This is a genomic window from Methylobacterium mesophilicum, assembly GCF_022179445.1.
GTDB classification, from domain to species: domain Bacteria; phylum Pseudomonadota; class Alphaproteobacteria; order Rhizobiales; family Beijerinckiaceae; genus Methylobacterium; species Methylobacterium mesophilicum.
On sequence record NZ_BPQU01000023.1, the window covers coordinates 1 to 56,259 of the forward strand.

At 67.2% G+C, this 56,259-nt stretch carries 55 protein-coding genes and 1 pseudogene (1 of these 56 only partly in view); 35 read left to right on the forward strand and 21 right to left on the reverse strand.

The window, feature by feature from the left end:
* Positions 1-92: 92 nt before the first annotated feature.
* The gene (gene phaR, locus MFF40_RS20060; protein ID WP_147854947.1) at positions 93-698 is read right to left on the reverse strand and encodes a polyhydroxyalkanoate synthesis repressor PhaR; all 606 of its coding nucleotides are present in this window, start codon (positions 696-698) and stop codon (positions 93-95) included.
* 329 nt (positions 699-1,027) lie between these two features.
* Here phaR and MFF40_RS20065 point away from each other — a divergent pair, with 329 nt between their 5' ends.
* From MFF40_RS20065 to MFF40_RS20080, 4 genes are all read left to right on the forward strand, one after another.
* The gene (locus MFF40_RS20065; RefSeq protein WP_147854948.1) at positions 1,028-2,212 is read left to right on the forward strand and encodes an acetyl-CoA C-acetyltransferase; all 1,185 of its coding nucleotides are present in this window, start codon (positions 1,028-1,030) and stop codon (positions 2,210-2,212) included.
* A 116-nt stretch (positions 2,213-2,328) separates the two neighbouring features.
* Positions 2,329-3,057: an acetoacetyl-CoA reductase gene (gene phbB / locus MFF40_RS20070; protein ID WP_147854949.1), complete on the forward strand. Its 729-nt coding sequence runs from the start codon at positions 2,329-2,331 to the stop codon at positions 3,055-3,057.
* Positions 3,058-3,648: 591 nt separating this feature from the next.
* Positions 3,649-4,098, forward strand: coding sequence for a hypothetical protein (locus tag MFF40_RS20075; protein ID WP_147898180.1), 450 nt, complete (start codon positions 3,649-3,651; stop codon positions 4,096-4,098).
* 21 nt (positions 4,099-4,119) lie between these two features.
* On the forward strand, positions 4,120-4,359 hold the full coding sequence (locus MFF40_RS20080) for a hypothetical protein (protein ID WP_147898181.1): 240 nt from the start codon (positions 4,120-4,122) through the stop codon (positions 4,357-4,359).
* A 206-nt stretch (positions 4,360-4,565) separates the two neighbouring features.
* On the opposite strand, the gene MFF40_RS20085 is transcribed toward MFF40_RS20080, so the two are convergent.
* Positions 4,566-5,792, reverse strand: a complete 1,227-nt coding sequence (locus MFF40_RS20085; RefSeq protein ID WP_147854952.1) for a glycerophosphodiester phosphodiesterase family protein — start codon at positions 5,790-5,792, stop codon at positions 4,566-4,568.
* A gap of 98 nt (positions 5,793-5,890) precedes the next feature.
* Between MFF40_RS20085 and yddG the strand changes: the two genes are divergently transcribed.
* From yddG to MFF40_RS20110, 5 genes are all read left to right on the forward strand, one after another.
* The gene (gene yddG, locus MFF40_RS20090) at positions 5,891-6,805 is read left to right on the forward strand and encodes an aromatic amino acid exporter YddG (RefSeq protein ID WP_187277721.1); all 915 of its coding nucleotides are present in this window, start codon (positions 5,891-5,893) and stop codon (positions 6,803-6,805) included.
* A gap of 126 nt (positions 6,806-6,931) precedes the next feature.
* Entirely contained in the window at positions 6,932-7,255 is a 324-nt protein-coding gene (locus MFF40_RS20095; RefSeq protein ID WP_147854953.1) for an XdhC family protein, read from the forward strand.
* Complete coding sequence (locus MFF40_RS20100) at positions 7,255-7,956, forward strand: XdhC family protein (RefSeq protein ID WP_147854954.1); 702 nt, start codon at positions 7,255-7,257, stop codon at positions 7,954-7,956. Before MFF40_RS20095 ends, MFF40_RS20100 begins: the two co-directional genes overlap by 1 nt.
* Positions 7,953-8,978, forward strand: coding sequence for a molybdopterin-binding protein (locus tag MFF40_RS20105; protein ID WP_147898182.1), 1,026 nt, complete (start codon positions 7,953-7,955; stop codon positions 8,976-8,978). Before MFF40_RS20100 ends, MFF40_RS20105 begins: the two co-directional genes overlap by 4 nt.
* Entirely contained in the window at positions 8,965-9,564 is a 600-nt protein-coding gene (locus MFF40_RS20110; RefSeq protein WP_147898183.1) for a nucleotidyltransferase family protein, read from the forward strand. The genes MFF40_RS20105 and MFF40_RS20110 overlap by 14 nt, the downstream gene beginning before the upstream one ends.
* Positions 9,565-9,567: 3 nt before the next feature.
* Here MFF40_RS20110 and MFF40_RS20115 read toward each other — a convergent pair whose 3' ends face one another.
* The gene (locus MFF40_RS20115) at positions 9,568-9,741 is read right to left on the reverse strand and encodes a DUF2256 domain-containing protein (RefSeq protein WP_187277802.1); all 174 of its coding nucleotides are present in this window, start codon (positions 9,739-9,741) and stop codon (positions 9,568-9,570) included.
* A 101-nt stretch (positions 9,742-9,842) separates the two neighbouring features.
* Here MFF40_RS20115 and MFF40_RS20120 point away from each other — a divergent pair, with 101 nt between their 5' ends.
* Entirely contained in the window at positions 9,843-10,001 is a 159-nt protein-coding gene (locus MFF40_RS20120; protein ID WP_187277801.1) for a hypothetical protein, read from the forward strand.
* On the opposite strand, the gene MFF40_RS20125 is transcribed toward MFF40_RS20120, so the two are convergent.
* Entirely contained in the window at positions 9,982-11,163 is a 1,182-nt protein-coding gene (locus tag MFF40_RS20125) for an OpgC family protein (protein ID WP_238261944.1), read from the reverse strand. The genes MFF40_RS20120 and MFF40_RS20125 overlap by 20 nt on opposite strands.
* A gap of 339 nt (positions 11,164-11,502) precedes the next feature.
* Between MFF40_RS20125 and MFF40_RS20130 the strand changes: the two genes are divergently transcribed.
* Positions 11,503-12,450 (forward strand): NAD-dependent epimerase/dehydratase family protein, encoded by a 948-nt coding sequence (locus MFF40_RS20130; RefSeq protein WP_147855860.1) that lies wholly within the window; start codon positions 11,503-11,505, stop codon positions 12,448-12,450.
* A gap of 607 nt (positions 12,451-13,057) precedes the next feature.
* Here the strand turns inward: MFF40_RS20130 and ettA are convergent.
* From ettA to MFF40_RS20150, 4 genes are all read right to left on the reverse strand, one after another.
* On the reverse strand, positions 13,058-14,710 hold the full coding sequence (gene ettA / locus MFF40_RS20135) for an energy-dependent translational throttle protein EttA (protein ID WP_147855859.1): 1,653 nt from the start codon (positions 14,708-14,710) through the stop codon (positions 13,058-13,060).
* 174 nt (positions 14,711-14,884) lie between these two features.
* Complete coding sequence (locus tag MFF40_RS20140; RefSeq protein WP_147855858.1) at positions 14,885-15,178, reverse strand: hypothetical protein; 294 nt, start codon at positions 15,176-15,178, stop codon at positions 14,885-14,887.
* Between the two features lie 8 nt (positions 15,179-15,186).
* The gene (locus MFF40_RS20145) at positions 15,187-16,077 is read right to left on the reverse strand and encodes a DNA/RNA non-specific endonuclease (RefSeq protein ID WP_238261946.1); all 891 of its coding nucleotides are present in this window, start codon (positions 16,075-16,077) and stop codon (positions 15,187-15,189) included.
* Positions 16,068-16,304, reverse strand: a complete 237-nt coding sequence (locus MFF40_RS20150; RefSeq protein ID WP_147853937.1) for a hypothetical protein — start codon at positions 16,302-16,304, stop codon at positions 16,068-16,070. The genes MFF40_RS20145 and MFF40_RS20150 overlap by 10 nt, the downstream gene beginning before the upstream one ends.
* Before the next feature lie 265 nt (positions 16,305-16,569).
* Here MFF40_RS20150 and dxs point away from each other — a divergent pair, with 265 nt between their 5' ends.
* The 7 genes from dxs to MFF40_RS20185 all read left to right on the forward strand — a co-directional run bounded on the left by dxs (position 16,570) and on the right by MFF40_RS20185 (position 25,904).
* Positions 16,570-18,534 (forward strand): 1-deoxy-D-xylulose-5-phosphate synthase, encoded by a 1,965-nt coding sequence (gene dxs, locus MFF40_RS20155; RefSeq protein WP_415623841.1) that lies wholly within the window; start codon positions 16,570-16,572, stop codon positions 18,532-18,534.
* 351 nt (positions 18,535-18,885) lie between these two features.
* Positions 18,886-19,914 (forward strand): hopanoid-associated sugar epimerase, encoded by a 1,029-nt coding sequence (gene hpnA, locus MFF40_RS20160; RefSeq protein ID WP_147898188.1) that lies wholly within the window; start codon positions 18,886-18,888, stop codon positions 19,912-19,914.
* Positions 19,911-20,807 (forward strand): squalene synthase HpnC, encoded by an 897-nt coding sequence (gene hpnC, locus MFF40_RS20165; RefSeq protein ID WP_147898189.1) that lies wholly within the window; start codon positions 19,911-19,913, stop codon positions 20,805-20,807. Before hpnA ends, hpnC begins: the two co-directional genes overlap by 4 nt.
* Positions 20,804-21,655, forward strand: a complete 852-nt coding sequence (gene hpnD, locus MFF40_RS20170; protein ID WP_147853933.1) for a presqualene diphosphate synthase HpnD — start codon at positions 20,804-20,806, stop codon at positions 21,653-21,655. The genes hpnC and hpnD overlap by 4 nt, the downstream gene beginning before the upstream one ends.
* A complete protein-coding gene (hpnE, locus tag MFF40_RS20175) occupies positions 21,655-22,971 on the forward strand; it encodes a hydroxysqualene dehydroxylase HpnE (RefSeq protein WP_147898190.1) in 1,317 nt (438 codons plus the stop codon). Before hpnD ends, hpnE begins: the two co-directional genes overlap by 1 nt.
* Positions 22,972-23,013: 42 nt before the next feature.
* On the forward strand, positions 23,014-25,011 hold the full coding sequence (gene shc, locus MFF40_RS20180; RefSeq protein WP_147898191.1) for a squalene--hopene cyclase: 1,998 nt from the start codon (positions 23,014-23,016) through the stop codon (positions 25,009-25,011).
* 98 nt (positions 25,012-25,109) lie between these two features.
* A complete protein-coding gene (locus tag MFF40_RS20185; protein WP_147898192.1) occupies positions 25,110-25,904 on the forward strand; it encodes a phosphorylase in 795 nt (264 codons plus the stop codon).
* Here MFF40_RS20185 and MFF40_RS20190 read toward each other — a convergent pair.
* Both MFF40_RS20190 and MFF40_RS20195 read right to left on the reverse strand, forming a co-directional pair.
* Positions 25,891-26,715: a hypothetical protein gene (locus MFF40_RS20190; RefSeq protein WP_147898193.1), complete on the reverse strand. Its 825-nt coding sequence runs from the start codon at positions 26,713-26,715 to the stop codon at positions 25,891-25,893. The two genes, MFF40_RS20185 and MFF40_RS20190, sit on opposite strands and share 14 nt — an antisense overlap.
* 889 nt (positions 26,716-27,604) lie before the next feature.
* Positions 27,605-29,161, reverse strand: a complete 1,557-nt coding sequence (locus MFF40_RS20195) for a Do family serine endopeptidase (RefSeq protein WP_147853929.1) — start codon at positions 29,159-29,161, stop codon at positions 27,605-27,607.
* Between the two features lie 331 nt (positions 29,162-29,492).
* Here MFF40_RS20195 and MFF40_RS20200 point away from each other — a divergent pair, with 331 nt between their 5' ends.
* Positions 29,493-29,870 carry a hypothetical protein gene (locus MFF40_RS20200; RefSeq protein WP_147853928.1) on the forward strand — a complete coding sequence of 126 codons (378 nt, stop codon included), beginning with the start codon at positions 29,493-29,495 and terminating at the stop codon, positions 29,868-29,870.
* Between the two features lie 23 nt (positions 29,871-29,893).
* Here the strand turns inward: MFF40_RS20200 and MFF40_RS20205 are convergent, their stop codons facing one another.
* The 6 genes from MFF40_RS20205 to MFF40_RS20230 all read right to left on the reverse strand — a co-directional run bounded on the left by MFF40_RS20205 (position 29,894) and on the right by MFF40_RS20230 (position 37,037).
* Complete coding sequence (locus MFF40_RS20205; protein ID WP_147853927.1) at positions 29,894-30,265, reverse strand: type II toxin-antitoxin system VapC family toxin; 372 nt, start codon at positions 30,263-30,265, stop codon at positions 29,894-29,896.
* On the reverse strand, positions 30,262-30,456 hold the full coding sequence (locus MFF40_RS20210; protein ID WP_147853926.1) for a type II toxin-antitoxin system VapB family antitoxin: 195 nt from the start codon (positions 30,454-30,456) through the stop codon (positions 30,262-30,264). Before MFF40_RS20210 ends, MFF40_RS20205 begins: the two co-directional genes overlap by 4 nt.
* Positions 30,457-30,610: 154 nt before the next feature.
* The gene (locus tag MFF40_RS20215) at positions 30,611-33,328 is read right to left on the reverse strand and encodes a valine--tRNA ligase (RefSeq protein WP_238261951.1); all 2,718 of its coding nucleotides are present in this window, start codon (positions 33,326-33,328) and stop codon (positions 30,611-30,613) included.
* A gap of 114 nt (positions 33,329-33,442) precedes the next feature.
* Complete coding sequence (locus tag MFF40_RS20220) at positions 33,443-34,042, reverse strand: PopZ family protein (RefSeq protein ID WP_238261953.1); 600 nt, start codon at positions 34,040-34,042, stop codon at positions 33,443-33,445.
* A 123-nt stretch (positions 34,043-34,165) separates the two neighbouring features.
* Entirely contained in the window at positions 34,166-35,800 is a 1,635-nt protein-coding gene (locus MFF40_RS20225; protein WP_147857128.1) for a TolC family outer membrane protein, read from the reverse strand.
* 622 nt (positions 35,801-36,422) lie between these two features.
* A complete protein-coding gene (locus tag MFF40_RS20230; protein ID WP_238261955.1) occupies positions 36,423-37,037 on the reverse strand; it encodes a collagen-like protein in 615 nt (204 codons plus the stop codon).
* 111 nt (positions 37,038-37,148) lie between these two features.
* Between MFF40_RS20230 and MFF40_RS20235 the strand changes: the two genes are divergently transcribed.
* From MFF40_RS20235 to MFF40_RS20255, 5 genes are all read left to right on the forward strand, one after another.
* Positions 37,149-37,313 (forward strand): hypothetical protein, encoded by a 165-nt coding sequence (locus tag MFF40_RS20235; protein ID WP_238261956.1) that lies wholly within the window; start codon positions 37,149-37,151, stop codon positions 37,311-37,313.
* A gap of 716 nt (positions 37,314-38,029) precedes the next feature.
* The gene (locus MFF40_RS20240) at positions 38,030-38,746 is read left to right on the forward strand and encodes a sugar transferase (RefSeq protein WP_238261989.1); all 717 of its coding nucleotides are present in this window, start codon (positions 38,030-38,032) and stop codon (positions 38,744-38,746) included.
* 87 nt (positions 38,747-38,833) lie between these two features.
* Positions 38,834-39,064 (forward strand): hypothetical protein, encoded by a 231-nt coding sequence (locus MFF40_RS20245; RefSeq protein WP_238261959.1) that lies wholly within the window; start codon positions 38,834-38,836, stop codon positions 39,062-39,064.
* 78 nt (positions 39,065-39,142) lie between these two features.
* Positions 39,143-39,364: a hypothetical protein gene (locus MFF40_RS20250; protein WP_147898316.1), complete on the forward strand. Its 222-nt coding sequence runs from the start codon at positions 39,143-39,145 to the stop codon at positions 39,362-39,364.
* Between the two features lie 159 nt (positions 39,365-39,523).
* Positions 39,524-39,679: a hypothetical protein gene (locus MFF40_RS20255; RefSeq protein ID WP_210249491.1), complete on the forward strand. Its 156-nt coding sequence runs from the start codon at positions 39,524-39,526 to the stop codon at positions 39,677-39,679.
* 394 nt (positions 39,680-40,073) lie between these two features.
* Here MFF40_RS20255 and MFF40_RS20260 read toward each other — a convergent pair whose 3' ends face one another.
* Positions 40,074-41,027: a metallophosphoesterase gene (locus MFF40_RS20260; RefSeq protein WP_238261961.1), complete on the reverse strand. Its 954-nt coding sequence runs from the start codon at positions 41,025-41,027 to the stop codon at positions 40,074-40,076.
* A gap of 560 nt (positions 41,028-41,587) precedes the next feature.
* Between MFF40_RS20260 and MFF40_RS20265 the strand changes: the two genes are divergently transcribed.
* The 6 genes from MFF40_RS20265 (at position 41,588) to MFF40_RS20290 (ending at position 47,033) form a co-directional block, all read left to right on the forward strand.
* Positions 41,588-41,830, forward strand: coding sequence for a hypothetical protein (locus tag MFF40_RS20265; RefSeq protein WP_238261963.1), 243 nt, complete (start codon positions 41,588-41,590; stop codon positions 41,828-41,830).
* Positions 41,831-42,453: 623 nt separating this feature from the next.
* Entirely contained in the window at positions 42,454-42,738 is a 285-nt protein-coding gene (locus MFF40_RS28930; RefSeq protein WP_308447714.1) for a MucR family transcriptional regulator, read from the forward strand.
* A 294-nt stretch (positions 42,739-43,032) separates the two neighbouring features.
* The gene (locus MFF40_RS20275; protein WP_238261965.1) at positions 43,033-43,350 is read left to right on the forward strand and encodes a hypothetical protein; all 318 of its coding nucleotides are present in this window, start codon (positions 43,033-43,035) and stop codon (positions 43,348-43,350) included.
* Between the two features lie 324 nt (positions 43,351-43,674).
* Positions 43,675-44,424: a collagen-like protein gene (locus MFF40_RS20280; protein ID WP_238261967.1), complete on the forward strand. Its 750-nt coding sequence runs from the start codon at positions 43,675-43,677 to the stop codon at positions 44,422-44,424.
* 1,761 nt (positions 44,425-46,185) lie between these two features.
* Positions 46,186-46,629 (forward strand): hypothetical protein, encoded by a 444-nt coding sequence (locus tag MFF40_RS20285; RefSeq protein ID WP_238261969.1) that lies wholly within the window; start codon positions 46,186-46,188, stop codon positions 46,627-46,629.
* Positions 46,629-47,033, forward strand: a complete 405-nt coding sequence (locus MFF40_RS20290; protein ID WP_147898311.1) for an HNH endonuclease signature motif containing protein — start codon at positions 46,629-46,631, stop codon at positions 47,031-47,033. Before MFF40_RS20285 ends, MFF40_RS20290 begins: the two co-directional genes overlap by 1 nt.
* A gap of 33 nt (positions 47,034-47,066) precedes the next feature.
* Here the strand turns inward: MFF40_RS20290 and MFF40_RS20295 are convergent.
* Positions 47,067-48,192 (reverse strand): annotated as a pseudogene (locus tag MFF40_RS20295) (IS630 family transposase).
* A 914-nt stretch (positions 48,193-49,106) separates the two neighbouring features.
* Between MFF40_RS20295 and MFF40_RS20300 the strand changes: the two are divergent.
* The 3 genes from MFF40_RS20300 to terL are packed head-to-tail and all read left to right on the forward strand — an operon-like array spanning position 49,107 to position 52,556.
* Entirely contained in the window at positions 49,107-50,462 is a 1,356-nt protein-coding gene (locus MFF40_RS20300) for a DNA modification methylase (RefSeq protein ID WP_238261971.1), read from the forward strand.
* A 10-nt stretch (positions 50,463-50,472) separates the two neighbouring features.
* The gene (locus tag MFF40_RS20305; RefSeq protein ID WP_147898309.1) at positions 50,473-51,009 is read left to right on the forward strand and encodes a DUF5681 domain-containing protein; all 537 of its coding nucleotides are present in this window, start codon (positions 50,473-50,475) and stop codon (positions 51,007-51,009) included.
* Between the two features lie 2 nt (positions 51,010-51,011).
* Positions 51,012-52,556, forward strand: coding sequence for a phage terminase large subunit (gene terL / locus MFF40_RS20310; RefSeq protein WP_238261991.1), 1,545 nt, complete (start codon positions 51,012-51,014; stop codon positions 52,554-52,556).
* A 35-nt stretch (positions 52,557-52,591) separates the two neighbouring features.
* Here terL and MFF40_RS20315 read toward each other — a convergent pair whose 3' ends face one another.
* The 3 genes from MFF40_RS20315 to MFF40_RS20325 form a co-directional block, all read right to left on the reverse strand.
* On the reverse strand, positions 52,592-52,813 hold the full coding sequence (locus tag MFF40_RS20315) for a hypothetical protein (RefSeq protein WP_147898307.1): 222 nt from the start codon (positions 52,811-52,813) through the stop codon (positions 52,592-52,594).
* A 79-nt stretch (positions 52,814-52,892) separates the two neighbouring features.
* On the reverse strand, positions 52,893-53,036 hold the full coding sequence (locus MFF40_RS20320) for a hypothetical protein (protein WP_238261973.1): 144 nt from the start codon (positions 53,034-53,036) through the stop codon (positions 52,893-52,895).
* A gap of 185 nt (positions 53,037-53,221) precedes the next feature.
* Positions 53,222-53,989, reverse strand: coding sequence for a sugar transferase (locus MFF40_RS20325; RefSeq protein WP_147898306.1), 768 nt, complete (start codon positions 53,987-53,989; stop codon positions 53,222-53,224).
* 709 nt (positions 53,990-54,698) lie between these two features.
* On the opposite strand from MFF40_RS20325, the gene galE reads away from it, so the two are divergent.
* Positions 54,699-55,691, forward strand: a complete 993-nt coding sequence (gene galE, locus MFF40_RS20330) for a UDP-glucose 4-epimerase GalE (protein ID WP_147898305.1) — start codon at positions 54,699-54,701, stop codon at positions 55,689-55,691.
* Positions 55,692-55,751: 60 nt separating this feature from the next.
* Positions 55,752-56,259, forward strand: partial view of a glycosyltransferase gene (locus MFF40_RS20335; protein ID WP_147898304.1) — the 5' portion only. Its footprint extends 635 nt past the window's final position; only the first 508 of its 1,143 coding nucleotides appear in the window; it begins with the start codon at positions 55,752-55,754; its stop codon lies off the right edge, out of view.

A 56,259-nucleotide genomic window follows, 5' to 3' on the forward strand; every position in this document is an offset into this window, starting at 1 on the left:
ACCACTCAACGCTGCAAACGGCTAACCCGTCGCAACGCGGCCGGGCACGGCTCTAGGATCGGCCGGAGTGATTGGTTTTGGCACGGCCAAGATTACTTCTTGGCCAGGTCCTCGAGGCGCTGCTGCATCTCCAGCATCTGCCGTTTGAGGTCGTCCAGCTCACCGCCGGCATAGCCCCCCTGGGCCCCCTGCGCGGCCGCCTGCGGAGCCTGGGGCTGCGCCCCGCCGGCGGGCGGCGTGAAGCCGGTGAACATCTTCATGGCGTCGCCGAAGAAGTTCATGTTGGTGCGCACCGACTGCTCGATCGCGTTCTGGAACGCGGCCGGGCCGAAGCTGTGGGCGAATTTCTCGCGCAGGCCGTCCTGGTCCTTGGCGAAGTTCGCCATCGAGAATTCCAGGAAGCTCGGCACCATCGTGCGCATGCTGTCGCCGTAGAAGCGGATCAGCTGGCGCAGGAACGCCACCGGCAGCAGGTTCTCGGCGCCGGCCTTGTTCTCCTGCTCGAAGATGATCTGCGTCAGCACCGACCGGGTGATGTCGTCGCCCGCCCGCGCATCGTAGACGACGAAGTCCTCGCCGTTCTGGACCATCGTGGCGAGGTCCTCCAGCGTCACGTAGGTCGAGGTGCCGGTGTGATACAGGCGCCGGTTCGCGTATTTCTTGATGACGGTCTGGGTGGCCTTGACGGTATCCGCCATCGGGAACGGCCTTTCTGAACTCGGGACTCGGGGGCGCTGCAGGCACGCGCGACGCGTCCCGGCGGGATCGTCTTCGCGCCCGCAGCACGGACCTTAAAGCCTTCCACAGGCGCAGAAAACAGCAAACTGCACCTCTTCAACGCAGAATAATGCCGGGTGCCGGCCTTCGCACAGGCCATTTCAGTCTCGCAGGCGCGTCATCGGGGCGTTTTCACCCCCAAAGGTCGATCCTTGACTTCGCCGACTCCAAGCCCTTCATCGCGGGACCGGCTTTTAGAGCGCGCCCGAACTGAGGAAGGCGCGCCGGCTTGTAAGAGGAGAACGTTCACATGGCAGGCAGCGAAGAGATCGTCATCGTCGGGGCCGCGCGCACCGCGGTCGGCTCGTTCGGCGGCGCCTTCGGGGCTGTCCCGGCCCACGAGCTCGGCGCCACCGCGATCAAGGCCGCCCTGGAGCGCGCCAAGGTCTCCCCCGACGACGTGGACGAGGTGATCTTCGGCCAGGTGCTCACGGCCGGCGCCGGCCAGAACCCCGCCCGGCAGGCCGCGATCAAGGCCGGCATCCCCGAGAAGGCCACCGCGTGGGGCCTCAACCAGGTCTGCGGCTCCGGCCTGCGCACCGTCGCCATCGGCATGCAGCAGATCGCCAACGGCGACGCCACCGTGATCGTGGCCGGCGGCCAGGAATCGATGTCGCTCTCGCCCCACGCCCAGTACCTGCGCGGCGGCCAGAAGATGGGCGACCTCAAGCTCATCGACACGATGATCAAGGACGGGCTCTGGGACGCCTTCAACGGCTACCACATGGGCCAGACCGCCGAGAACGTCGCCCAGGCGTTCCAGCTCACCCGCGAGCAGCAGGACCAGTTCGCGACCCGCTCGCAGAACAAGGCCGAGGCCGCCCGCAAGGAGGGCCGGTTCAAGGACGAGATCGTGCCCGTCACGATCCCCGGCAAGAAGGGCGACACGATCGTCGACACCGACGAGTACATCCGCGACGGCGCCACCGTGGAAGCGATGGCCAAGCTCAAGCCGGCCTTCGCGAAGGAGGGCACGGTGACGGCCGCCAACGCGTCCGGCCTGAACGACGGCGCCGCCGCGCTGGTGCTGATGTCGGCCTCCGAGGCGGAGCGGCGCGGGCTGACGCCGCTCGCCAAGATCAAGTCCTGGGCGACCGCGGGCGTCGATCCCAAGGTGATGGGCACCGGCCCGATCCCGGCCTCGCGCAAGGCCCTGGAGAAGGCCGGCTGGAAGCCCTCCGACCTCGACCTGATCGAGGCCAACGAGGCCTTCGCGGCTCAGGCGCTCGCGGTGAACAAGGACATGGGCTGGGACGATTCGAAGGTGAACGTCAACGGCGGCGCCATCGCCATCGGCCACCCGATCGGCGCCTCCGGTGCCCGCGTCCTCGTCACCCTGCTGCACGAGATGAAGCGGCGCGACGCCAAGAAGGGCCTCGCCACCCTGTGCATCGGCGGCGGCATGGGCGTCGCCATGTGCCTCGAGCGGCCGTGATCGGTTTGTAACGATCGGCTGTCCACCAATATAGACTTGAGTCCTAACTCAGAAAAAATCGCGTGCGGACGCCATCCGCACGCGGCATCACGTGATGCGAACAGGAGGAAACAACAATGTCTCAAGGACGCGTCGCGCTCGTTACGGGCGGCACCCGCGGAATCGGCGCCGCGATCTCGAAGGGCTTGCAGGCCAAGGGCTACAAGGTCGCGGCCAATTACGCCGGCAACGACGAGGCGGCCCAGGCCTTCAAGGCCGAGACCGGCATCCCGGTCTTCAAGTTCGACGTCGGCGACTACGAGAGCTGCCAGGCCGGCATCGCGTCGGTCGAGGCCGAGCTGGGTCCGGTCGAGGTGCTGGTCAACAACGCCGGCATCACCCGCGACGGCGCCTTCCACAAGATGGATTTCGCCAAGTGGCAGGCGGTCATCAAGACCAACCTGGACTCGGTGTTCACCTGCACCCGGCCGGTGATCGAGGGCATGCGCAGCCGCGGCTTCGGCCGGATCATCATCATCTCGTCGATCAACGGCCAGAAGGGCCAGGCCGGCCAGACCAACTACTCGGCCGCCAAGGCCGGCGTGATCGGCTTCGCCAAGGCACTCGCCCAGGAGAGCGCCTCCAAGGGCATCACCGTCAACGTGATCGCGCCGGGCTACATCGCCACCGACATGGTGATGGCGGTGCCGGAGGAGATCCGCAACAAGATCATCGCGACGATCCCCACCGGCCGCCTCGGCAAGTCGGAAGAGATCGCCCACGCGGTGGAATACCTGGCGAGCGACGAGGCCGGCTTCATCAACGGCTCGACGCTCACCGTGAACGGCGGCCAGCACTTCGTCTGATTTTTTTCGGTACGACGGGCGTGTCCGGCTCTGCCGGGCCGCCACATCGATCTCGGACGCCGCGCCGCCCTGCCGGGCCGCGCGGCGTTTCTTTGTGTTCGTGCTTCCGGTCAGATCTCATCTTCGATCGGCGACACACGGCCGGCAGGATAAGCCGCCTTGTCATTCCGGGGCACCGCAGGCGAGCCCGGAACCCAGAGCCGCCGCCGGTGCAAGGTCATCGTGGACCTGAGTTTCTGGATTCCGGGCTCCGCGTCGCGGTCCCGGAATGACCGGGTGGCTGCGCGTAAGACGCTCGGACTTCAGAGCGAGCACAGCACGTCTTATCCGCACAAACACCGGTTTGAACTGATCCTCGCAGGATCTTTGTCAAACGCGCGCCGGTGGGCGGAACGAAATCCACGCGATCCTCACGAATTTCTTTTCCCACCGTAGATCCCATCAGACTGCGCGTGGATCTGTGCATTGCGGGGTCGGACGCGCGGAATCGCACAGGTGCTCCGGAACACGAACAATTCGAGCTGTCCCGGATAGGTCTCGTTTCGGCCCCGCGTGGTTGTTCGCGCCAGCAGGAACGAAGGCCCCGATACGATGAACACCCCATTCACCAAGCGCGATGCCGGTGAAACTCTTGCCGCCGACCGGACGGTCGATGCACGCGGCGTCGCGATGCTGGCCAAGCTCGGTCTCGCCGCGGCTTGCGCCCTCGGCCTCGCCGCCTGCGTCACCCCGCAGGAACGGCACGCGATGGATCAGGGCCAGTGCTACGAATTCGGCTTCGAGCCCGGCACCGATGCGTTTGCCCAGTGCACGATGGACCTGCACCAGCAGCGCGCGCTGACCCAGGCGAACCGGGACCTGTACTGGCAGTCCCAGTTCGCCGCGCAGACCCGCCGCCGGGAGGCGCAGCAGGATCTCTACAAGCAGATCAGCCTGCAGCGCAGCGGCGACCCCCGCTTTCCCGTCTGCGGCGCCGCCTCGGACGGCGGCATGGACCGCCGGACCATGACCTGGTTCGGCCCGAACTGCCGCGCCCGCTGATCCCGATCCGGAGAGACCCCCATGTCCGATGTCATCACCCGCGGCCCGCAGAAGCCTGGCCGGCTCATCTTCATCGCCACCGCCGTGGTCGGCATCGCGACCGCATTCATCACCGGCGACATCGTGCGGTTCGCCCTGGCCGTTCTCGGCTGCGCGTCGCTGCTCAGCGTGAGCTACGCGCTGGTCGCGCGGCGCCTCGGTTGGCAGCCGCTGAAGGTCGGCGAGTTGTTCGACACGGTGTTTCAGCTGGTGCTGCACTGACCCGCTTCCCTTCGCGGGCTACGCGAAGGGAAACCGAGACGACCGGCTCGATTCCGCGAAGTCTGGCCGATCACGCCCCCCGTAACTTCGCCGAATCGACAGTCCCGAGACCGCCATGACGCTCGCCCTGATCCTCGCCAGCCTCCTCCTGGTCAACGTTCTGATGGCCGGTCTGTTCTCCCTGGTCGCCCTCTGGGCCGACTGAGCTACGGTGCGCCGACGCAATTGGCGTAGAACGTCGTGGTCGCCGGCCAGTCCGAGAACACGCCGAGCACGCCGACCTGGCCGTGCAGCACGTCCAACAACCGCAGGATGTCGCCATCCCCGGTCACCACCGGTTTTATCGACTGGTAGTAGTAGCCGCCGCCCTCCTTGAGCGGACCCGACCGCTCCAGCGACCAGGCGATCAGGCCGAGGCCGGCCTTCTTGGCCTCCCGTGCATAGGTCGAGGGCTCGATGGCGCCCTCAGGCCCGGGACGGACCAGCATCCACAGGGGAGGCGCCAGGATCTTCACGCCCTTGCCGGAAAGCTCGGCCATGCCCGGCTTCCAGGTGTCCGGCTTCTCCGGGTCGAAGCCCTTGGTGGTCTCGTCCCGGTCGTCGAGGAAGATCGCCTGGCGGCCGAAATCCGGGTCCTTCTCGAGCCAGTACAGGATATCCCGGAGCTGGAAGCTCTGCGGATAGACGTCGGAGGCCGGGATGCCGGCCTGCTTGTACTCGTCGATCAGCTGCTGGGCGTATTGATCCTGGGTATAGGTGCCCTCGAACGGCATCGGGACCTGGGGCGCCTTCAGCTCCGGCGTGAACTTGCGCCCCATCCCCTTCACCAGGGCGATGTACTCCTTGTGGGACATCAGCGTGCCGGTGGTGGCGTAGAGGTCGGTGCGCCAGTGCGGCGTCGCGTTCATGTAGGCGGCCAGCGTAGTCGCGTCCGGGTCGGCCGCGTCCATCTTGCCGTTCAGCGACTTGAACTCGTCGAGGGTCAGGTCGCTGGTGCAGCACTTGGCCGATGCCTTGCGGCCGGTGGCCGGGTCGGCCGGCTCGAAACCCTTCGTGCACTTCGCCGCGAGGTTCGGCCGGGCCAGGATGTCCGTGGTCGTGTGCAGGTCGCACTGGCTGTGTCGGCAGACCAGCTGGCGGTCCTTGGTGAAGGCGACGTCGCACTCGATGATTCCGGCCCCCATCCGGTAGGCGGCGAGCAGCCCCTCGCGGGTATGCTCGGGGAACATCAGCGGCGCCCCCCGGTGCGAGATCGAGAAGCTTCGCGGGGTGTAGGGCCGGTCGACACCGCAGGCGGCCAGGTGCTCCTTGAGCGGCCCGGGCTTCAGCTGGTCGACGAGGTAGAACGGACGCGGCCCAAGCTGCACCCCCTCGCCGGCGAGCGCCGACCCACCCGCCAGCAGCAGCCCGAGGACGGCTAGGATCGCGCGCATCGACAGATCTCCCGGTTCTCGCTGCCCGTAAGGCGGGACGGTGACAGGGCCGTGACCCTCTCTCGCCGACTCACGAGCCCGCATGGTAGCTGCGATCCATGAGCCGAACAGCGTCATCCGCGGGCCGCGACATATCGCGCTCCGCCGCCACCCTCGCGGGTTTCGGGGCGATCCTGTTGTGGTCGCTGCTCGCTTTGTTCACCGCCGCCTCCGGGACGGTGCCGCCGTTCCAGCTCGCCGCCATGACCTTTTCGATCGGCGGCCTGTGCGGCTGCGCCGCCTGGATCGGTCGTCCGGCCGGGGCCCGCGCGCTGCTCCAGCCCTGGCCGGTCTGGCTGCTCGGGGTCGGCGGATTGTTCGGCTACCACGCCCTCTATTTCAGCGCCCTGCGCTTGGCGCCGCCGGCCGAGGCCGGGCTGATCAACTACCTCTGGCCGCTGCTGATCGTCCTGTTCTCGGCCCGGCTGCCGGGCTCGGGCGGCCTGCGCGCCGGACATCTCGCCGGGGCGGTGCTCGGTCTGGCCGGCGTCGCCGCCCTGTTCGTCGGCCGGGGCAACCTCGATTTCGCCGCGGGCGCGCTGCCCGGTTACGCCGCCTCCCTGGCGGCGGCCTTCGTGTGGGCCGGCTACTCGGTGCTGTCGGCCCGGGTCGGCCAGGTGCCGACCGACGCGGTCGCGGGCTTCTGCCTCGTCACGGCGGCGCTGAGTCTGGCCTGTCATCTCGCCTTCGAGACCACGGTCTGGCCGGCGGACGCCACGCAATGGGGGGCGGTGCTGCTTCTCGGGATCGGGCCGGTGGGGGCCGCCTTCTATCTCTGGGACATCGGCTGCAAGCGGGGCGACGTCCGCCTGCTCGGCGTCACCGCCTATGCGGCGCCGGTGCTGTCGACACTGATCCTCGTGGCGACCGGCTATGCCAGCCCCGGCCCGGCCCTGGCGCTGGCCTGCCTGCTGATCGTAGCCGGCGCGCTGACGGCGGTGCGGGCATCCCAGGCTGCCCCGAGGGCGGTCTGATCTCCACGCTTTGTGGCCGCTGATGGAGCCATCACGATCGTGGGCGGTGCGGCGCCTTGCACGGCGCCGCCCGGGCCATACCTGTTGGTGGCGGGGGGCACCCGCCGGCCGAAGGTCTCGAGGGCCATGCTCAGCACCGATACAGACATCCTCGCCGCCGCCGCATCCTGGCGGCGGGACGGGCGCGCCGTGGCACTCGCCACCGTGATCGAGACCTGGGGCTCGGCGCCGCGACCCGTCGGGAGCCACCTCGTGGTCGATGGGGACGGCAATTTCCTCGGCTCCGTCTCGGGCGGCTGCGTCGAGGGATCCGTGATTACCGAGGCGATCGAGGTGATCGAGGCCGGGGCGCCGCGCATCCTTGAATTCGGCGTCGCGGACGAGACCGCATGGCGGGCCGGGCTGTCCTGCGGCGGCCGGATCCGGGTCTTCGTCGAGCGGGTCGACTGATGCGCACCGAGATTCTGGACAGCCTCAACGCCGAGCGCGCCGCGCGCCGGGCCGCGATCCTGGTCACCGATCTGGTCGACGGGACGCAGCGCCTCGTTCGCGAGGCCGAGATGGCCGCCGATCCGGCGGCGGAGGTGCTGGGCCGGCATATGGCCTCGGGCAAGAGCGGTCTCGTCGAGATCGACGGCCGGCAGGTTTTCTTGACCGTGCAGGTTCCGCCGGTTCGTCTTGTGGTGATCGGCGCCGTCCACATCTCGCAGGCGATGGCGCCCATGGCCGCCGGCCTCGATCTCGCCGTCACCGTGATCGACCCGCGTACCGCCTTCGCGAGCCCGGAGCGCTTCCCGGGTATCGACCTCGTAGCCGAGTGGCCCGATGCCGCCCTCGGGAGCCGCGTGCCGCCCCTCGATCGCTATTGCGCGCTCGCCGCGCTGACCCACGATCCCAAGATCGACGATCCGGCGCTGAAGGCGGCCCTGTCCGCCGGGTGCTTCTATGTCGGGGCGCTGGGCTCGCGGAAGACCCATGCGGCCCGCGCCGCCCGGCTCGCTGAGGCCGGCTTCTCGTCCGAGCTGATCGGCCGGATCCGGGCGCCGATCGGGCTCGCCATCGGGGCGGTGAGCCCGGCCGAGATCGCGTTGGCGGTGCTAGCCGAGGTCGTGGCGACGCTCCGCCGGGTCCCTCGACCGGAGGCCGCGTGAGGTTCGGCCCCGTGCCGGTCGCCGAGGCGGCCGGCCTGATCAGCGCCCACACCGTGCGACGCGACGGCATCACCCTGCGCAAGGGCGCGGTGATCCCCGAGGACGCCGCTGCAGGCTTGGCCCGGGTGGGCCTCTCGGAGATTGTCGCTGCCGCCCTCGAACCCGGCGACGTCGGCGAGGACGCTGCCGCCGCCCGGCTTGCCGCGCATCTGCGCGGGCCGAACCTGCGCGCGGAGGCCCCCTTCACCGGGCGCTGCAACCTGTTCGCCGAGACCGCCGGGGTCCTGACCCTGGCGCCGGCCCGGATCGATGCGGTCAACGCCATCGACGAGGCGGTGACGGTGGCGACCCTGCCGCCGTTCAAGCCGGTGGTCGAGGGCGAGATGGTCGCCACCGTGAAGATCATTCCGTACGCCGTGGCGGGCGCGGTCCTCGCGCAAGCCTGCGCGGCCGAAAACGGCTGCGCGCTGGCTGTGGCACCCTACCGCCGCCTGCGCGTGGGCGTGGTCTCGACCCGCCTGCCGAGCCTCAAGGAGACCACCATCGATCGGACGCTCCGGGTCCTGGCCGAGCGCCTCGCGCCGGCCGGCGCCGCGATCGTCTTCGAGGATCGCGTGGCGCACGCGGCCGAGGCCGTGGCGGCGGCGCTGATCGAGGCGATCGACGGCGCCGGGGCGGATCTGGTGGTCGTGTTCGGGGCCTCGGCCATCGCCGACCGGCGCGACGTGATCCCGGCGGGCATCGCGGCGGCGGGGGGGCGGGTCGAGCATCTGGGCATGCCGGTCGATCCCGGGAACCTGCTCTTGGTCGGCAGCCGGGCCGGCGTGCCGGTGGTCGGGGCGCCGGGTTGCGCCCGCTCGCCCAAGGAGAACGGCTTCGACTGGATCCTGCACCGGCTGCTGGCGGACCTGCCCGTCACGCGGGCCGACATCGTCGCCCTGGGGGTGGGCGGCCTGCTGATGGAGATCGTCTCGCGGCCGCAGCCTCGGGCCGGCGGGGAGGCGGCCGATGCCGACGCCTGAGATCGGCACCGTCCTGCTGGCGGCGGGCCTTGGAACCCGGTTCGGCCCGGAGCCCAAGATGCTGGCGCTGCTCGACGGCCGCCCGCTGGTCCGCCACGCCGCCGAGGCCGCCCTGGCGGCCGGTCCGCGCCCGGTGGTGGTGGTGCTCGGCGCCCATGCCGACGCCGTGCGGAGGGCGCTCTCAGGGCTCGATGTGGTGCTGGTCGAGAACCCGGATTTCCGCGCCGGACTGGCGACGTCGCTGCTTGCAGGCGTGGCGGCGCTCCCGCAGGATTGCGAAGCGGCCGTCATCGTGCTCGGCGATATGCCGCGGATCTTCGCGGTTCACATCGACCGATTGGCCGCAGCCTTCGAAGAGACTTCGCGTTCTGTGGCGGCCGTCGTCCCGGTTCTGGCCAGCCTTCGCGGAAACCCGGTGCTGCTCAATCTGCGCCGCCTCGCCCCCGACATCGCCCGGCTCACCGGCGATCGCGGCGCCGGGCCGCTGCTCCGGGACCGGTCCGATGTCCTGGAGATCCCGGGCGATGCGGCGATCGCCCTCGATATCGACACGCCGGCCGCGTTGCGGGCCGCCGAGGGGGCCTGACGCTCAGCGCCCGGTCGCGCTCGGGGTGCGTCCGGCCTTGGCGTCGCTCCGGCAGCGGTCGGAGCAGTAGCGCACCTCGTCCCAGACCCGCTCCCACTTCTTGCGCCAGGCGAATGGGCGGCCGCATTGGGCGCACACCTTCTCCGGGAGGTCGCCCTTTCGGCGCATCCGCGGCATCGTTTCCACCCCTGTCACCGTGCATGACCCGGGGCGGAACCGGGTTGGGCCCGGCCCGTTCCGTCTTCACGAGAAGGCGTTGAACGATTCGGGAGCGCGCCATGCTGAAAGTCACCTATATCGACGTCCACGATCGCTCGACGGACCGGCCCTTGAGCGGCTGGTACATCACCGATGCCAACGGTGCGATGATCGGCGACGCGCACCGCTACGACGACCAGGCCAGCGGGCTGCGTGCGCTCAGCGCCCTGAGCGTGTGACGCGCCTCGGGTCGGCCCGGGCGTCCAGCACCTTGGCCAGCCCGAGCATCACCGCGAGCCCGGTGAGGTTGACCGCCATCTGGAGCGGCCAAGCGGTGTCGAAGGTGCGGTAGAGGATCCGCCCGATCAGGGCCGCCAGGCAGCCGGCGGCGAAGATCTCCAGGGAATGCCGGCCGCAGGCATCGATCAGCCGCAGCCGGCGCCAACCGGAGAGACGCCGGACGGCCGGGGCGCTGAAGATCAGGTAGGTCAGCGCCAGGATGTGCAGCAGGCGCAGCGGCGCGACATGGCCCTTGTCGGGCGAGCCGATCGGCAGCACTCGGAGGTCCGGCAGGCCCCATTCCGCCCAGGAGCCGCCCTGCAGCAGGCCGAAGGCCAGGTAGGCGAAGGCGAGGGCGGCGGCCCAGTTGCGCCAGGGGAGCAGGCCGTCTCCGGCCCGGACCGCCATCGCCAGGACCGCCCCGATCACGAACAGGAACTGCCAGGCGAACGGGTTGAAGTACCAGCCGTCGTCTACCGCGGCGGCGTTGGGCAGGTTCAGGTGGGAATCGACGTTGGCGGCCAGCCACAGCGTTCCCGACAGCGCCAGCACGCCCCAGACCCCGCGTTGCAGCCCGAAATAGATGACCGGGAACACGGCCAACAGCAGGATGTAGAGGGGCAGGATGTCGAGGTAGTTCGGCAGCGCGTTGAGGGCGAGCCCGCGCAGCAGCCCCGGCAGCAGCCCCATCTGCAGCAGCGGCGCGACGCCGAAGCGCGGGGTCAGCCCGGTGAGGTCCATCCAGATGCGGACGATGATCAGCGTGGCGAGCAGCAGCCCGGCCTGGAACAGGTAGATCCGCAGGCAGCGCCGGGCGATGCGCGCCAGGGTCGGCCACGTCCCGGCCCGGCCGAACAGGCCGCCATAGGCGACCATCGACGAATAGCCCGCCAGCAGCACGAAGATCTCGGCCGCGTCCGAGAAGCCGAAATTGTGCAGGGTCAAGAGCGCCGGCGCGTTGCGCGGGATGTGGTCGATGAAGATCGTCAGGAGCGCGAAGCCGCGCAGCACGTCGACCCGGGCATCCCGGACGGGCTTTTTCCGAGGCGGATCGGGCGCGGGCCCCGGCGCCGGGGCCATGCCGCCGATGGGTGCCCGCTCAAGGTCGTCGAGGCTCTTCACGCAACCATCACCGGGACGCTCTTTCGCCAAGCTCGGCGCGGGGCGTGCACCGCAATGCAATATAACCGACTCGAACACCAATGCCGCGACGGATCGCGTCGATCACGCGCCTGTGTTCCGGACCGCCCGTCGTTCGGCCTCCGGTCGATCGGAACCGTGCGTCACGCCCCGTTTTCGGGGTGATGCGGTGCATGGCCGCCCGACATCGGCAACGCTGACGCCGGGCCGATCCGGATCGGCGTCGCATCGCGGTCGCATCGCACCCCCGCACATCGCCGACGATCGCTGTTATAGAGGCGCCGGATCGATCCCGGTGGGTGCCGGGGAAGGGCAGGGTTCATGCGCGTCCTCGTCACCGGAGCCGGCGATTTCCTCGGCCGCCGCCTGCTCGAGGCGCTGCGGGAGGGGCTGCCCACTGGCAGCCAAATCCTGGGCATCGACCGCCGCCCGCTTCCACCCCTCGACGGCGTCGCCGCCCTGGATGTCGACCCGTTCGATGCCGACAGGCTCGACGCGGCGGTGGCGGCGTTCGAGCCGACCGTCGTGTTCCACCTGGCCGCCCTGGCGTCGGTCGCCCGGTCGAGCGAGACGCCGGCCTATGCCTGGCGGGCGGACCTGCTGGGCAGCCTCAACCTCGCCGAGGCCGTGGCGCGGACCCGGGCGACCCTGATCTTCCTGAGCTCGACGGTGGTGTACGGGGAGGCGTTCCGCGACAGGCCCCGGCCGGACGAATCCGTGACGCCCCGGCCCGACACGATCTCGGGCCGCACCAAGAGCGCCTGCGAGTACATCCTGCGCGACGTGCTCGCCAATGCCGGGGTGCGGCACCTCGTGCTGCGGCCCTCGAACTATATCGGCCCCGGCCAGAGCGAGACCTTCGTGGCCGCCTCCTTCGCGGGACAGATCGCGCGGATCGAGCGCGGCCTCGCCCCCCCGATTCTGGAGGCCGGGGACCTCGCCGCGGCGCGCGACTTCCTCGACGTGTCGGACGTGACCGCGGCCTGCCTGCGGGCCCTGGACCGGGCCGACGACCTGCCCGACGGCGGCACCTTCAACGTCGGCACCGGGATCGTCACGCCGGTCTCGGCGATCCTCGACCTGTTCCGCGACCTGACCGAGGCGGCGTTCACCGTGCAGGTCGCGCCCGACCGCACCCGGCCGACGGGCGCCCGCAGCCAGGGCTGCGATCCCTCGGCCTTCACGGCGGCCACGGGCTGGCAGCCCGCGATCCCCCTGGCACAGAGCCTTCAGGCTATGCTGGACGCGGCGCGGGCGCGTCTGGGATGAGGGGGCCTCTCAGCGTGAGAGGGCGAGCCGCCTGATCCGGCGCACGCGGAAGACGACGCGACGCTTCTCGAGAGGGCCGCCAGATCACACGTCTCCCGCACGGGCTACAGGGTTCACGCATCGGCCATTGAAGGCGCGACGCGCGCTCATCCCATTCGGCGACGGGTTGCGCAGGTGGGACTCATCATCTTTTCAACCGGCGGACAGCTCGGTCCTGGACGTCAAGCGGCGGCTGGATCGATGCGGCCGAGCGCCGTCATCCCGGGGCCGCGCAGCGGAGCCCCGGGAACCAGAGACGCCGACGTGTCAAGCTCTTGCGCCGAAAGCGGTTCTGGGTTCCGGGCTCGCCTGCGGCGCCCCGGAACGACGGCCACGGTCGTCGCGTCGGGGGGATCAACCCTCGGACGATGGGTCGTCCGGCCCGTGTAACCCGTAACCCCGGGGGGAGGAGAAACACAGCATTCCCCTCATCCGCGAACCGGCACCGACCTTCCAAGACGCGCCGCAGCGCCGGTCGCGAGCGAAGAATCGGATCGTGGCCCAGCCTATCGGGACGAGGGCCTGGGATCGGCCGAAATGGTCCCGGCTCGAAGGCCGGGACCGAATCCTATCGCGAAAACTTCTTGTACTTGATCTTCTTCGGCATCAGCGAATCAGCCCCGAGCCGGCGCATCTTGTCCGCTTCGTAGTCGGAGAAGTTGCCCTCGAACCATTCCACGTGGCTGTCGCCCTCGAAGGCCAGGATGTGCGTCGCGATGCGGTTCAGGAACCAGCGATCGTGGCTGATGATCACCGCGCAGCCTGCGTAATCCTCCAGCGCGTCCTCGAGGGCGCGCAGGGTCTCCATGTCGAGGTCGTTGGTCGGCTCGTCGAGCAGCAGCACGTTGGCGCCGCCCTTCAGGGTCCGGGCGAGGTGGACGCGGTTGCGCTCGCCGCCCGACAGGGTGCCGACCTTCTTCTGCTGGTCGCCGCCCTTGAACGCGAAGGCCGCGCAATAGGCGCGGGAATTGATCTCGCGCTTGTTGAAATAGATGATGTCGTTGCCGCCCGAGACCTCCTGCCAGACTGTGGCGCTGGGATCGAGGGCGTCGCGCGACTGATCGACGTAGCCGAGCTTCACCGTCTCGCCGACCGCGATCTTGCCGCCGTCCGGCGTCTCCTGGCCCGTGATCATCTTGAACAGGGTGGTCTTGCCGGCCCCGTTCGGACCGATCACCCCGACGATGCCGCCGGGCGGCAGCTTGAACGACAGGTCTTCGATCAGCAGGCGGTCGCCGAACGCCTTGTTGAGGTGCTCGAACTCGATGACGTTGTTGCCCAGCCGCTCGTCGATCGGGATCACGATCTGCGCGGCGGCGTCGACCTTGTTGTTCTGCTTGGCGACCAGCTCCTCGTAGCGGGTGATGCGGGCCTTCGACTTCGACTGCCGGGCCTTGGGCGAGGCGGCGATCCACTCCTGCTCGCGCGTGATCGAGCGCTGGCGGGCCATGTCCTCGCGGCCCTCCTGCTGGAGGCGCTTCTGCTTCTGCACCAGCCAGGCCGAGTAGTTGCCCTCGTACGGGTAGCCCCGGCCGCGATCGAGCTCGAGGATCCAGCTGGTGACGTTGTCGAGGAAGTAGCGATCGTGGGTCACGATCAGGATCGCGCCCGGATAGGACTTCAGGTGGCCTTCGAGCCAGTTCACCGTCTCGGCGTCGAGGTGGTTGGTCGGCTCGTCGAGCAGGAGAAGCTCCGGCTCCCACAGCAGCAGCTTGCACAGGGCCACGCGGCGGCGCTCGCCGCCCGACAGGGTCGCGACCGGCTGCTCGTCGCTCGGGCAGCCCAGGGCCTCCATGGCCTGATCGACCTTGGAATCGAGCTCCCAGAGATTGGCCGCCTCGATCTTGTCCTGGAGCGCCGTCATCTCGTCGGCGGTCTCCTCGGAATAGTTCATGGCGAGTTCGTTGTAGCGGTCGAGCAGCGCCTGCTTCTCGGCCACGCCCTCCATGATGTTCTGGCGGACCGACTTGTTCGGATCGAGCTGCGGCTCCTGCGGCAGGTAGCCGACCCGGGCGCCCTGGGCGACGAAGCCCTCGCCGGTCCACTCCGTGTCGATGCCGGCCATGATCTTGAGCAGGGTCGACTTGCCCGAGCCGTTGATGCCGAGCACGCCGATCTTGGCGTCCGGGTAGAACGACAGGTTGACGTCCTCCAGGACCTTCTTGCCGCCCAGGTAGGACTTCGTGAGTCCCCGCATGTGGTAGATGAATTCGCGAGCCATCGCGGATCGTCCTCGGCGCGTTGTTCGGGGCTGCGCGGTGCGTGCCAGCGGCACGGGTCAGGCCCGGGGCCTTGGACCCGTCCTGTACGCGCGTTCCCCACGATATAAGAATGTCGCCGACCGAGTATCAGGCCCGCCCGGCACCGGCAAGGACGCCCGCCGGCGGTCCGCGGCTCAGGCGAAGGGATTGGCCACGGATTTGGGCGCCTCGTCGGCCGCCTCCGCCACCGCGTCGGGCAGGTCGCCGGCCTCCAGGGCCTTCACGATGGCCTCAGCGGTGGCCTGGAGCAGGCGCGCCTGCGCCAGGCCGGCCTTGTCCTTGGTGAGGTCGAGGGTGCCGTGCAGGGCGATTCGGTCGGTGCCGTTCTCGAAGCTCAGGGCGCCGATGGTGCGGACCGACGCGTCGTCGGCGAAGGGTTCGAAGGCGTCCGCCTTGGGCTTCCGGCGGCTCGGCTTGTCCTCTGGCATGGTCCCTCTCAGAAGATCGATCGCAGCAGGTCGCGCAGAAGCTTGCGCGCGGCGCGGTGAAGCTCGTGGCCGAGCCAGTCCTGCCAGCTCTGCTCGGGCCGGGGGCGGTGCCCCTCCGAGCGCGCCCCGGCACGGGGGTCCGGCAGGGTCATCGCGCCGGCCCGGGCGGCGGGCGGCAGGGCCGGGAACACGTCGATCCCGGCCTCGCGGGTGAGGTCGTCGATCGAGACCGCGCGCCAGTCCCGGGCGTCGTCGTTGCGGGCCAGGTAGGCGCCGGCCTCGCCGCTGGCCGGGTCGTAGAGCGCCTTGAACAATTGGGTGGGCACCAGAACCCCGCCCTTGATCTGCTGGACCGCGTCCCCGGAGAAGATCACCCCGGTGACGACGAAGAGTGCGCCGCGCCGGCTCGCCAGCCGCCGGGTGCCCTCCTCGATGTCGGCCCAGAGCCCGCGGTTGAGCGCCCGGTTCTGCGGCACGATGTTGGCCAGGCTGAACGATTCGGCCTGGGCGGTCAGGGTCGGCATGTCGCCCGCCGGGGCGAGGTGTCCGCGGTCGAAGCCGCTGCGGACGTAATCCTCCAGGGATGCGCGCTCGGCATCCGGCAGCCGCGCCTCCTCGTGGAACGCGTCGTCGCGGGCGACCGTGCGGGCGTCGGCGACGCTGGCCCGGGTGAGGTGCTCGGCGGAATAGAGCGGCGTGCGCGTCACCCCCGAATGCAGGACCGCGAAGGCTTCGAAGCAGAGTGGCACCGTGCGGGCGGCGAGCTTTGCGTTCGTCAGGACCGGCGCGAGCCCGCCGGCGAACAGCGCCGGGCAGGTCTCCTGGGATCGGGCCGGCGCCGACAGGGCGAGGACGGCGAGCGCCGCGGCACACGCCCCCCGGGGCAGCGCTACCAGCATACCCGCACCCGCCGGGGACCCTCCGGGGTCGGACGGTCGCGCCACGCGCAGGGGCGGCCGAGGCTCCCCGTGAAGGGCCGGGCGTCGCGGTCCGGACCGCCGGGCTGGACCCGCGGCGGGCAGGCGCCCAGGAAGTTGCACGGGAAATCGAGGTTGCCGTCCGGCGGCCGAGGACTGGCGTAAGCTTGGCCGGCAAAAGCTTGGCCGGCGGGGGTAATCGCCAGCATGAGCGAAATGATGCACAGACGAGCCGGGCTCAAGAGCGGACCTCATGTGGCGGTAAGGGCACGTGACTGGAAAAAACGTCGATCGGACATTGATCGCGCCGCCGATCGTTCGTACGTGGCACTATCATGACAGCGACGGTCGGGTCGGTTCTAGCATGAACGCGTGACCCCCGGGCGCTGGCGTCGTGACGGCGAGACCCCTTTTTCGGAAGCCCGCGTGACGGGGCCGTTACCACACTCGAACGAGCGGATGCTTCCCTTGGCGATATCCTCTGACCACGCGGCGTTGCTCGACCGTATCCCGGAGCCTGCGGCGCTTCGGCAGCTTCCCGAATCCGAGTTGCAGGCGGTGGCGGACGCGGTGCGGGCCGAGATGATCGACGCGGTGTCGATCACCGGCGGCCATCTCGGCTCCGGGCTCGGCGTGGTCGAGCTCACGGTCGCCCTGCACCACGTGTTCGACACCCCCGACGACCGCATCGTCTGGGACGTCGGCCACCAGTGCTACCCGCACAAGATCCTGACCGGGCGCCGCGACCGCATCCGGACGCTGCGCCAGGGGGGCGGCCTGTCCGGCTTCACCAAGCGCTCCGAGAGCGCCTACGACCCGTTCGGCGCCGCCCATTCCTCGACCTCGATCTCGGCCGCGCTCGGCATGGCGGTCGCCCGCGACCTCGACGCCGACGCCGCCAAGGCCAAGGGCCGGACACCTAAGCGCCGCAACGCCATCGCGGTGATCGGCGACGGCTCGATGTCGGCCGGCATGGCCTACGAGGCCATGAACAACGCCGGCGCCCTGCATTCGCGCCTGATCGTCATCCTCAACGACAACGACATGTCGATCGCCCCGCCGGTCGGCGCGATGTCGGGCTATCTCGCTCGCCTGGCCTCGGGCGGCACCTACCAGTCCCTGCGCGAGACCGCCAAGCAGCTCGGCAAGCTTCTACCCAAGGCGCTCTACCAGCGCGCGGCGGCCGCCGAAGAGTACGCCCGCTCCCTGGTGGTGGGCGGCGGCACGATGTTCGAGGAGATGGGTTTTCACTATGTCGGCCCGGTCGACGGGCACAACCTCGACCAGCTGCTGCCCGTCCTGAAGAACGTCCGCGACGCCGAGCACGGCCCGATCCTGCTCCACGTCGTCACCCGCAAGGGCAAGGGCTACGCCCCGGCCGAGGCCTCGGCCGACCGCTACCACGGCGTGGTCAAGTTCGACGTGGTCTCGGGGGTCCAGGCGAAGGCCAAGCCCAACGCGCCGGCCTACACAAGGGTGTTCGGCGAGAGCCTGATCAAGGCGGCCGACGCCGACGACAAGGTCGTGGCGATCACCGCGGCGATGCCGGGCGGCACCGGCATCGATCTCTTTGGGAAAGCCCACCCCGAAAAAACCTTCGACGTCGGCATCGCCGAGCAGCACGCGGTGACGTTTGCCGGCGGCTTGGCCACCGAGGGCTACCGGCCGTTCGTGGCGATCTACTCGACCTTCCTGCAGCGGGCCTACGACCAGGTCGTGCACGACGTGGCGCTGCAGAACCTGCCGGTGCGGTTCTGCCTGGACCGGGCCGGGCTGGTCGGCGCGGACGGGGCGACGCATGCCGGCGCGTTCGACCTGGCGTACCTGTGCTGCCTGCCGAACATGACCGTGATGGCGGCCTCCGACGAGGCCGAGCTGGTGCACATGGTGGCGACGGCGCACGCCCATGACAGCGGCCCGATCGCTCTGCGCTACCCGCGCGGCGAGGGCGTCGGCGTCGAATTGCCGGAGCGGGGCGACGTCCTGGCGATCGGCAAGGGCCGGATGGTCCGCCAGGACCCGGAGGCGCGGGTGGCGATCCTGTCGCTGGGCACGCGGCTGTCGGAGGCCTTGAAGGCGGCGGATACACTCTCGGAGCAGGGCGTGGCGGTGAGCGTGGCGGATGCGCGCTTTGCCAAGCCGCTGGACGAGGCGCTGATCCTGGACCTGGCGCAGAGCCACGAGGTTCTGATCACCATCGAGGAGGGCTCGCGCGGCGGGTTCGGGGCGATGGTGCTGCACCTCTTGTCCGAGAAGGGTGCGCTGGATGCCGGGCGCGTCCGGGTGCGGACCCTGACGCTGCCGGACCTGTACCAGGACCACGACAGCCCGGAGAAGATGTACGCCGAGGCCGGCCTCGACGCCGCAACCATCGTCAAGACCGCGCTGGCCACCCTGCCGGAGCGCAAGGAAGGCCGCTCGCGCCTGCGCCTGGCCTGATCCAGGCCGGGTGCGACGTGACAAGGCAGCTTTCCGGGGCGCGTTGTCTGCGGATTAGCGAGACGTGGCAGTGCCGCATCGCGGCGATTCCTGTGCTGGGTCCCGGATCAGGTTCCGCTGCGCTCCACCTGTCCGGGAAAGGGGTGGTGCAGGGTCGAACGCGACGCCTTTTCCCGGGCGCATGGAGCGTCAGCGGAATGCGACCCGGGATCCAGCATGATGAGTGCCGCGCAGCGGCTCCGAGCAAACCGATTCTACCCCTCGCTTGCCGCTCAGGCGGTTCGATGACACAAGCGCGGCGCGGCGGGGTCCCCCGCCCGCGCCGGCATTCCGCAACGCTTTAGACACGCGATGGTAGAGGCCACTTCCTCCGGCCCGTCCGAGGTCGGCCCCGTGCTGATCACCGGCGCGAGCGGGTTCCTCGGTTCAGCCCTGGTCGACGTGTTCCGCCGGGCCGGCTTCCCGGTGCGCATCCTCGTGCGCGCCACGAGCCCGCGCCGGAACCTGACCTGGACCGATGTCGAGATCGCCGAAGGGGACATGCGCGACCCTGCGGCCGTGGCCGCCGCCCTGCGCGGCCAGCGCTACCTGATCCACGCCGCGGCCGATTACCGGCTCTGGGCGCCGGATATGGAGGAGATCGTCTGCACCAACCGCGACGGCACCCGCCTGATGATGCGCGCGGCCCTCGATGCGGGCGTCGAGCGGGTGGTCTACACGTCGAGCGTCGCCACCATCAAGCCGCCGGCCGACGGGGTCACGCCCTCCGATGAGACCATGCCGCTGACGCCCGAGACGGCCATCGGCGCCTACAAGCGCAGCAAGGTCGTGGCCGAGCGCGTGGTCGAGGAGATGATCGCCCGGGACGGGTTGCAGGCGGTGATCGTCAACCCGTCGACCCCGATCGGCCCCCGGGACGTGAAGCCGACGCCCACCGGCCGGATCATCCAGGAGGCGGCGCTGGGCAAGATGCCGGCCTTCGTGGATACCGGGCTGAACCTCGCCCATGTCGACGACGTGGCCCACGGCCACCTGCTGGCGCTCCGCAAGGGGCGGATCGGCGAGCGCTACATCCTGGGCGGCGAGGACGTGTTCCTGTCGCAGATGCTCGCCGACATCGCCGGCATGGTCGGTCGCAAGCCCCCGACCGTGAACCTGCCGCGGGCCGCGGTCTACCCGGTGGCGTTCTTCGCCCAGCTCGCCGCCCGGGTCACCGGCCGCCAGCCGTTCGCCACGATCGACGGCATCCGCATGTCCCGCTACCGGATGTTTTTTTCCGACAAGAAGGCCCGGGCGGAGCTGGGCTATACGGCGCGGCCCTATCGCGAGGGCCTGTCCGACGCGATCGCGTGGTTCCGCCAGGCCGGGTATCTCGGATGAGCAAGCTCGACACCGCGACCGCGGCACGCTCCGGCAAGGGGCACCGCGACGAGAACTTTCCGGTCGCCTCGCACCTGATCCATCCGCGCCACCGCGGGGCGATCCTGGCGTTCTACAACTTCGTCCGCGCCGGCGACGACGTAGCCGACCACACGGAACTCGCGTCCGAGCGCAAGCTCGCGCTGCTCGACCAGCTGGCCGACGCGCTCACCGGCGCCGGCCCTTCCGACCCGGAGGCCGAGCCGCTCAAGCGCGAGCTCGCCGCCCGCGGCCTGCCGCCCCGCCACGCGCTCGAACTCCTCGACGCGTTCCGGATGGACGCGCGCAAGAACCGTACGGCGAACTGGGACGAGCTGATCCACTATTGCCGCTATTCGGCGATGCCGGTCGGGCGCTTCGTCCTCGACGTCCACGGCGAGGATCCGGCCCGGGTCTATAAGGCCTCCGACGCGATCTGCGCGGCGCTCCAGATCATCAATCACCTCCAAGATTGCGGCAAGGATTTTTCGGGGCTCGACCGGGTCTACATCCCGCAGGACACGCTCGACCGGCACGGTGCGAGCATCGCGATGCTGGGTGCCCCCAAGGCGACCCCGCAGCTCCGGGCGGTGATCGCCGAGCTGGCGCAACGCTGCCTCGACCTCCTCGACGAGGGCTCGGCCCTGCCGGACCTGATCGACGACCTGCGGCTCTCCCTGGAGATCGCCGCGATCCACCGGCTCGCCGTGGTGCTCGCCAAGGGTCTGACCACGCGCGATCCGCTCTCGGACAAAGTCCATCACGGCAAGGCCGCCTTCGCCCTCACCGCGCTCGGCGGCGTCGCCGCCACCCTGGCGCGCCGGCCCTTCCGGGGCCGGATCGTGCGGGGCGCGGCTCAGGGAATCCGCTCGTGAGCGCCACCGCGACCCCCATCACCGATCAGGACGCGGCCGCCCCGGCCCTGCCGGCCGCCGGCTCGTCGTTCTACACCGCCATGCGCCTGCTCCCGAAGGAGCGGCGCGAGGCGATGTATGCCGTCTACGCCTTCTGCCGCTCCGTCGACGACGTGGCCGACGATGGCGGGGCGCGGGCGGTGCGGCAGGTCGAGCTCGATCGCTGGCGCGCCGACATCGACGCCCTCTATGCCGGCCGTCCGGCCGCGCGGGTGCGCGACCTCGTCGAGCCGGTGCGCCGCTACGACCTGAAGCGCGAGGATTTCCAGGCGGTGATCGACGGCATGGCCATGGATGCCGTCGCGGACATCGTCGCTCCGGATGCCGAGACCCTCGACCTCTATTGCGACCGGGTGGCGAGCGCGGTCGGCCGCCTGTCGGTGCGGATCTTCGGCATGCCGGAGGCGGACGGGATCCGGCTCGCCTGGCACCAGGGCCGGGCGCTCCAGCTCACCAACATCCTCCGGGACATCGACGAGGATGCCGAGCGCGGCCGCCTCTACCTGCCCCGCGAGAAGCTGGCCGCCATCGGGCTGGCCGATCCCACCCCGGCGCAGGCGGTCGGCCACCCGCGCATCGGGGAGGTCTGCATCTCGCTCGCGCGGGAGGCGGAGGATCATTACCAGGCGACCTGGGAGATCATCCGGCGCAGCCCCCGCAAGGCGACCAAGGCCGCCCGGCTGATGGCCGCCGCCTATCACCTCTACCTGAAGGCGGTGCTCGAGCGCGGCTGGGCGATGCCCCGCGCCCGGGTCAAGCCCGGCAAGCTGGCGCTGCTCGCCGTCGTCCTCCGGCACGGACTGGTCTGATGGGAACCGTCCACGTCGTCGGGGCCGGGCTGGCCGGCCTCTCCGCCGCCGTCGCGCTGGCCGAGACCGGTGCCCGGGTGGTGCTGCACGAGGCCGCCAAGCAGGCCGGCGGGCGCTGCCGTTCCTATTACGACCCGTCGCTGGGCCTGACGATCGACAACGGCAACCACCTGCTGCTGTCGGGCAACGCCGACGCCCTGGGCTTCCTCAAGACCGTCGGCGCCCCCGCCGACGCCCTCGCCGGACCCGACGAGGCGGCGTTCGACTTCGCCGACCTGAAGACCGGCGAACGCTGGTGCCTGCGCCCCAATGCCGGGCGGCTGCCCTGGTGGGTGATGAGCCCGTCGCGCCGCGTCCCCGGCACCCGCGCCCGCGATTATCTCGCCCCGCTCGGAATCCTGCGCGCGGCCTCCGGCAAGCCCGAGGGCGCCGGGGGCACGATCGGCGACAGCATGGCCTGCGAGGGCGACCTCTACGCCCGGCTCTGGCACCCGGTCCTCCTGGCCGCGCTCAACACCGAGCCGCGGGACAGCGATGTCGGGCTGGCCGCCCGGATCCTGCGCGAGAGCCTCGGCGCCGGCGGCAAGGCCTGCCGCCCGCTGGTGGCGGTGGAGGGCCTGTCCTACGCCTTCGTGGACCCGGCCCTGCGCTACCTGAGCGCCCGCGGCTGCGAGATCCGCGTCGGCCGGCGCCTGCGCGGCCTCGACGGCGCCGACGGCCGAATCGGGCAGCTGCTGTTCTCCGACGGCCCGGAGGCGATCGGCCCCGACGACGGAATCGTGCTCGCCCTGCCGCCCTGGGTCGCCCGGGAGGTGTTGCCGGGTCTCCTCGCCCCGGTGGAATTCCGATCTATCGTGAACGCGCATTTCGCCCTTGCACCGAAGCCCGGCGGCCCGCTGGTCCTCGGCGTCGTAAACGCCCTGACGGAGTGGCTTTTCGCCTATCCGGACCGGTACTCGGTGACGATTAGCGGTGCCGACCGGCTCCTCGACGTGCCCCGGGAAGACCTCGCCCGCCAGATCTGGGGTGAGATCGCACAGTTGTGCAGTCTTGCCCCGGAACTGCCCAGCTGGCAGATCGTAAAGGAGAAGCGTGCGACCTTCGCGGCGACGCCGGCCGAGGCCGCGCGTCGCTCGGGGGCCGAAACCGCCTACGAGAATCTCGTCCTGGCAGGCGATTGGACCGCCACCGGTCTGCCATCGACGATCGAGGGAGCGATCCGTTCGGGCAAGACGGCCGCGCGTGCGCTGCGTCACGGATCGTCCGTGCGCGGCGGGTTACGCGCGCCGGTATCGGGCGCATTGGGCGCCGCTTGAGGCATGGCGGCCGCAACGCAGCGGCCGTTCGAGGCGAGGACCATGAGAGAGGCCGTAAGCAAGGTCGAGCCGCTTCAGCGCTCGAAGACCCAGGGGATCTCGCTCGACGACGTCGAGCGCGGCGTGGCGCAGGCGACGCGCGCGCTGATCAACCTGGCGCACGACGACGGGCATATCTGCTTCGAACTCGAGGCCGATGCCACGATTCCGTCCGAATACGTCCTGTTCCACCACTTCCGCGGCACGCCCGTGCCCGAAGGCCTCGAGGCCAAGATCGGCAACTACCTGCGCCGCACCCAAGGCCGGCACGGCGGCTGGGCCCTCGTCCACGAGGGGCCGTTCGACATGAGCTGCACGGTCAAGGCGTATTTCGCCCTCAAGATGATCGGCGAGGACATCGAGGCGCCGTACATGCGCCGGGCCCGGGAGGCGATCCTGTCCCGCGGCGGCGCGGCCAACGCCAACGTCTTCACCCGCTTCATGCTGGCGCTCTACGGTGAGGTGCCCTGGCGCGCCGTGCCGGTGATGCCCGTGGAGGTGATGTTCCTGCCGAAGTGGTTCCCGTTCCACCTCGACAAGATCAGCTACTGGGCTCGCACCACCGTGGTGCCGCTGTTCGTGCTCCAGGCGACCAAGCCGCGCGCCCGCAACCCGCGCGGGATCAGCGTCCAGGAGCTGTTCATCACGCCGCCCGAGAGCGTCCGCACCTGGCCGGGCTCCCCGCACGCGACTTGGCCGTGGACGCCGATCTTCGGCTTCATCGACCGGATGCTGCAGCTGGTCGAGGACCGCCTGCCGCGCAAGAGCCGCCAGCGCGCCATGGAGAAGGCCCGCGCCTGGGTCAGCGAGCGCCTGAACGGCGAGGATGGCCTGGGGGCGATCTTCCCCGCCATGGTCAACTCGGTGCTGATGTACGAGGTGATGGGCTACCGCCCCGATCACCCGCAGGTCCGCGTCGCCTGCGACGCCATCGAGAAGCTGGTGGTCGAGAAGGCCGACGAGGCCTACGTCCAGCCCTGCGTCTCCCCGGTCTGGGATACGGCGCTGGCCGCGCACGCCCTCCTGGAGGCCGGCAGCCCCGAGGCCGAGGCCCAGGCCCGCGCCGGGCTCGACTGGCTGAAGCCCCGCCAGGTGCTCGACATCGTCGGCGACTGGGCGGCGCGCAAGCCGAAGGTCCGCCCCGGCGGCTGGGCCTTCCAGTACGCCAACGCGCACTACCCCGATCTCGACGACACCGCCGTGGTGGTGATGGCCATGGACCGGGCCATGCACCAGCACGGGCTGGTCGCCGGCATGCCGGACTACAAGGCCTCGATCGCCCGCGCCCGGGAATGGGTCGAGGGCCTGCAGTCGCAGGACGGCGGCTGGGCGGCGTTCGACGCCGACAACAACCACATGTACCTCAACCACATCCCGTTCTCCGACCACGGCGCGCTGCTCGACCCGCCGACCGCGGACGTCACCGCCCGCGTGGTCGGGATGCTGGCGCAGCTCGGCGAGACCCGGGAGACCTCCCGGGCGCTCGACCGCGGCGTGAACTACCTGCTCAACGACCAAGAGGAGGACGGCTCCTGGTACGGCCGCTGGGGCATGAACTTCATCTACGGCACCTGGTCGGTGCTGTGCGCTCTCAACGCCGCGGGGGTCGATTCCGCCGATCCGCGGATCCAGCGCTCGGTGTCCTGGCTGATCCGGATCCAGAACCCGGATGGCGGCTGGGGCGAGGACGCCTCGTCCTACAAGATCGATCCGGCCTTCGAGGCGGGCTCGTCCACGGCCTCGCAGACCGCCTGGGCGCTGCTGGCCCTGATGGCGGCCGGCGCGGTCGACGACCCGGCCGTGACCCGCGGCATCAACTTCCTGACCCGCACGCAGGGCGCGGACGGATTCTGGAACGAGGAGCGCTACACCGCCACGGGCTTCCCGCGGGTGTTCTACCTGCGGTACCATGGCTACCCGAAGTTCTTCCCGCTCTGGGCGATGGCGCGGTTCCGCAACCTGAAGCGCACCAACAGCCGGCGCGTCCAGTTCGGCATGTGACGCGCCCGGCGCCGACCTTCGGGCCGGCGCCACCGTTCGGGACGACGCCGGAGCGGATCGCAAGAGTCCTTCCGCCCGCGAACCCCGGTATTGCGAACGTGGCTTCCTCCGACGACGATCCCGCGGCGCCGGCACCCCGGCGCTCGCGGCTCCTTGCGGAGCTCGCCGGACTGGTCCACCAGCGCGCGATGATCGATCCTGCCGCGCCCGTCCTCGCCGTCACCGGTCTCGCCCGCGAGCGCCGCCTCGCGGCCGGGGAGGGGGTCGAGGCGGTCGGTGCCGGCGGCAACCCGCACCGCCTGCGCCAGCTCCTCGACGCGCGCCCGCAGCCCGGCTGCCGGGCGGTGATCAGCTTCGGCATCGCGGGCGGCCTCGACCCGTCCCTGAAGCCCGGCGACGTGGTGGTGGGTACCGGGGTCATCGGCGAGGAAGGCCGGCGCGCCGCCGACCTCGATCTCTCCGCCACGCTGCTCAACGCCCTGGCGGGCATCGGTCCCCGGGTCATCCCGGCCGACCTCGCGGGGGTCGACACCGCCGTTCTCGGGGTCGACGGCAAGGCGGACCTGCGCGCCCTGACCGGCGCCGCCGCCGTCGACATGGAATCCCACGTCGCCGCCGCCTTCGCGGGCCGCCACGGCCTGCCCTTCGCGGCCCTCCGGGTGGTCTGCGACCCCGCCAACCAGGCGCTTCCGGCCTTTGCCGCAGAGGCGCTCACCCCGGACGGCGAGCCCGACATCGCCGCGGTGTTTTTCGCTTTTGCCCGGGGTAGGGCGCGGCTCGGCGACCTGATGCGGTTGGCCCGTGATTCGAACGCGGCGTTCGCGGCCTTGGGCAAGTGCCGCACGCGGTTGGGACCGGGGCTCGGGATTCCGGTACCGATCACCCAAGCCTGAGGGTTCCCCAGGAGTGGCACCTCTTGGGATCCGTGCGGGCTGTTCCCGTCATCACGGACAGAAAACCGTCTATCGCTTGTTTTCGCCATTCGATAGCACGCTTCAGGATCGTCAGCGCCCGGCTGTTGGTTCCGAAGAGCGAAAGCAGTATGCCATCGTAGGTGAAAAGATTTTCCGCAAGCATCGAGTAACCTCGAACCGCGCCATCGGGACTGCCATCGCGGCTCACCCGATGAAATCGTGATGAAAGGGCAAGCATTAACAGATCCAGTATCGCGTCTGCATTTCTTTGGAATATATCTGAAAATCCTTGGTTGTAATGGATTGCCTTACCATCATGCGGAAGGTTCGAGAAATAGAAAACATTTTGGGCGCCGAAAGCCTGTTCGCAGTAATTTCGGCATTCGAGACTATCGGTTGATATAAAAACTGGAGTGAGTACAGAATTCCTGAGCCTTTCAATAGTCGGTTTGTAGTTGGTTTTATAATCCGTATTCCGTATGTGTATGGCGCTGTACGGCGATCCAATCGTGTCCATTCGTTCCACAAGTTGGTCGATGATATTATCGTTGATGGTGAGTTTCGTTAAAGCAAATAAGGATATCGCGCCTCCGCCATAGGCGTGATGGACAAGTAGCTGATGCGGATAATCCATGCTCATATCAAACGAGACAGGAATCCCGGTCTCCCAATCAACAATCTCGTCGCGTTCGTCTCTTACCCAAGGGTAATAACCATTGACACGTCCTTGAAGGGCGGGCGGAAACACAACCATCGAGTCGAACGACTCGATCAAATTCCGTGCGCTCAAGACCAGATTTGATTCCTTGCTTGTAAAGTAATTAGACATCTCGTCTTTGAATGTTATAGAATTGGCGTACGCGGTATCGACAATAAGGGTCCGGCCAGATCTATCTGCATACCGATGCATGAGTTCAATCTGACACAAAATGTCGTTCAATCCAGCGTCCGGCCTGCACAGCACATACCTCTGATCCTGGGTAGTTTTTCCCATAACGGTCTAGACTCTCGAGGCTGCGTATTGGCGGCGAGCAGTATAGCGCCAAATAAATTGTTTATTAAATCCAGCTAATAACGCGCTTATTGCGAACGATGCTGGTGTCATGCGCGGACGTAAACATCGATCGCAAGATTTTATGCTGGAGTCAACAAAACATGTATTTCAACTGACGCCGTATTGGCAGCTCTTATAATAATATATAATAGAAGTTCGAAATTTTTTTGTCGTAGGACGCCTCAAAAATGCGTTTCGATACTTCAATCTATTGATTCAAGCTGGGATTTGTATGCTCGTCAAAATGCAGTATAGCTAATTTTCTACGACTATCGGTGGTGTATAAATCGGTTCCAGCTATTTTCAGAATATAAATCAACGTATTTTCCGATGATCTTGATTGCGATTCTCACGGTGAAAGACAACATAAATGAATTTGCATGTACGCGACCTTTTCTCTAAACAACTACTGTAAAAAATATTTAAATAACCTTGTGAGCGAGGTTTGGCGGTGGCCCCGTCGCTTTGATCTCTCAGGATAAATTGAGTTGCAGGGTTGCGAATTCAGCCGTCTTCTCAAAGCGGGCGAAACAAAAAATGCCGACCTGTGAGGCCGGCATCAGTGTGGAAAACCCATGAAGCGGCGCGGGGGTAGAAGATACCCCGCGCCGAGTCTGAACCGGCGTCAGCCGGCCTTCTTGCTCAGGGACACCGCCACGAAGCGGGTCTGGCCCTTGCTGCTCTTCACCCGCATCAGCACCGCCTTGCGGCCGCTCGACTCCGCCGTGCGGATCTGCGCGGCGACGTCGGAGGGGCGGGTCACGCTCTGGCCACCCACGTCCAGGATCACGTCGCCGGCCTCGATGCCCTTGGCGGCGGCGGGACCGTCGGGATCGACCTGCACGACGGCGACGCCCTGCTCGGATAGGCCGACATCGGCGGCCGGCGCGAGGTTGAGGCCGAGCCGCGGCTGGCCGTTGCCCGAATCGTCCTCGCGGGCGGCGACCTTGGTGCCGTCGGTGGGCATGGCGCCGAGCGTCACCGTCGCGGTGTCGGTCTTGCCGCCCCGGAGGTAGCTCAGCTCGACCTTGGCGCCGGGCTTCATGCCGGCGATCCGGCGCGAGAGCTCCCGGGCGCTGTCCACCGTGTCGCCGTTGACCTTCTCGATCACGTCGCCGGCCTTCAGCCCGGCCTGGGCCGCCGGGGTGCCGTTCTCGGCATGGTCCACGAGGGCGCCCTTCGCCTTGTCGAGGCCGAGCCCGTCGGCGATGTCCTGCGTCACCGGCTGGATCTGCACGCCGAGGTAGCCGCGGGCGACCTTGCCGTCGGTGCGGAGCTGCTCGACCACCGCCTGCACGGTCTCGGCCGGGATCGCGAAGGCCAAGCCGACGCTGCCGCCCGACGGGGACGCGATGGCGGTGTTCACGCCGACCACCTCGCCGTTGACGTTGAAGGTCGGGCCGCCGGAATTGCCCTTGTTGATCGGGGCATCGATCTGCAGGAAGTCGTCATAGGGCCCCGCACCGATGTCGCGGCCGCGGGCCGAGACGATGCCGGCCGTGACGGTGCCGCCGAGGCCGAACGGGTTGCCGATCGCCACCACCCAGTCGCCGACCTGCGGGGCGGTCTTGCCGAACTGGACGTAGGGGAAGTTCGAGCCCTCGTTGATCTTCAGGAGCGCGACGTCGGTCTTGGCATCCTTGCCGATCACCTTCGCGTCCAGGGTACGGCCGTCGTCGAGGGTCACCTGCACGGTCTTGGCGTGATCGACCACGTGGTTGTTGGTCACGACGTAGCCGTCCGCCGAGATGATGAAGCCGGAGCCGACCGCGCCGCGCGAGCCCTGGCGCTGCTGCGGCTGGGGCTGGCCGCCGCCCGGACCGTTCTGGCCGAACCGGCGGAAGAACTCACGCAGCTGCGGCGGCACGTTCTGGAGGTTCTGGCCCTGGCCGGAGCCCTGGCCGGGACCGTCCTCGTCGTCGCTGCTTGCCGAGTCGTCGAGCTTGACCTTCACCGAGACGACGCCCGGCTTCACCTTGTTGACGATGCCGGCGAACGAACCCGGCGGATGCTCCGGAGCCTCGATCGGGGTCTTTGGCAGGGCCTGGGCGTAGGCGGGGGTCACGGAAGGCAGGGTGGTGCCGAGGGCACCGCCGGCGATCAGCGCGGCGGCAGCCACCGAGGCGAGGGCACGGCGCGAGGTCCGGCCGGACAGCGAGCTTTGGGGACGGGTCTCGGTCATGGGGATCGCAACCTCTTCGAACGGATCGGGGCGACGCCGGTGGACGCGGCGGTCGATGGGATCGGTCTAACGGGCGGCGCCTGACCCCGGCGTGGCGGTCAAATTACGGTTTGGACATGTGCGCCGATCCGGGGGCGGGGCGGCCATGGCCGGCCCCCGGCCGGCGACCCGGCAGCGCCGAGCCGGGAGGGCGATTCGCGAAAAGTCCCTCGCTTGTGCCACCTGTCACCGGCGCGCTCGGGCGATGGCGCTACACTCCGATCGAACGGCAGGCGGCCATAACGTTTGGCTCTGCCGGCTGGCGTCGCGTGAGATGCGTGAGGATCGGGCGATGAAGACGGTGTTTGCGGTGGTCCTGCTCTTGGGTTCGGTCACCGGCGCTTTGGCAGCCGATCGGTACTCGGATTATCGAAACTATTTCGACGAAAAGCCGGCTGTCGGCGATCGGACCAAGCTGAAGCCTCCGAAGACCAAGTCCCATTCCATCGAGGAGGTCGATACGCGGCGTTACGAGGACGGCGCTGCCCCCGGGAACCCGGCCAACCTGAAGCCCGGCTATCGGAGCCGGGCCGGGATCTACGTGCCGCCCGACTATTCCACCCACCCGCGCGGCCCGACGGGCGACGGTTTCGGCAGCTCGAACAGCGATTCGTATGGCAGCGTGAGCGCGCCCAACCCGTTCGTGGGTCCCCTCGGCACCCGTCGCTGAAAACGCCTCGCCGGGCTGCGGCCCTACTGGACCGCTCGGTACGACACCCCGAGCCGGTCGCTCACTGCAGCCAAGCGTCTGTCGCGTGTCCAAATTCGGGAGCCTGGCATCAGCTTCGCCGATGCCAGGAGATGCGCGTCGACATAGCCGATGCCGAGGCCGTGCAAGGCGTGCTCCGCGATCAAAGGCATGACTCCGTCGTGGGCCGCGACGTCGGCCGACGGCATGTCTTCCAGGGTCGCGATAATGCGTTCGCGATCCCGGACGCTGCCCAGCGCCAGTTCGCCGATGACGAAGGGATGAACACGCTGGCTCATCTCGGTCAGGATTGCGGTGACGGATGGATCCGCCGCCGCGAGGTGATCGATCCAGATGTTCGTATCGATGATGATCACGGTTCGGATCGTCGGCGCGTCCCGGCCTGGGCGTTCGAATCGCTCCCCCCCAGCAGGATCATGCGCCGGGACGCCTCACGCTGGACCAGCGCGCGCAGGGCTTCGCGGACCAGTTCCGATTTCTCAGTGATGCCTGTGTAGTGCTGCGCCTTGGCCAGCAAATCATCGTCCAGGTTGATCGTCGTCCGCATCACGCTCTCCCCCGCGCGGCATCGATGATGGCATCATATGACGCCATTTTCATGCCTAGCCGCGCTCGACAGCCGTTCAGCCGTTCATCGTTGCGATGCCGCGGATGCCCGCACGAGAGGGACGCAGATTACGCGCATGTGGTGAGCGAAGCGATCAATCCCCGCTCAACCGCGCCAGCGCCTCCTCGATCTTCACGAGCCGCGCGGCCTCGGCCTCCCGGCGCTCGCGGTTCTCCTCGATGATGTCCTCGGGGGCGCGGGCGACGAAGTCGGCGTTGCCGAGCTTGGCGTCGACCTTCTTGATCTCGCCCTGCGCCTTGCCCTGCTCCTTCTTCAGGCGCGCGACCTCGCCGGCGAGGTCGACGATGCCTTCGAGGGGCAGGGCCGCGACGCTGCCGCGCACGAGGAGCTGCACCGAGTTCTTCGGCGGCGTATCCGAAAAGGTGATTTCCGAGAGCCGGGCCAGGCGCAGCAGCGTGTCCCGCCAGGCCTCGACCCGGGTCCGCACCTCCGGGGACGCCCCGACCATCACCAGGGGGATCTGCGCCGCGGCCGGGACGCTGGTCTCGGAGCGGGCCGAGCGAACCTGGGTTACGAGGTCGACCACGAAGCCGACCTCGGCCTCGGCGTCGGCATCCGCGAGCCCGGCAAGATCCGGCCAGGCGGCGAGCGCCAGGAGGCCGCGCTCGGGGATCGCGGCGCCCTTGATCGCCCAGAGTTCCTCCGTGAGGAACGGCATGAACGGATGCAGCAGCTTGGCGACCTGATCGATCAGGAACGCCACCGTCGCCTGGGTCTCGGCCCGGACGGCCGGATCGACGCCTTCGCCCTGCAGCACCGGCTTGGCGAGTTCGAGGTACCAATCACAAAAAATGTTCCAGACGAAGCGGTAGGCGGTGCCGGCCGCGTCGTTGAACCGGTAGGCTTCGAGGGCCGCCGTCACCTCGCCCACGGCGCGGGCGGCCTCGGTGAGCGCCCAGCGGTTGATCGCCCCGGTGATCGCCCGTGGGTCGTAGGCCGGGTCGAGCTGGCAGCCGTTCAGCTCGGCGAAGCGGGCGGCGTTCCAGAGCTTGGTCGCGAAGTTGCGGTAGCTCTGGACCCGGTCGGCCGAGAGCTTGATGTCGCGACCCTGGACCGCGAGCGCGCACAGGGTGAAGCGCAGGGCGTCGGCCCCGACCTGATCGATCAGCTCGAGGGGATCGACGACGTTGCCCTTCGACTTCGACATCTTGGCGCCGGAGGCGTCGCGCACCAGCGTGTGCAGGTAGACCGTCTCGAACGGCGCCCGGTCGGTGAGGTGCAGGCCCATCATCATCATCCGGGCGACCCAGAAGAACAGGATGTCCTTGCCGGTCACCAGGGCGTTGGTCGGGTAATAGCGGGCGAATTCCGGGGTCGAATCCGGCCAGCCCAGCGTCGAGAACGGCCAGAGCGCGGAGGAGAACCACGTGTCGAGGACGTCCGCGTCGCGGGTCAGCGCGACCGGACGGCCGTGCTTGGCCTCGGCCTGCGCGAGGGCCCCTTTCTCGCTCTCGGCCACGAAGATCCCGCCGTCGTCATCGTACCAGACCGGGATCTGGTGGCCCCACCAGAGCTGGCGCGAGATGCACCAGGGCTCGATGTTGGTGAGCCACTGGAAGAAGGTCTTCTCGTAGGTCTCGGGGACGAACTTGGTCTGGCCGTCGCGCACCGCCTGGAGCGCGCGCTCGGCCAGCGGCTTCACGTTCACGTACCACTGATCGGTGAGATAGGGCTCGATCACCACGCCCGAGCGGTCGCCGTGCGGCACCGCGTGGGTGTTGGGCTCGACGGCGCGCAGACGGCCGCGCGCCTCCATCAGGGCGACGACCTCCTTGCGGGCCTGCGCCCGGTCGAGGCCGTGCAGCGCCAGGGCCTCGGGCTCGGGCGAGGCGTCGGCCAGGAACGCGGCGTTGCCGTCGAGCAGCATCCGGCCCTCGGGGTCGAGGATGTTGATCACCCCGAGGTTGCAGCGCCGGCCGACGTCGAAGTCGTTGAAGTCGTGGGCGGGCGTGATCTTGACCGCGCCGGTGCCCTTCTCGGGGTCGGAATAGGTGTCGGCGACGATCGGGATCAGGCGGCCGACCAGCGGCAGGCGGACCTGCTTGCCGACCAGCGCCGTGTAGCGCGCATCCTCCGGGTGGACCGCGATGCCGGTATCGCCCAGCATCGTCTCGGGCCGGGTGGTCGCGACCGTGATGACCTCGCCGGTCTCGGCCCCGCTCGCGTCGACGATCGGATAGTCGAAGTGCCAGAGATGGCCCTTCGTCTCGATCTGCTGGACCTCGAGGTCCGAAATCGCGGTCTGGAACTTCGGGTCCCAGTTCACCAGCCGCTTGTCGCGGTAGATCAGGCCCTGGCGGTGCAGGTCCACGAAGGTCTTGAGCACGGCGCGGCTCAGGCCCTCGTCCATGGTGAAGCGCTCGCGCGACCAGTCGCAGGACGCGCCGAGCCGCTTGAGCTGGTTGACGATGGCGCCGCCGGATTCGGCCTTCCAGGCCCAGACCTTCTCCACGAAGGCGGCCCGGCCGATCTCCCGGCGGCCCGGCTCCTGGCGCTCCATCATCCGGCGCTCCACCACCATCTGGGTGGCGATGCCGGCGTGGTCGGTGCCGGGCTGCCAGAGCACGTCCTTGCCGCGCATCCGCTCGAACCGGCAGAGCACGTCCTGGAGCGTGTTGTTGAGGGCGTGGCCCATATGCAGCGAGCCCGTCACGTTCGGCGGCGGGATCACGATGCAGTAGGGGGGGGCTCCGGCGCGCTCGGGCCGGCCGGCGCGGAAGGCGTCCGCGTCCGCCCAGGCGGCGGAGATCCGCGCCTCGACGGAGGCGGGCTCGAAGGTCTTGTCCATCATCGCAGGTATGGGCCGGCGCTCGTCCAACAGGGTTGGACCCGCTTTCGACCGTCAGGCCGCGTCCGTCAACACGCGCCCGGCACCGGGCAGGCCCGATGCCGGAGGGCAGGGCGCTCAGCGGCCGCGCGAGACCCGCTCGATCTCGGCCCGGACCAGCCGCTCGACCACGGCCGGCAGGTTGTCGTCCAGCCAGGACTTGAGCATCGGCCGGAGCATGTCCTTGACCAGATCCTCAAGCGTGCGGGCGTTCTGGGTCAGGACCGTGTGGGCCAGCAGGTTGAAGGCGCCGTTGACGCTGGCGTCGGTCGCCGCCGAGACCAGGGTCTCGGCCTCCGGCTCCGGCCGTGGCGGCGCCTGGAACACCGGCTGCGGCTGCGGGGTCGGCCGCGCGGGCGGCGGCTCGGGCTCGGGCTCCGGCTCGGAGAACGCCTCGTCCTCGAAGTCGATCGCGTCGAAGTCGAGGGGGGCCGGGGGCGGCTCCGGCGGGGCCACGGCGCGGGGCCGGATGACCGGCTCGGCGACCTCGGCGAGGTCGAGCACGTCGTCGGGCTCGGGCTCGGGCGACGGCGCGATCTCGGCGGGCTTGGCCGCCTGATCGTCCGCGATGATCCTCCGGATCGAGGCGAGGATCTCCTCCATCGAAGGCTCATGCGCCTTATCGGCAGCCTTGTCCTGGAATTTCGAGTCCGGGATCTTGGGGCTCGCTGCACTCATCAACAGGCGCGCTCAGGCATGGGATGTTCGGAGGATGACCCGATCGGGCCGGTCGTCAAACAGTATTCCATGCCAATTCGTCGCGGCAAGCGCGCCTGCACCACACTCCCCGGGGAAAAGACCTCAGCGTCCGTCCGGGGTGCGCAGGCCGAACCACAGATCCTTGACCTGATCGTAGTGGATCTTGGCACTGTAGTACTCCACCGGCAGGGCGGTGAAGCGGGCGGTGAGCTGCCCGATCGACTGGACCACGCCGTAGGAGAAGATCACCCGGTCGCGCTGGGCCAGGATCAGGTTCACCCGCGAGTTCAGCAGTTCCTGCTGGGCGTTGAGCACGTCCAGGGTGGTGCGCTGGCCGACGCGGGCCTCCTCGCGCACGCCGTTGAGCGCGACCTCGTTGGCCTGGACCTGTGCCTGCGCGGCGATGACCTGGGCCTTGGCGGCCTCCAGGCGACCCCAGAAATCGACGATCTGGGCCCGGACCTGGTCGCGGACCTGATCGACCTGGATGCGGGTCTGGCCGACCGTCTCCTTGGCCTGCCGGATCTGTGCGTAGGTCTGGCCGCCCTCGTAGATCGGGATGTTGAGCCGGCCGCCCACGAACCCGACGAAGAAGCTCGTGTTCGGGCCGTTCTGATCGTAGAGCTGGCTCAGCGAGCCCTGCAGGCTGAGCGTCGGCGCGAGCTGACCCTCCAGGATCTTGACCTGGGCTTCCGCGGCATCGACGGCGTGGATGGCCGACACGACCTGCGGATGCTCGCGCAGCCCGATCGCGATGGCCGCATCGAGGTTGATCGGGACATAGCGATCCAGCGGCCGGCCCGGCGCCAGCTGGCGCGGCTCGACGCCGATATTCTGGCGGTAGACGCCGATGCTGGTGCGCAGGGTCGACTCGGCGGCGCTCACCTGCGACCGGGCGCCGGCGAGCCGGGCCTCGGCCTGGGCCACGTCGGTGCGGGTCACCTCGCCGACGTTGAAGCGGTCGCGGGTCTGGCGCAGCTGCTCCTCCAGAACCTCGACGTTGTTCCGGTTGAGCTCCAGCGTCGCAGTGTTGCTGAGCACGTTCATGTACGCCTGGACGGCGTTGTAGAGGACCGTGAGTTCGGTGAACCGCAGGGTCTCGCGCTGGCTGTAGACGGTCGACTCGGCCCGCCGGACGGAGTTGTCGGTCTGGAAGCCGTTGAAGATCGTCTGCGAGACGGTCAGGCTCGCGCTGCTCGGCAGATAGGTCGTGCGCGTGGTCCGGTTCGACGACGTCAGCACCTGAGAGGTCACATCGGTGGACGTGCCGCTGCTGCCGGCCGACTGGCCGGCTGCCAAACCCGACGACGACGATCCCAAGCCGGCGCCGGCGCTGGTGCCGATGCCCGTCGAAGTTCCGACGGCGGAGCCCCCGGTGACGGCCGAGCCGGTCGTGCCGCCGAGCGATGTCCCGCCCAGTGACGAGCCGCCCAGTGACGAACCCCCGAGCGACGAGCCGCTGCTTGCCGCCGAGGTTCCCGAACCGGCTGCGGTTCCGCCGACGGAAGCGACCGCGCTGCCGCTGCGGGTCTGCAGATACTGCACGCCGATCGAGGCGCCGACATTGACCTGCGGTCGGTAGCCCGCCTGTGCGATGGCGACGTTCTCGTCGATGGCGCGGACGCCGGCGCGGCTGGCATTGAGAGACGGATTGCCCTGGTAAGCCTTGGCGAGAGCGCTCTCCAAGGTCTCGGCGAGGGACGGATTCGTGGCCAGGATCGCGAGTCCGGACGCCATTCCGATCACTCGGAGCGCGGGGCAACTCGCTGGTGGACGTATTGTCACGATAACAAGCCCTTGCGGTCTTTATAACGGTCCGGATGTCCGCCGCGAAAACGGCCAAGGTACGGCGTTACGCAGGGATCCGATCAAGCCCGCCCCACCGTCACGCTTAGCGCAAATCCGCCGGTTTGGCTCGGGCTTGCCCGGCGTCGGCGTCGGAATGTGGTGCGTTGGGGCATTAAGGTGACACATGGCAGGCCGCCTCGGCAGGTGGCCACGCCGGCCGTAAACGCGGTGCCGAAAACGCGAATTCGTCCGTGTTCAGAAGGAGATGCGCGTTTGCCGCGCGGTCGGCGCGGGAACTCCGTGCAACCGCATGGTGGGGCGAACCTCCGGGACGGTCGAACCGAGCCGGGCACGCATCGGCCCCCGGCCCGGGCGCCCGATCCGAGCCGCGGGTGCGCCGACGCAACCGGTTTGACGTGCGTGCGCGGCTCCAAGAGCTCGTTCTCCGTCGCGGGACGCCCGGCAAGCCGTCCGTCGGCTCCCCCGGCCGTCCCCCGAACATCCGCGGCGCCGCGATGGGACGCCGATGGATCGCCGCTGCCTCCTCTTGGACGCGGCCGCCGGAGACGCATCAATAGCGATCGTCGGCGGCGACGCCTGCGCCCGGCTCGGAAGGCACGGCGTCGCCGGAGCCCTGGCCCGGCTCCTGCTGTGGTCGCGTCGCGCGGGGCCTAACCACCGAGCCCGTGAGGGTCGGCGACGGCTTGGCCTTGAAGGCGGCACTCGACGGTGCGGCTTTCCCGATCGGTCCCGGCACCCCTTGCGGACCGCGCGGGCCCGGCGGGCCTGCGGGCCCCGCGCTGCCCACCGGACCTTCCTGCCCCTGTTGGCCCCGCTCGCCCTGCGCACCCATGGGGCCCTCGGCCCCCGGCGTTCCGGGCGGTCCCATCGCGCCCGGCGGGCCGGGCTCACCCCTGATTCCCGCCTCGCCGCGCGGACCGGGCGGACCTGGGAGGCCCGGCGCCTGCTGGCCGCATTCCCCGACCACAATGCTGCGCGCCTGCTTGGACGTCCGCAGCGTCGCGATGCAAGTGGCCGGATGATAGACGACGTGAAACTCGAAATAACCGCGGGTATCGGTGCGCTGCGAGAACTTGCCGTCCAGGGTGATCTCGGCGTCGGGTTCGCCGGCATTGCCCAGCACCCAGAGGTCGCCGGCAGTGATTTTCGCGGCTTCGATACGCATGTCGGCTTTCGCCGGAGCGATCCAGAGCAAAGACCCTACGAATATTGGAACCATGGCGCATCGCCGGCGCGATAGACTCATGTCGGGTCTCGCGAGCTTCATGGCGGCAGGATGCCACTCGTTTCTGAATTCGCAATAACGCGCGAGAATTTTGATGTGAAAAGCTCCGTTTTAGCGGCGTATCCGGCCGAATTCGGTATTCGCATGCCAGGCATCCGCAATATGGCCGATGAATGGCCGCGTCCGTCGGCGGTCTATGCCATCGAGCAGGTGTGATCGCGCACAGTCCGGTATCCGGGTTCGCGGCACTGCCCGCGTGGTCCGAGCGCGGCCGTGCCGCATCGCGAGAGCGGTTCCGGTTCCCATGGTCAGGGCGCCGGGACAGGGTGGAGCGACCGGGGCGCGAACGGAGGCGTCGCCCTAAGTCCTTGTTCTGACACCGTTGCCCGCGCCGGGCTCGCGGTCGCGTCGGTCCTGCGCGCTTCACGGTGGACGACCGGGGGCGGGTCGTCGGGACTGCTGTTTTTTCCGATGCAACGGTTTCGGCCCCTTGTTCGTTTGGGGTGTCGCGGCATTGCAGCATGAGCGCCAGGCCGTCCGATTCGACACTTGGCCGGTACCCGCCAGGTATGCCGAGCCCGATTGTGCGGCGCACAATCAAACATTGCGTAAGTTGTTGTTCGAGCCGTTGTTTCGGTCGAACCCCCTGGGGGATTCCGTAGCAACTACTGAACGTCAGGTTCGCCCGACAACCCGGCGCGCGACGGCTTAATCCCCGCCACATATGCGTTTTTTTTACAAAGATAACCTGTTTAAGGGGGCTAATTAAAATATCTGACAGCTTGTCAGCCCAATTTGCCCCGTCTATAAGGCCCGAAGTAACTAATCATTAACCACCCGCCATTGGCCTCAACCGAGGAGCTGAGACCATGCAGGGTCGTACCGAATCCCAGATGTCCGAGGGCGCCTCTGCGCCGCACCATAGGGTTGAGATGTCGAACGTGGCCGATCAGATTGCCGGTCAGGTGAGCGAGGCGGCCGAGGCTGTTGCGGAGGCTGTGCTGCCGGAGACGCCGTTCGTGGCGCGGGGGCTTCGGCTCGATTGGGCGGCCAAGCGCGGGCTGGACATCGGGGTGGCGGCGACCGCGCTGTTCCTGCTTCTGCCGCTGATGCTGCTGATCGCCGTGCTGGTCTGGGCCGGCGACCGCAAGGCGCCGATCTTCCGGCACATGCGGCTCGGCCGGGACGGGCACAGCTTCGGCTGCCTGAAGTTCCGCTCGATGGTCACGGACGGCGAGGGCGTGCTGGCCGCGCACCTGGCCGCCAGCCCGCGCGCCCGGGCCGAGTGGGCCGCCACGCACAAGCTCTCCGACGACCCGCGCATCACCGCCATCGGCCAGGTGCTGCGCAAGACCTCGCTCGACGAGCTGCCGCAGCTGTGGAACGTCCTGCGCGGCGAGATGAGCCTGGTCGGGCCGCGCCCGATCGTGCAGGCCGAGGTCGCCCGCTACGGCCGGGCGTTCGCGACCTGCTTTGCCGTGCCGCCCGGCGTCACCGGCCTGTGGCAGGTCTCGGGCCGCTCCGACACCAGCTATGCCGAGCGCGTGGCGCTGGACCTGGACTACGCCAGCCGCTGGAGCCTGCGCCGGGACATCGCGATCATGCTGCGCACCGTCCCGGCCGTGCTCGCCCAGCGCGGCAGCAAGTAGCGCGGGCGTGCCCCGGCCGGCGCCGACGTTCGGTCGCGCCCTCCGGAGCGCGCAGCCCGGGGTCCGGGGTGGTGCGGCGGGATCGTCATGAAGGGTCTGCTGCTGAACGCGCTGCTCGGGGTGGGTCTCGGGCGGTTCGGCTCGGTCTGGGGCCTGCCGGTGTTCCTGCCGGTGGTGGCGGGTGAACTCGCCTACGGGTTCCACCTCCACCACCTGAGCGCGGGCGGCAGCCTGCGGCGGGGCGCGGCGCTGCTGGTCTGCGGCCAGCTCGGCTTCCTGCTCGGCGCCCTGCTGCGGCCGCTGCCGGGCGAGCGGTGAGGCGCCGGGGCTCGCCGTGGTCAACCGATTGCTAACCGAGGGAGCCGCGCCCGTGTCCGCGGCGGAGGGGGGTCAGTCTTGGACGAGAACGATCCGCACTGGGACGCCGACCCGCTCTGGTACGACCGGGCCGAGCCGGAGGCGCTGCCGGGCCGGGTTCTGAACGGCCTGGCGTATCTGGTCCTGCTGCTGCTGGCCGGGATGGCGGGCGTGGCGCGGCTGTACCGGCTTCCCGACGCGCTGTGGTGCCGCGCCGCCGCCTGGCACGCGCGCCGTGCCGCCCGTCCGCGGCGGTCCTGAACCATCGCGCATGACGGCGCGACCACGTGCGGCCCGCCGCCGACCGGGTTGCGACCTCCTGGATCCTGCCCCCGGGGAGCACGCTCAGAGGACGTCACGGAACTTGCTCGGGAAGCCTTCGCTTCTCAGCACAACGCGAAGGCTGGGCTAGGAACGATGTTGGAGAGCGAGACGCGGCCGACCGATCCGGAGCGCAGCCTGGTTCAGCGCCTGTTTGCCCGCTACGGCTCCACTGCGATCCTGGTCGTGGTTTTGCTGGTGGTCGTCGGCTGGATCGGAATCCTGGGCTGGGCGATGACGCGGCTTCTCAGCTGAGCCCCGATCGCTCGGGACGGCCCTCACCCCCTGATTCGATGCGCCCGCTTACGGCGAACCGGTCTCCCTTTCGAGAGCGATCGCTCAAGCAGCCTCGTCCGGCATGATCGGGGCGTCGCGGCACAGACGCCAGAACTCGACCAGACCGAGCGAATAGGTGGCGAGGATCACGGCCGTCCAATGCATGATCGTGTCCTCTCGAGCGCCTTCGCCGCACCGGTATGCACGCGAAAGCTTGACGTTTTCTCTTCGGACTTATCCACCGGTCTAGATATGGCAATATAACGACAATAGCGTGGGACTACACCGGGGGCGGTGCATTTATTTTGCGCAATCCGGAATGATCGCAGGATTCGGGGAGGCCGGCACCGGTCTCACCGCGCTGAGGCGCCCGTCATCCCGGGCTGTCGGCCGCGAGGGCAGCCCCGGTTTCATCCCGCCCGAGATCCACCACCACGATCTCGGGCGGGATACCCAGCCGCAACGGACGGCCCGCCACGAAGTGCGAGCCGAGCCCGGCCGAGACGATCAGGTCACGGTCGCCCTCGACGATATGGCCGTGGGCGTAGCGCGATCCGTAGCGCGACGGGATCCATGGGGACCAGCCCAGGATCCGCACCTGGCCGCCATGGGTATGGCCGGAGAGGGTGAGCGCGACCCGCCGGTCGAGGCCGGTGGCGAACAGGTCGGGCTCGTGCGCGAGCAGGATCGCGGCGCCGTCGGCGGGGACGTCCCGGAGGGCTTGCGCGAGGATCCGCGACCTCTGCCGGTCGAGCGGGTCCGGCGCCAGGGGGCGGCTGGGCGTCGCCTCGCTCTCGATCCCCACCAGCCAGAGCGGGGCCGGCACATCGAGCCGCACGGCCGCGTTCTCCAGGAAGACGATGCCGGCCGCCCGCAGGGCGCGTTCGGCCCGGGTCGGGCCGTGTCCGCGCCGAAGTGCGGCACGGTCGTCGCCCCAATCGTGATTGCCCTGGATGGCGTAGATTCCCCGCTTCGCCCGCAAACCGCTCAGGCGTTCGGCCACCGTCTCGAACGGGACCGCCCCCCGGCTTTGGGAGCCGTAATCGCCGAGCAGCACCGTGAGGTCCGGCTCCAGAGCATTGGTGCGCGCCACCACCTCGGTGATCGCGTCCGCGCCCATGCAGCGGGGATGGGCGTGGAAATCCGTGAGCACCGCAATCCGCAGGCGTAGGCCGGCCGGCCAGGGCGGCGAGCAGACCCGATAGCGCCGGATCTGGACCCGATGCGGCTCGAAGGCCGTCGCGTAGCCCGCCGTCACCAGGCTCCCGGCAGCCGCGCAGGCGGCGGCCAGGGTCGGTCGGGACAGGAGCGCGCGGCGTGTCAGCATCGGTCATCGGCTCGGCTGGACGTGGCGGGCCCGTACCACGGGTTGGCCACTGGTGCGGCACGGGGTTGGGGGAACGGCTGCCGATGCCGGATGACTTTTCCGCTGCGGCGAACCCGCGGGGTCGGGGTTTCGGTCGGTGACCCACGAACCGCCGGCCGGCATCGCGATATGAGCGGTCAGTGGAGTAATCGAAGTATGCGAAGGAAGAGCGAACGCTTCGAACGGGTCAAAAGCTTCGCGTTCCGCACCCTCGACCTCGGGCCGCCATGACAATCGCGGCGGACTATAGTATCCGAACTCAGATCAATTCTCATGCCTTATATCGAGCTTTGGACTCGCCCGGGCATATGTTTGCTGCCGACTTACATTGAGTCTTGTATAGATAATCACAAGACAGATACAATCTTTGCCGGCGGCCGACGCGCGATTGCAGGTGTGGAGCCAAAATTCGATCGTAAATTCCTTTGTTTGACGAAAAAAGTATTGATCTGCGAGTTCCGGTATGCAATTAGACCGTCAGTTCGCGGGCAGGCGTATCTTTACTGCCCAGGATTGATCCCATGCCCGCCGTCTCTTTCCTCGCGCTGCCCGCTTTCGGGGCGGTCACTGATCGTCGCGCCATCGCCCTGGCCAACGCCCACTGGTTTCGCGCCATGGCGTGGCGGGCCCTGCGCGACGGGTCTCCTAGGGGCGACATACGCGCTGCCAATGCCCGGGCTGCGGCCCGCATCGTCATACGCCAAGCCAAGCGCGATGCTCTGGTCAACCGACTGGTGACCGACGCCCTGGTGATGAGTGACTGATCTGCTGCCGCGTTGAGCGCTCCTTGGCCGCGGCGGTCAGAACGTAGCGCTATTGCCAGCTTTAACATCCGTTGGCAGGTCATGCCTGGACGGGACGTCCGTCTGCCGTACAGTCACATACTGTCAAGCAGCATAATAAATTCGAATTTCAGTCTGTTCGAAAGAAACAAAGATTGCATTCCTTCGTTTTGGAAACGACCACCGCCTAAACATTATCGACGTTCGAATACGTGGTTTGATCCTGAGTTTTGTATTGACGTTGTACTAACTCTAGAAATACCCAGCAACTCGCGTTTTTCAAAATATCTGCGCCATCGTAATTCTGTTGATCGAACTAAAAATTTTATTCGTTAGCGAACGCCGCGCCAATTGCTTCACCGGGCACGCGTCGTTAACGAATTAAGAATTCCCGGCAAGAAACTGGAACGGATCAACGCATCCCTCGTAAATGCGTCGAACTGTGGCGAAGGTTGTGCCGTCAGGACTTAGAAATGGACAACGATCTCAAAGCGCGGCCTCTCGATGTCAAGCATCTGACGGCAAATATCGTGACCGTCTATGTTTCTAATAATCATATCTAAGTCTCAGATTAGCTCAAGCCTCCCGCAAACGTTTACCATGCTGTGGAGGCGGCCGCGCAGGGGCATGCTTCGGCGCCTGCGGTTGCAGAGGGCCTGGCCGAGAAACCGTTCGCAGCCGAGATCCGGCGATCGGTCGGCCGCGATGCCTTGATCAGCTTCGAGGATGGCAAGCCCTACAAGACCTTAGGAAGGCATTTCACCGGCCGCGGCCTCCCGCCGGAGCGTTATCGCGAGAAGTTAGGGCTACAGCGGAATCATCCGATGGTTGCGCCGGATTTGCCGAAGGGCGATCCGCTCTGGCGAAGGCGATCGGCCTCGGGTGGTTAAGCGGAGGGGCCTCCGCCGGCGATGAGCCGAGTCGTGCGCAGTCCAAGGTCCAACGCCGGAAGAAGTCGGGCTGATTATAGGGGCTCCGGAGTAACGCCGCGGCTCTCCTGAGCTCCACCGTCCTCACGCGCGAAGCAACATGATACAGGGCGGCACGAGACGCGTAGGGCGCCGCCGACGCAAGGACCTCGCTTCGCTTGCCGCGGCAGAACGGTCACCGAGTGATCATCGGGAGCGCGCGACACGCCGTTTGGAAGGCATGAAACCGTGGGGGCGTTATGCCCGGAATGCCCCATGGTCGATTCGCGCGTGATTGTGTCGCTGATCCAGACTGTGTGCGTCCCGAGATTTGCGATCGGCGACACCAAACTGGTATTCACCTGCGCGATGCCGAACGAAAAATCGATGCCGCTGGCACGCCCCATCTGTCGATCCTGCGGTGAGACGATCCGCGCGGACACCACCTATTGCGTCGCGTGCGCGACCCGTCAGGCCGATAGCGACGCCGCCGTCTTCGATCGTTGGCTCGCCATTCTGTTCAGCGGTGCGGGCATCGTCGGCCTGGTGCTGGCCGCCTATATCGCAGCCCGCTATCTCAATATCCTGGCGTGATCTCTCGCAAGCTGACGCATCTGCGATGAGGGCTCTGCTTGAGTGTCCCACTCTGGTCTAGGCTCAGTAGAACCTACGTAGTCGCACACCCGCACAGCAGCTGCCTCACGGTGCCGACGACATCGGATCGTCTCGCCATCGGCGAGGACCGGCCTCGCCGTTCGGCGCAGTGCTCACGCATCTTTCGCCTTATGAACAGGTCTCGTCTGCCTGCAGATGCGCCGAAATATGTACGCCGCGGCCCGATAGAGCTGAGCTATGCCGAGTCCTACTCTGTCCATAAATTTTGGAGTTTGCAGGATGGCTCGGCGATCGCTTCTGGTCTTGGCGCTCTGCCTCGCGTCCTCGGGTGCGGGGGCCGCCGGCGACATCGCCGTCGACATGGCGATGATCTCCAACGGCGATCTCAGGGTCTTCGGGACTTTGGCGCCGCCTCGCGCGGCCAGCGTCGTCCTGGACGACAAGTTTAACACACGGGCCGATCAGGACGGGCGCTTCGCGTTCCGGATTCCCTACCATCCGGAGACCTGCGTGGTGACGCTGAAGTCCGAGTCCCTCAGCCGACAGGCCGTCGTCGGCTATTGCGCCCGGCCACCGGCCGTGAAGCAGGCCGCAACGTACCCCGCACCCGTGATGCTTGCGGCGAACACGCCCAAGAGCGAGGTCGGCCCTCGCGGTCCTCAGGGCGCGGCCGGTCAACAGGGTCCGGAAGGACCTCAAGGCGAGCGCGGCGCTAAGGGCGAGCCGGGGCCGGCCGGCCCCGCAGGACCACCCGGCCCCGCCGGACAGGCGGGCGCGAAAGGGCAGGGGGGCGAAAGAGGCGAACGTGGCCCGGCAGGACCGGCTGGGCCCGAGGGCAAGGCGGCTGTTGCCAACGTTGCTTTACGGGTTCAGGTCGAGGAGTGCACGGCGGGAGGGCGGTGCGTGGCCGCCTGCACCTCCGACGAGTTCGCAGTGAACGGCACCTGTAGCGGCGGCGAGCGCCCCGCTATGGACGAAAGTAGCATCTACTGCTTTGCCCTGGGTTCGGTACCGACCGCCATGAAGGCCCGGGCGATCTGCGCGCGGCGTTGACGCGGATGTCGCATTGCAAAAAGCACTGAGTTTTCTTTCGTCTGGCGGTTGGTTCGGATTACACATTGACGCATCGTGAATAGTGCGCGTTGCGCGGCAGTTTTTAGTGTTGTTTAAAGGCTCAGATTGGTCAATAGAGGTAACGAAGAATATGATTTTTCGGCGCGTCTGCTGTGATTCGGTTATTTGAGCCGGGATGGTTTGTCGTATCTAGTCCTGTATCATGCCTCGAGAATTTTGCTTCTGATATTTTCAGGCGACTGGCAGGGCAAGCTGGGGCGTCGGCCACAGCTTCCGGCTTTTGGCGTTGGCTGCGGTCTACATCGGCGGAAGCAGCGTGGAGCCAGCGCGGTGGACCTGCCGACGACGGGCTACTGAGCGCTGGCCTTTACCGCTGATGGTACGGCGGGTCTGGTCAGCCGCTAGGCGCCCAAGCTTGACGCCGCACAGCGAAAGGCGCTGACACGGGTTATCGAGGGTGGGTCAAACGTTGACCGATACGACGTAGTACGCACGTCGAGACAGCTCTCGCCGCCTGAATTTACGCGAGCTTCGGGGGCAGGCTGGACGAAAGCACGCTTGGCTGCACGATCAAGCAGATGGGCTTCCGTAAGCTGACGGTCCGCCCTCGCCACCACGAGCAGGAACTGGCTGCGCTGTCCGTGTTCAAAAAACCTGTCCGCCGCCGTGAATGCAATCCATACTTGCCTGCTCGCGTATGCCTGCCGCCGGGCACGGCTATTAAGGTGTCATGGCAGGATGATGCTCGCGCCGGTCAAAAGAGCACCCAGTCGCAACGTGAGACATGCAGCGGGACACGGCCCTCGGCGCCCCAGGATTGGCACACGGCGTATGCCTGTATCTTTGAAGCGATCTAACCTCAGAAGGGAAAGGCCGCCGAATCCGTTCTACCCCGGTGGAACAGGTAGGCGATAAGCCTGCATAGGGCCCAGATTATCCAAAGTGTCTTGCCCCGGGCCTACGCCATACTGATGCGGGCTGACACAGGGCTCACGAGATCGTCGTGCTAGACAACATCATCTTGCCCAAACTGCTGCCTAGCGCCTCTACTCATACCGGTGTTTTTAGAAAACTTATTGTAGAGACCTGTGGAAATTCAGATGCAATAACCGCTTCTACGATTGTATCGTCGTGGCATGCCTCTTTATCATCGACCGGTGCCGCAAATTTTAAATTGTCCTTTCTGTCAAATTTTAAAAATCATCCGCGATGTTTTGTGCGCATGGATATTCTGATTTTGATTATAATCGATATTTGTGAGTTATGTGTAATGATGCTCGTTATGTCTGTCGTCTTAACGGGCTTCTCTCAGCACTTCGTCCGCAAATTTTGTTCGCGAACCGGTGATTCCGTATGCTCGGAGAGGGTATCTGGACAATCGCCGACTGATTTCATGTCGGCAAATAGCATATTCCACTGGACTGCTTGAGCGATTGGAGCGTGAATAGTCACGTCACGAAGCAGCCGGCTGCCGTGAGTCGAAGCGAGCTTCCCGGGAGCGGGCAAGGGCATCCGACCGATCGCGTTACCCCGCAAGCCCATTGGGCATGTGCGGGGCCAAGGCAGTGGCGGGGCTAGTCCCGTCACGAGCCCGAGGCGCGCTATGCAAACTCCATTTTTCATTCAGATTATCTTTTCCCCCGCCGCCCATGTCGGACATTCGGCGCAGCTTCCGTGCCCAGGCTCGACAGCGAGCCTACCTGCCGCATCGTTTGCCGCCCCGCGGACGTGAGTGCGAGCATGTCGAACCGCAGCATCTCCTGGGCCGCCGCTCTGCGCGACTTGAAATCTGATCGCACCGTCCGTTCGGCGGTTCGCGAAGAACGTCTGCGCACCAGCGCGGGCCTGCGCGGCGCGTGCCTCCTGCCGATGAGCGCTTGGCGCGGATCCTCGAGCCGGCGTTATGTCGTCGTGATCCAGCCGCTCGATACCGTCGATTTGGTCGCAGACGACCCCGCAGTCGTCCTCGCCGTTGCCCGTGATGCCCAAGCGCAGGCTTCAATCGTCGCTGTCCGGGCCTGCGACCCTGGGGATCCAGGTTTTCTGGGCTGGCTGGCCGCCTGCGCCACGCTTGGAGCGCGCGAACTGCACGCTTACCGGTTGGCAGGAAACAAGGCTGAACGTCATGCGATCGCGGCTGACCTCGGTGGGCCCGCCTTGTCCGCGGCCATGGGGGTGGCGTGATGCCCCGGCGCGAGTTCAGCAAGGCGGTGCTTCGTGCCGCCCTCGCACGTGCGGACGGGCGATGCGAAGGCGTGCTCGTGAACGGCGGCCGTTGCCCCTGCACCTTGCAGACTGGGTGGTTCGACTACGACCATATCGTGCCGGCCGCGTTGGTCGACGATGCGTCCCTCGAGAATTGCCAGGTGCTGTGCCGGCCGTGTCACGCCGCCAAGACGGTGCTGGATGTCGGCGTGATCGCGCGGGTGCACCGGATGCGCGATCGGCATCTGGGCATTGCCGACCCGAGACGGCGTTCCTTGCCTGGCAGCAAAGCCAGCCCGTTCAAGCGTCTGATCGGTGGTGGCGTCATCTGTCGCTATACGGGGAAGCGTCTTGACAGACGAGACCGATCGAGGGACCCGTAGAGACCTTTCATTCTGGTCGAGTAATACCGATTTTCATTGATCAGAACCCATGAGCCAGGCGCGCAGTCCTATAGAGATGATGCGCCGGGGTCGGTCGATGAGGGTATTCCAGGCGTGGCAGCAGTGGTCGAGGATGTCAGCGTAGAATTTGAAGACGCGGTTGCCGAGCCAGTTGTCGCGCATGAATTGTCAGAGGTTCTCCACGGGGTTCAGTTCGGGGGAGCGAGCCGACAGGGGCAATAGGGTGATGTTGGCGGGCACGACGAGTTTCTTGGTTGTGTGCCAGACCGCTCGACCGAGCAGCAGGACGGGGTGCGCACCGGTGGCGACGACCTGGGCGATCTCTTCGAGATGCAACGCCATCGCCTCGGTGGTGCAGCGGGGCATGACGAGGCCGGCCCCTTTGCCGCGGGCGGGGCAAATCGCGCCATCCTTCGACAGGCTCAGGATGAGGGATGTAGGCGGAGGCGGTGCGTTGGTCCTTCGGCGCCGCAGGTCGCGTGCCGCGCTTGGCCCAGCGGCGGGTGATGGTGTTCTTCTGGCCGACCCGAGCCTCGTCGGCGAACCAGATCTCTATCGGCTTGCCGCCGACGGCCTGCGCGATCTCCGCCATGCGGGCGGGGGAGGCTTTTAAAAAGCCGGGGTGGCGTCCGTGCCCTGGGCGTGATGGCGCCGGGCGGGCGGAGAGCTTGCGGTAGCCCAAGGCTCGCAGGACCCGGCTCAGCGTCTGCTCGGACACCGACATGCCGTGATCCTCGAACAGGATCTGGACGAGATCGACCAGCCGCCAGCGCACCACCCCGTGGGCGGCCGGCATCGGCCCCTGCTCAATCAACGCGCGCAGCGCCTCCCGCTGCTTGACGTTCAAGCGCGGGCGAGTTCCAGGCGCCTTGCCGCCGATCAGCCCGCTCGGACCGTGCGCGTTGAACGCCACGACCCAGTCCCGCACCGTCTAAAGCCCAACCCCGCCGAAAGCGGCAGCGGCCGAGCGCGAGCCGCCCGCATAGATCGCCGACAAAGCCAGCAGGCGCCGTGTTTGGGCGGGATCACGCGCGCACCTGGCCAAGGTGCGCAGGCCGTCAGCGTCAAAGCCTGACCGCAGCGGTACCGGAGCAGCCATGACATCCTCCTCGGGCTCCAAACCCGAAGATAGAATCACCCCTCAGCCGCTGATGCTACCCCGTGAGTCGCGCTTAACGAGGGGCGGTATAAAACGTTTCATTCTGGTCGAGAAAGTGCGCGGGGTCGCCCGTACGAGTGACGCCTGTCAACGTAATACCTGCTTCCAGAATTTAACTTTTGATCGCAGCTCTGGTGTCCGAGGTCAAAAAAATTTTTGCCCCGTCTCGCCGTCGATCCGCCGAGTCAGTCTGGGCTATTGAAGCCGAGCTATACTTGCCCTGAACGTGCCTGGCCATAGCCGAGGACTAGGTTCGAGGTCTAGGCTACCATCACCACTATTTATCTGATATGTAGGATGCGGATGGGTATCTTCGGTAAAATTCGATTGAATTGTTCCCGGTGCCGGCCGATTAGTATATGGAGTAGGGCTGGCTCGATCGCGTCTGTCTGCGCTTGGGGAGCAGGGCATCTTTTGAAGCAAGTCCCCGAATTTGAGCCCATCTCAGCTTCGAGCAATTCGTACCTCAACGGCCGTTCTGTTTTATCGTCGATCCGCGTCTGAGGGCTAACGCGTTCGATAGATAAGCGGGAAGGCTTTCCGGAAAGCGCCATTGACGCCAAGGCGCGGATTTGATTACTAATGGTGTTGCCCCGCTTCGGCGGGGATTGGAAAGCATTCGCCAGCCGTCCGCTTTGGGAAGTGCTGCAGCGTAAGCCTTTCGGTTTAACTCCTCCTTAGGTGCAGGAGGCGGCAGCCCAGCTCCGTCCGTGTTCGGCGAGCGATGTGGCAGCGGGGAACGGTTTCGGCTCGTTGGGTCCAACCCCAGCGTTTTGTCGTTGCTCGCGTTCCTGCGGTCACTCACTCGTCTGATGCAGGTCTAGAGCTCAATGTCTACCCAAAAACCAATCCCAGTCCGTCAACGTGGCGCGCACGTTAACACCGCTCGCGCGGTGCTCGACACCGGGCCGTCCGGGGCGGCGCCGGCCATTGCCATCATTTACCAGCCGATCACGGCACTTCGGCCACTTGATCGCCCACTGCGCAGGCGCGGCAAGGGACAGGTCGAACGCCTCGCCGCCAACATCGAGCGGTTTGGCTGCGTCGTGCCTGTTCTCGTGACTTCTGATGGTACGATCATCGACGGCCACGCTATCTATGAAGCTTGTCGGAGGCTTGGACACCCGACATTGCCCACGATTATCATCGATCATCTGTCAGACAACGAGGTCAAAGTTCTCCGCCTCTCGCTTAATCGGGTCGCCGTAAGTACTACCTGGGACTCCGAAGCCCTTGCGAGCGAGTTCGCGCACCTGCTCGCTGTTGAACCCGATCTCGTCGCGTTCACCGGGTTCAATTTGCCGGAGATTGATTTAGCCCTGACGTCGTCCTGCATCGACGGCACCGACTCAACCGACGCCCTTCCAGAGGTACCGGCGACCGCAGTCTCGCGCCTCGGGGATATCTGGGAGTTTACCGGCAGTCACCGGCTGTTGTGTGGAAACGCCCGTGCCGGTGAGAGCTACGACGCCGTGCTCGCCAGCCAGCGCGTCCAGAAGTTAGCGACGGATCCGCCCTATGGGTGTGCCATTCGCGGTTACGCCAGCGGCAGGCACGGGGAATTCGTCGAAGGCTCCGGTATGGGTGATGCTGAGGCGACCGTGTTCTTCGAGGGCTTCCTCGGTGCAATGGTCCCACATCTCGAGGACGGTGCGATCGCCGAGATGTTCATCGATGCGCGCGGGATGCTCCCACTGTTGACCGCCGCGCGGGGCGCTGGTCTGACCCAGCTCACGACCTGCGTCTGGGATAAAGGCGTAGGTGGAATGGGCTCGCTCTATCGGCAGCAAACTGAATTCGTGCTGGTGATGAAGCACGGGCGGGCTCGGCACATCAACAACATCGCGTTGGGTCGGCATGGGCGCAACCGCACTACGATCTGGTCAGCGCCAGGGCTGAACGGGTTCGGGCGCGGGCGGGAGGAGGCGTTGGCCCTCCACCCGACTGTGAAACCGGTCGGGCTGATCGCAGACGCATTGCTCGACACCTCGAACCGCGGCGGCCTGATCCTCGACCCGTTCTGCGGGTCGGGTACGACCCTGCTCGCAGCCCATCGCACCGGCCGGATCGGGTACGGTATAGAGCTCGACCCGATCTACGTCGACGTTGCCGTCCGGCGGATGGAAGCTCTGACGGGGGCGCCCGCGCGCCATGCAGGCACGGGACTCACCTTCGCGGAGGAGGCTCAGCAGCGGGCACACGAGCCATCGGCCCAGCAGCCGGCCGCGGCCGTCGCGTCGGACGCGTGAGGAGGTCGCAATGTCCGATGAGCCGATCGAGTCGAATGACAATGTCGTCGCACGCGATGAAGATCTCGCGCCCCAGAGTTACTGCGCGGATGCTGAAGGTGTTGCACGGCCAAAGCCCGCCCGTACCGGCGGAGGCCGCTTTTCGCGGGGGCAGTCCGGTAACCCGAGGGGGCGGCCCCGCAAGCAGCCTGAGCCTTTCGTCGCGATGATGAAGCGCGTCTTGAACGAGCCTGTCCCGCTCAATCGTGGAGGGAGGCAGACTGAGATGTCATGCAGCGAGGTGGTGTTTCGTTCAATGTGCCGCGAGGCGATGACTAATCCGCGTGTTGGCAAGGAGGTCTTTAAGCTGGTGGCGGAGCACGAGGCGGTGGCCGTTGCTGACCAGACGAACGTAGACCCAGCGCAAAGTGAGGCTATGTACCAGAATTACTACATCCGGATTCGACGTCAGATACTCGCCGAACTCTCGCTGGCAGATGCAGCAAACACAGACGCGAGCGACAACGACAATCCGGGGCCCGGGTCCGATTCGGAGCAAACGCCGTGATCATGTCCGCCGCCATGATGTCGGTCGCGCTACGCACGGACTTAGTCACCTTCGTCGAGCAGGCCTTCGCGACGCTCGAGCCGGGAACACCGTTCGCGTCGAACTGGCACTACGAACACTTGTGCTGGGCCCTCGAGCGGGTGCTTTGCGGTGAGGTGAGCCGGTTGATCATCAACGTACCGCCGCGCTCGGGCAAGTCGATCATCGCCAGCGTCGCCTTCCCGATGTTCGCGCTGGGTCACGACCCGGGTCGGCGCGTGATCTGCATCTCGCATACCGAGGATCTGGCCCGAAAGTTCAGCCTTGATCGACGCCTAGTGGCGCAGAGTCCGTGGTTTGGCCAGGCGTTCCCGGGTTTCCGGCTGACGGGCTCCAGGCCCCGCGACCTCGAATTAACGACGACGTTGCGCGGCTCGGTGTTCGCGGCTGGTATGGGTGGGGCGGTGCTCGGGCGCGGCGCCGATCTCATCGTGATCGACGATCCGATCAAAGCGGTGGACGCGTTCTCAAAGGCCGAGCGTCGGCGGGTCAACGAGGCGTTCGACAACACCTTGCTCACGCGCCTGAACGACAAGCGCCGCGGTGCCATTGTCATCGTGATGCAGCGACTTCATGTCGACGACCTCGTCGGCCATGTCCGTGAACGAGATGACTGGGAGATGGTGTCACTGCCCGCGATCGCGACGGAGGATACCTGTCATCGACTCAGTGATGTGCCCGGGGACGTGTACCGGCGTCGGGTCGGTGAGTTGTTGCATGCCGAGCGCGAGCCGATGGCGGTTTTAGAGCAGATGCGGCGCGCCCAGGGCTCGCTGACCTTCCAGGCACAGTACCAGCAGGACCCTGCGCCTATTGGTGGTAATGTGATCCAGCGCTCGTGGCTGCGCAGGTACGACATGCCCCCTAGCCGCTTCGATCGGATCGTGGCCTCCTGGGATACCGCCTCGACGCTGTCCGAGTCGAGCGATTGGTCGGTGGGCACGGTCTGGGGTGCGGCGGGGCTGGATTACTATCTCCTCGACGTGGTCCGAGGGCGATGGGAGTTTTGGGAGTTGCGTCGGGAGGTTGTGGCGCTGAGCAAGCGCTGGGATGCGAATGTGACGTTGATCGAAAAAACCCAACTCGGGCACGCGCTGCTGCAGGATCTGCGTCGGACAAAGCTCTTGGCACCAATCTTGGTCGAGCCGCGCCACGACAAGGAAACGCGGCTGTTGGCACAATCAGCTCGGTTTGAGGCAGGTCAGGTGCATCTCCCGACTGATGCGCCGTGGCTGGGCGAATACCTCGGCGAATTGCTGGCTTTTCCGAATGGTCGCCACGACGATCAGGTAGATGCCACCACGTATGCCCTGCATTACTTGACTGGGAGCCAGCCTCGGGTTGAACCAAGGGTTAGGCGGACCCGCGAAAGCATTCGGGGGTTACGTCCGAAGCTTCGATCTAATTCTTCAGCAAATCTTGCTGTGGACAGCCCAGATGATGGATCAAAACGGCCGCGCCTCATTTCAGTTCCAGCCACTTGGGAGCCTGGTGACGTGATCCTATGACCTAAGTACGAAGCCTTTAAGGAAAAAAATTTGTTTCAGAAAAGACGCGGCTGGGTTGTTCTGCGTCTAATTTGGTCGGCAGTGCTGCACCACAGGGCGTCCGGGAGCCGATACAGCCGCATCACGCCCGCCATCCCGGCCAGCACCAGCAGGACCAGATACGCCAGACCGTTCAGTAGCAGGCCCGGCAGAACCTCCGGCTCGGCCCGGTCGTACCAGATCGGGTCGGCGTCCCAGTGCGGATCGTTGTCGTCCAAGACTGAACCCCCCTCCACCGCAGGCACAGGCGCGGCCCCCTCGGTTAGCAATTCGTTGACCAAGCCGAGCTCCGGCACCTCACCGCTCGCCCGGGAGCGGCCGCAGAAGGGCGCCGAGCAGAAAGCCGAGTTGCCCGCAGACCAGCAGCGCCGCGCCACGCCGCAGGCTGTCGCCCGCGCTCAGGTTGTGAATGTGTAACCCATAGGCGAGTTCAGCCGCCACCACCTCAGGAACACCGGTAGGCCCCAAACCGAGCCGAACCGCCCGAGACCCACCCCGAGCAGCGCGTTCAGCAGCAGGCCCTTCATCGTGATCCCGTCGGCAATCCGGTCGCCGCACCCCGGTTCCCGGGATGCGCGTTCCGGACAGCACCACCGCGCGCACGCGCAGGCCGGGGCACGCCTGGGCTATTTGCTTCCGCGCTGGGCGAGCACGGCCGGGACGGTGCGCAGCATGATGGCGATGTCCCGGCGCAGGCTCCAGCGGCTGGCGTAGTCCAAGTCGAGCGCCACGCGCTCGGCGTAGCTGGTGTCGGAACGGCCCGAGACCTGCCACAGGCCGGTGACGCCGGGCGGCACGGCAAAGCAGGTCGCGAACGCCCGGCCGTAGCGGGCGACCTCGGCCTGCACGATCGGGCGCGGGCCGACCAGGCTCATCTCGCCGCGCAGGACGTTCCACAGCTGCGGCAGCTCGTCGAGCGAGGTCTTGCGCAGGACCTGGCCGATGGTTGTGATGCGCGGGTCGTCGGAGAGCTTGTGCGTGGCCGCCCACTCGGCCCGCGCCCCAGCGCTGGCGGCCAGGTGTGCAGCCAACACCACCTCGCCGTCCGTGACCATCGAGCGGAACTTGAGGCAGCCGAAGCTGCGCCCGTCCCGGCCGAGCCGCATGTGCCGGAAGATCGGCGCCTTGCGGTCGCCGGCCCAGACCAGCACGGCGATCAGCAGCATCAGCGGCAGCAGCAGGAACAGCGCGGTCGCCGCCACCCCGATGTCCAGCCCGCGCTTGGCCGCCCAATCCAGCCGAAGCCCACGGGCCACGAACGGCGTCTCCGGCAGCACCGCTTCCGCCACAGCCTCGGCTGCCTCGCTCACCTGACCGGCCACGTTCGACATCTCAACCCTATGGTGCGGCGCAGAGGCAAGGTGTGAAACTGGAGAGCCGGCCTCGCGCAGCATGGATTGGCTTTCTGGATTGAGATGGCGACGAGATAGTTAACGACTTGTTAGTGGCCATTTCTAACGAACTATTAGCCCCGTTACAAGCTCGGCTATGTGGCCAATCGCAGTCTAGCGTGTGTTTATATTGAGAAGATATGTAATGTATCCATGCAAATTAGGTCCGGAATTGGCGAAGCGAGAGAGAGGGCGGTGGTGGCATCCATCAGGTCTCGGCGTAAATCGGTACAGTGTCGGTATAGAGATGACCGGTGTTAGGGCGCCGTTTCTTTGGTGCGACGCACGCGAGGTCGACATCTCCAGTCCCGTTTACCGCCTCCCAGATGCCCAGACCTCCAGCCCGGGCGACGTTCAGCTTGTGGGGGCATCGAGGGCCCCAGGGGACCAACACTAGGGTCAAATTGACAAAAACTACGTACTCGAAGGTTCGGAGCTGCATCCTGACGGCGACGTCTAAACCTGCATCTCGTGCAGTTTGTTGGCCTCGTCCCTGCATGCATGAGGCCACTTCACGGCGTCCCATCCGCGCAACGGAAGGCGGGATCTGATCGCTCAGATGTGGGACGCTTGGAGCCCAGCCGAGTGTCGCGGTGGTCAGGTTTAGAGCGTCATGCCGCTCGCCTCGCAGAAATGCTGATGGTGGAGTCGCTTCATTGCTCTGTATAGGCAGTCGGACATCTGAGCGTGAAGCCGTAGGGGAGCGGACGACATGGCGGTTCTGGTGACGGGGGGGGCCGGGTATATCGGCAGCCACATGGTTCTGGCTTTGCTGGATGCCGGCCACGAGGAGATCGTGGTGCTGGACGACCTGTCCACCGGCTTCGACTGGGCCGTGCCGGAGGGCGTCAAGCTCGTGGTCGGCGACGTCGCCGACCAGGCGCTGGTGACCCAGACCATCCTGCAGCACCGGATCGACGCGCTCGCCCACTTCGCCGCCCGGATCGTCGTGCCGGACTCGGTGGCCGACCCGCTGGGCTACTACCTGGCCAACACCGTCAAGACCCGTGCCCTGATCGAGGCCGCCACCCGCGCGGGCGTGCGCCACGTGATCTTCTCCTCCACCGCGGCCGTCTACGGCGAGCCCGAGGTGGTGCCGGTGCCCGAGGACCTGCCGCTCAACCCGATCAACCCCTACGGCCGCTCCAAGCTGATGAGCGAGTGGATGATCGCCGACGCGGCGGCGGCGCACGGCTTCACCTACGTGGTGCTGCGCTACTTCAACGTCGCGGGCGCCGACCCGGCCGGGCGTTCCGGGCAATCGACCCCGGACGCCACGCACCTGATCAAGGTGGCGACCCAGGCCGCGCTCGGCCGGCGCGAACGGCTCGACGTGTACGGGACGGACTACCCGACCCCGGACGGCTCGTGCCTGCGCGACTACATCCAGGTCTCGGACCTGGCCGAGGCGCACCGGGTGGCGCTGGATCACCTGCGCGGGGGCGGCGAAAGCCTGACGCTGAATTGCGGCTACGGGCGCGGCTACTCGGTGCTGGAGGTGATCGAGGTGGTCAAGCGGATCTCGGGGCGGGACTTCGACGTGCGGCTGTGCCCGCGCCGGCCCGGCGACCCGGCCCGGATCGTGGCCGAGGCGGGCCGGATCCGGTCGCGGCTCGGCTGGCAGCCCCGCCACGACGACCTCGACGCCATCGTGGCCCAGGCGCTGGCCTGGGAGGACAAACTCAGTACGCGCAATCGGATCTAATCGACGCTAAAGCGTGGTAATACAGGACTCAAGATATGAATCCTGGCAGAGGATGCGTGAATGAGAGTTGCAATCGTACATTATTGGCTCGTGGGCATGCGCGGCGGTGAGAAAGTCGTCGAAGCCCTGTGCAAGATGTATCCCCAGGCCGATATCTTCACCCACGCCTACGCCCCGGATTCGATCTCGCCCGTCATCAAGGCCCACCGTATCCAGACCTCGTTCATCGGCCGGCTCCCGTTCTCCGCGACGCGCTATAAATCCTATCTGCCGCTGATGCCGATGGCCCTCGAGCAGCTCGACCTGCGCGGGTACGATCTCGTGATCAGCAGCGAATCCGGGCCGGCCAAGGGCATCATCCCGCCCTCGAACGCGACCCATATCTGTTACTGCCATTCCCCGATGCGCTACGTCTGGAACATGTTCCACGATTACCGCGAGCGGACGGGGTTCCTGAACCGCCTGCTGATGCCGCCGGCCGCGCATTACATCCGGAACTGGGATGCGATCTCGGCGAGCCGGGTCCACGAGTTCGTGGCGAATTCGGCGACCGTGGCGCGCCGGATCG

Excerpts from the sequence above, each read along its gene's own strand:
- phaR (WP_147854947.1), bottom strand. The coding sequence starts at position 698 with ATGGCGGATACCGTCAAGGCCACCCAGACCGTCATCAAGAAATACGCG.
- MFF40_RS20065 (WP_147854948.1), top strand. The coding sequence starts at position 1,028 with ATGGCAGGCAGCGAAGAGATCGTCATCGTCGGGGCCGCGCGCACCGCG.
- phbB (WP_147854949.1), top strand. The coding sequence starts at position 2,329 with ATGTCTCAAGGACGCGTCGCGCTCGTTACGGGCGGCACCCGCGGAATC.
- MFF40_RS20075 (WP_147898180.1), top strand. The coding sequence starts at position 3,649 with ATGAACACCCCATTCACCAAGCGCGATGCCGGTGAAACTCTTGCCGCC.
- MFF40_RS20080 (WP_147898181.1), top strand. The coding sequence starts at position 4,120 with ATGTCCGATGTCATCACCCGCGGCCCGCAGAAGCCTGGCCGGCTCATC.
- MFF40_RS20085 (WP_147854952.1), bottom strand. The coding sequence starts at position 5,792 with ATGCGCGCGATCCTAGCCGTCCTCGGGCTGCTGCTGGCGGGTGGGTCG.
- yddG (WP_187277721.1), top strand. The coding sequence starts at position 5,891 with ATGAGCCGAACAGCGTCATCCGCGGGCCGCGACATATCGCGCTCCGCC.
- MFF40_RS20095 (WP_147854953.1), top strand. The coding sequence starts at position 6,932 with ATGCTCAGCACCGATACAGACATCCTCGCCGCCGCCGCATCCTGGCGG.
- MFF40_RS20100 (WP_147854954.1), top strand. The coding sequence starts at position 7,255 with ATGCGCACCGAGATTCTGGACAGCCTCAACGCCGAGCGCGCCGCGCGC.
- MFF40_RS20110 (WP_147898183.1), top strand. The coding sequence starts at position 8,965 with ATGCCGACGCCTGAGATCGGCACCGTCCTGCTGGCGGCGGGCCTTGGA.
- MFF40_RS20115 (WP_187277802.1), bottom strand. The coding sequence starts at position 9,741 with ATGCCGCGGATGCGCCGAAAGGGCGACCTCCCGGAGAAGGTGTGCGCC.
- MFF40_RS20120 (WP_187277801.1), top strand. The coding sequence starts at position 9,843 with ATGCTGAAAGTCACCTATATCGACGTCCACGATCGCTCGACGGACCGG.
- MFF40_RS20130 (WP_147855860.1), top strand. The coding sequence starts at position 11,503 with ATGCGCGTCCTCGTCACCGGAGCCGGCGATTTCCTCGGCCGCCGCCTG.
- ettA (WP_147855859.1), bottom strand. The coding sequence starts at position 14,710 with ATGGCTCGCGAATTCATCTACCACATGCGGGGACTCACGAAGTCCTAC.
- MFF40_RS20140 (WP_147855858.1), bottom strand. The coding sequence starts at position 15,178 with ATGCCAGAGGACAAGCCGAGCCGCCGGAAGCCCAAGGCGGACGCCTTC.
- MFF40_RS20145 (WP_238261946.1), bottom strand. The coding sequence starts at position 16,077 with ATGCTGGTAGCGCTGCCCCGGGGGGCGTGTGCCGCGGCGCTCGCCGTC.
- MFF40_RS20150 (WP_147853937.1), bottom strand. The coding sequence starts at position 16,304 with ATGCTGGCGATTACCCCCGCCGGCCAAGCTTTTGCCGGCCAAGCTTAC.
- hpnA (WP_147898188.1), top strand. The coding sequence starts at position 18,886 with ATGGTAGAGGCCACTTCCTCCGGCCCGTCCGAGGTCGGCCCCGTGCTG.
- hpnC (WP_147898189.1), top strand. The coding sequence starts at position 19,911 with ATGAGCAAGCTCGACACCGCGACCGCGGCACGCTCCGGCAAGGGGCAC.
- hpnE (WP_147898190.1), top strand. The coding sequence starts at position 21,655 with ATGGGAACCGTCCACGTCGTCGGGGCCGGGCTGGCCGGCCTCTCCGCC.
- shc (WP_147898191.1), top strand. The coding sequence starts at position 23,014 with ATGAGAGAGGCCGTAAGCAAGGTCGAGCCGCTTCAGCGCTCGAAGACC.
- MFF40_RS20195 (WP_147853929.1), bottom strand. The coding sequence starts at position 29,161 with ATGACCGAGACCCGTCCCCAAAGCTCGCTGTCCGGCCGGACCTCGCGC.
- MFF40_RS20200 (WP_147853928.1), top strand. The coding sequence starts at position 29,493 with ATGAAGACGGTGTTTGCGGTGGTCCTGCTCTTGGGTTCGGTCACCGGC.
- MFF40_RS20210 (WP_147853926.1), bottom strand. The coding sequence starts at position 30,456 with ATGCGGACGACGATCAACCTGGACGATGATTTGCTGGCCAAGGCGCAG.
- MFF40_RS20215 (WP_238261951.1), bottom strand. The coding sequence starts at position 33,328 with ATGATGGACAAGACCTTCGAGCCCGCCTCCGTCGAGGCGCGGATCTCC.
- MFF40_RS20220 (WP_238261953.1), bottom strand. The coding sequence starts at position 34,042 with ATGAGTGCAGCGAGCCCCAAGATCCCGGACTCGAAATTCCAGGACAAG.
- MFF40_RS20225 (WP_147857128.1), bottom strand. The coding sequence starts at position 35,800 with ATGGCGTCCGGACTCGCGATCCTGGCCACGAATCCGTCCCTCGCCGAG.
- MFF40_RS20230 (WP_238261955.1), bottom strand. The coding sequence starts at position 37,037 with ATGCGTATCGAAGCCGCGAAAATCACTGCCGGCGACCTCTGGGTGCTG.
- MFF40_RS20235 (WP_238261956.1), top strand. The coding sequence starts at position 37,149 with ATGCCACTCGTTTCTGAATTCGCAATAACGCGCGAGAATTTTGATGTG.
- MFF40_RS20240 (WP_238261989.1), top strand. The coding sequence starts at position 38,030 with ATGTCGAACGTGGCCGATCAGATTGCCGGTCAGGTGAGCGAGGCGGCC.
- MFF40_RS20245 (WP_238261959.1), top strand. The coding sequence starts at position 38,834 with ATGAAGGGTCTGCTGCTGAACGCGCTGCTCGGGGTGGGTCTCGGGCGG.
- MFF40_RS20260 (WP_238261961.1), bottom strand. The coding sequence starts at position 41,027 with ATGCTGACACGCCGCGCGCTCCTGTCCCGACCGACCCTGGCCGCCGCC.
- MFF40_RS20265 (WP_238261963.1), top strand. The coding sequence starts at position 41,588 with ATGCCCGCCGTCTCTTTCCTCGCGCTGCCCGCTTTCGGGGCGGTCACT.
- MFF40_RS20275 (WP_238261965.1), top strand. The coding sequence starts at position 43,033 with ATGGTCGATTCGCGCGTGATTGTGTCGCTGATCCAGACTGTGTGCGTC.
- MFF40_RS20285 (WP_238261969.1), top strand. The coding sequence starts at position 46,186 with ATGTCGAACCGCAGCATCTCCTGGGCCGCCGCTCTGCGCGACTTGAAA.
- MFF40_RS20290 (WP_147898311.1), top strand. The coding sequence starts at position 46,629 with ATGCCCCGGCGCGAGTTCAGCAAGGCGGTGCTTCGTGCCGCCCTCGCA.
- MFF40_RS20305 (WP_147898309.1), top strand. The coding sequence starts at position 50,473 with ATGTCCGATGAGCCGATCGAGTCGAATGACAATGTCGTCGCACGCGAT.
- terL (WP_238261991.1), top strand. The coding sequence starts at position 51,012 with ATGTCCGCCGCCATGATGTCGGTCGCGCTACGCACGGACTTAGTCACC.
- MFF40_RS20325 (WP_147898306.1), bottom strand. The coding sequence starts at position 53,989 with ATGCTGCGCGAGGCCGGCTCTCCAGTTTCACACCTTGCCTCTGCGCCG.
- galE (WP_147898305.1), top strand. The coding sequence starts at position 54,699 with ATGGCGGTTCTGGTGACGGGGGGGGCCGGGTATATCGGCAGCCACATG.